50 protein-coding genes and 1 pseudogene (2 of these 51 only partly in view) are annotated in these 57,671 nt (G+C 44.4%); 22 read left to right on the top strand and 29 right to left on the bottom strand.

Annotation, left to right across the window (positions count from 1 at the left end):
• From secF to M0N77_RS04630, 4 genes are all read left to right on the top strand, one after another.
• A protein-coding gene (secF, locus tag M0N77_RS04645; protein ID WP_353103959.1) for a protein translocase subunit SecF crosses the window boundary here: on the top strand, positions 1 to 1,167 show its 3' portion. The gene continues 123 nt to the left of window position 1, outside the view; only the last 1,167 of its 1,290 coding nucleotides appear in the window; its start codon lies beyond the left edge, outside the window; the stop codon is at positions 1,165 to 1,167.
• 310 nt (positions 1,168 to 1,477) lie between these two features.
• The gene (locus M0N77_RS04640; RefSeq protein ID WP_353103957.1) at positions 1,478 to 2,896 is read left to right on the top strand and encodes an MATE family efflux transporter; all 1,419 of its coding nucleotides are present in this window, start codon (positions 1,478 to 1,480) and stop codon (positions 2,894 to 2,896) included.
• 70 nt (positions 2,897 to 2,966) lie between these two features.
• Positions 2,967 to 3,665 (top strand): AzlC family ABC transporter permease, encoded by a 699-nt coding sequence (locus M0N77_RS04635; protein WP_353105569.1) that lies wholly within the window; start codon positions 2,967 to 2,969, stop codon positions 3,663 to 3,665.
• A complete protein-coding gene (locus tag M0N77_RS04630; RefSeq protein ID WP_353103955.1) occupies positions 3,658 to 4,017 on the top strand; it encodes an AzlD domain-containing protein in 360 nt (119 codons plus the stop codon). The genes M0N77_RS04635 and M0N77_RS04630 overlap by 8 nt, the downstream gene beginning before the upstream one ends.
• 154 nt (positions 4,018 to 4,171) lie before the next feature.
• On the opposite strand, the gene purF is transcribed toward M0N77_RS04630, so the two are convergent.
• The 11 genes from purF to M0N77_RS04575 form a co-directional block, all read right to left on the bottom strand.
• Complete coding sequence (gene purF / locus M0N77_RS04625; RefSeq protein ID WP_353103953.1) at positions 4,172 to 5,707, bottom strand: amidophosphoribosyltransferase; 1,536 nt, start codon at positions 5,705 to 5,707, stop codon at positions 4,172 to 4,174.
• Positions 5,708 to 5,904: 197 nt separating this feature from the next.
• Entirely contained in the window at positions 5,905 to 6,402 is a 498-nt protein-coding gene (locus M0N77_RS04620) for a CvpA family protein (RefSeq protein ID WP_353103951.1), read from the bottom strand.
• A gap of 54 nt (positions 6,403 to 6,456) precedes the next feature.
• Positions 6,457 to 7,491, bottom strand: a complete 1,035-nt coding sequence (locus M0N77_RS04615) for a quinone-dependent dihydroorotate dehydrogenase (RefSeq protein WP_353103949.1) — start codon at positions 7,489 to 7,491, stop codon at positions 6,457 to 6,459.
• Between the two features lie 148 nt (positions 7,492 to 7,639).
• Positions 7,640 to 8,209 carry a hypothetical protein gene (locus M0N77_RS04610; RefSeq protein ID WP_353103948.1) on the bottom strand — a complete coding sequence of 190 codons (570 nt, stop codon included), beginning with the start codon at positions 8,207 to 8,209 and terminating at the stop codon, positions 7,640 to 7,642.
• Between the two features lie 78 nt (positions 8,210 to 8,287).
• Complete coding sequence (gene gspM, locus M0N77_RS04605) at positions 8,288 to 8,854, bottom strand: type II secretion system protein GspM (protein ID WP_353103946.1); 567 nt, start codon at positions 8,852 to 8,854, stop codon at positions 8,288 to 8,290.
• Positions 8,855 to 8,897: 43 nt separating this feature from the next.
• Positions 8,898 to 10,193, bottom strand: coding sequence for a type II secretion system protein GspL (gene gspL / locus M0N77_RS04600; RefSeq protein WP_353103944.1), 1,296 nt, complete (start codon positions 10,191 to 10,193; stop codon positions 8,898 to 8,900).
• A gap of 157 nt (positions 10,194 to 10,350) precedes the next feature.
• Positions 10,351 to 10,821, bottom strand: coding sequence for a phosphohistidine phosphatase SixA (sixA, locus tag M0N77_RS04595; RefSeq protein WP_353103942.1), 471 nt, complete (start codon positions 10,819 to 10,821; stop codon positions 10,351 to 10,353).
• Between the two features lie 46 nt (positions 10,822 to 10,867).
• On the bottom strand, positions 10,868 to 12,268 hold the full coding sequence (locus M0N77_RS04590) for an NAD(P)H-dependent glycerol-3-phosphate dehydrogenase (RefSeq protein WP_353103940.1): 1,401 nt from the start codon (positions 12,266 to 12,268) through the stop codon (positions 10,868 to 10,870).
• A gap of 57 nt (positions 12,269 to 12,325) precedes the next feature.
• Complete coding sequence (locus M0N77_RS04585) at positions 12,326 to 12,910, bottom strand: nitroreductase (RefSeq protein ID WP_353105568.1); 585 nt, start codon at positions 12,908 to 12,910, stop codon at positions 12,326 to 12,328.
• A 244-nt stretch (positions 12,911 to 13,154) separates the two neighbouring features.
• Entirely contained in the window at positions 13,155 to 14,255 is a 1,101-nt protein-coding gene (gene zapE / locus M0N77_RS04580; protein ID WP_353103938.1) for a cell division protein ZapE, read from the bottom strand.
• A gap of 354 nt (positions 14,256 to 14,609) precedes the next feature.
• A complete protein-coding gene (locus tag M0N77_RS04575; protein ID WP_353103936.1) occupies positions 14,610 to 15,263 on the bottom strand; it encodes an alpha/beta fold hydrolase in 654 nt (217 codons plus the stop codon).
• Between the two features lie 360 nt (positions 15,264 to 15,623).
• Between M0N77_RS04575 and M0N77_RS04570 the strand changes: the two genes are divergently transcribed.
• Genes M0N77_RS04570 through xseB form a run of 3 tightly spaced genes read left to right on the top strand, consistent with a single transcriptional unit; the run spans position 15,624 to position 17,793 of the window.
• A complete protein-coding gene (locus tag M0N77_RS04570; protein ID WP_371834217.1) occupies positions 15,624 to 15,953 on the top strand; it encodes a hypothetical protein in 330 nt (109 codons plus the stop codon).
• 42 nt (positions 15,954 to 15,995) lie between these two features.
• A complete protein-coding gene (gene xseA, locus M0N77_RS04565) occupies positions 15,996 to 17,525 on the top strand; it encodes an exodeoxyribonuclease VII large subunit (protein ID WP_353103932.1) in 1,530 nt (509 codons plus the stop codon).
• Positions 17,526 to 17,547: 22 nt separating this feature from the next.
• Positions 17,548 to 17,793, top strand: coding sequence for an exodeoxyribonuclease VII small subunit (xseB, locus tag M0N77_RS04560; protein ID WP_353103931.1), 246 nt, complete (start codon positions 17,548 to 17,550; stop codon positions 17,791 to 17,793).
• 93 nt (positions 17,794 to 17,886) lie between these two features.
• Here the strand turns inward: xseB and pncB are convergent, their stop codons facing one another.
• The 5 genes from pncB to M0N77_RS04535 all read right to left on the bottom strand — a co-directional run bounded on the left by pncB (position 17,887) and on the right by M0N77_RS04535 (position 25,982).
• Positions 17,887 to 19,113: a nicotinate phosphoribosyltransferase gene (gene pncB, locus M0N77_RS04555; RefSeq protein ID WP_353103929.1), complete on the bottom strand. Its 1,227-nt coding sequence runs from the start codon at positions 19,111 to 19,113 to the stop codon at positions 17,887 to 17,889.
• A 138-nt stretch (positions 19,114 to 19,251) separates the two neighbouring features.
• The gene (gene msrAB / locus M0N77_RS04550; RefSeq protein ID WP_353103927.1) at positions 19,252 to 21,033 is read right to left on the bottom strand and encodes a bifunctional peptide-methionine (S)-S-oxide reductase MsrA/peptide-methionine (R)-S-oxide reductase MsrB; all 1,782 of its coding nucleotides are present in this window, start codon (positions 21,031 to 21,033) and stop codon (positions 19,252 to 19,254) included.
• A gap of 315 nt (positions 21,034 to 21,348) precedes the next feature.
• Positions 21,349 to 22,245: an ATP-binding cassette domain-containing protein gene (locus M0N77_RS04545; RefSeq protein ID WP_353103925.1), complete on the bottom strand. Its 897-nt coding sequence runs from the start codon at positions 22,243 to 22,245 to the stop codon at positions 21,349 to 21,351.
• Between the two features lie 56 nt (positions 22,246 to 22,301).
• Positions 22,302 to 24,263, bottom strand: a complete 1,962-nt coding sequence (locus tag M0N77_RS04540) for a glycine betaine ABC transporter substrate-binding protein (RefSeq protein WP_353103923.1) — start codon at positions 24,261 to 24,263, stop codon at positions 22,302 to 22,304.
• Between the two features lie 222 nt (positions 24,264 to 24,485).
• Positions 24,486 to 25,982, bottom strand: coding sequence for a coniferyl aldehyde dehydrogenase (locus M0N77_RS04535; protein ID WP_371834188.1), 1,497 nt, complete (start codon positions 25,980 to 25,982; stop codon positions 24,486 to 24,488).
• A gap of 355 nt (positions 25,983 to 26,337) precedes the next feature.
• Between M0N77_RS04535 and lipB the strand changes: the two genes are divergently transcribed.
• The 9 genes and pseudogenes from lipB to M0N77_RS04490 all read left to right on the top strand — a co-directional run bounded on the left by lipB (position 26,338) and on the right by M0N77_RS04490 (position 33,817).
• Positions 26,338 to 27,111: a lipoyl(octanoyl) transferase LipB gene (lipB, locus tag M0N77_RS04530; RefSeq protein WP_353103921.1), complete on the top strand. Its 774-nt coding sequence runs from the start codon at positions 26,338 to 26,340 to the stop codon at positions 27,109 to 27,111.
• Positions 27,112 to 27,279: 168 nt separating this feature from the next.
• Positions 27,280 to 27,810 carry an inorganic diphosphatase gene (locus M0N77_RS04525; RefSeq protein ID WP_353103919.1) on the top strand — a complete coding sequence of 177 codons (531 nt, stop codon included), beginning with the start codon at positions 27,280 to 27,282 and terminating at the stop codon, positions 27,808 to 27,810.
• 152 nt (positions 27,811 to 27,962) lie between these two features.
• Positions 27,963 to 28,427 carry a hypothetical protein gene (locus M0N77_RS04520; protein ID WP_353103917.1) on the top strand — a complete coding sequence of 155 codons (465 nt, stop codon included), beginning with the start codon at positions 27,963 to 27,965 and terminating at the stop codon, positions 28,425 to 28,427.
• A 349-nt stretch (positions 28,428 to 28,776) separates the two neighbouring features.
• Positions 28,777 to 29,745, top strand: a complete 969-nt coding sequence (locus M0N77_RS04515; protein ID WP_353103915.1) for a VOC family protein — start codon at positions 28,777 to 28,779, stop codon at positions 29,743 to 29,745.
• On the top strand, positions 29,735 to 30,796 hold the full coding sequence (locus tag M0N77_RS04510; RefSeq protein WP_353103913.1) for an ArsO family NAD(P)H-dependent flavin-containing monooxygenase: 1,062 nt from the start codon (positions 29,735 to 29,737) through the stop codon (positions 30,794 to 30,796). The genes M0N77_RS04515 and M0N77_RS04510 overlap by 11 nt, the downstream gene beginning before the upstream one ends.
• A gap of 100 nt (positions 30,797 to 30,896) precedes the next feature.
• The gene (locus M0N77_RS04505) at positions 30,897 to 31,256 is read left to right on the top strand and encodes a helix-turn-helix transcriptional regulator (RefSeq protein WP_353103912.1); all 360 of its coding nucleotides are present in this window, start codon (positions 30,897 to 30,899) and stop codon (positions 31,254 to 31,256) included.
• A gap of 52 nt (positions 31,257 to 31,308) precedes the next feature.
• Positions 31,309 to 31,641 (top strand): annotated as a pseudogene (gene arsC, locus M0N77_RS04500) (arsenate reductase (glutaredoxin)); the annotation flags it as partial.
• 51 nt (positions 31,642 to 31,692) lie between these two features.
• Complete coding sequence (gene arsH, locus M0N77_RS04495) at positions 31,693 to 32,448, top strand: arsenical resistance protein ArsH (RefSeq protein ID WP_228707086.1); 756 nt, start codon at positions 31,693 to 31,695, stop codon at positions 32,446 to 32,448.
• A gap of 58 nt (positions 32,449 to 32,506) precedes the next feature.
• Positions 32,507 to 33,817: an arsenic transporter gene (locus tag M0N77_RS04490; RefSeq protein ID WP_353103910.1), complete on the top strand. Its 1,311-nt coding sequence runs from the start codon at positions 32,507 to 32,509 to the stop codon at positions 33,815 to 33,817.
• 229 nt (positions 33,818 to 34,046) lie between these two features.
• Here M0N77_RS04490 and M0N77_RS04485 read toward each other — a convergent pair whose 3' ends face one another.
• Positions 34,047 to 34,934, bottom strand: coding sequence for an SDR family NAD(P)-dependent oxidoreductase (locus tag M0N77_RS04485; protein WP_353103908.1), 888 nt, complete (start codon positions 34,932 to 34,934; stop codon positions 34,047 to 34,049).
• Between the two features lie 380 nt (positions 34,935 to 35,314).
• On the opposite strand from M0N77_RS04485, the gene M0N77_RS04480 reads away from it, so the two are divergent.
• On the top strand, positions 35,315 to 35,722 hold the full coding sequence (locus tag M0N77_RS04480; RefSeq protein ID WP_353103906.1) for a DUF1622 domain-containing protein: 408 nt from the start codon (positions 35,315 to 35,317) through the stop codon (positions 35,720 to 35,722).
• A 22-nt stretch (positions 35,723 to 35,744) separates the two neighbouring features.
• On the opposite strand, the gene dusB is transcribed toward M0N77_RS04480, so the two are convergent.
• The 3 genes from dusB to M0N77_RS04465 all read right to left on the bottom strand — a co-directional run bounded on the left by dusB (position 35,745) and on the right by M0N77_RS04465 (position 39,663).
• Entirely contained in the window at positions 35,745 to 36,752 is a 1,008-nt protein-coding gene (gene dusB, locus M0N77_RS04475) for a tRNA dihydrouridine synthase DusB (protein WP_353103904.1), read from the bottom strand.
• A 143-nt stretch (positions 36,753 to 36,895) separates the two neighbouring features.
• Positions 36,896 to 38,941, bottom strand: coding sequence for a BCCT family transporter (locus tag M0N77_RS04470; RefSeq protein WP_353103902.1), 2,046 nt, complete (start codon positions 38,939 to 38,941; stop codon positions 36,896 to 36,898).
• A 284-nt stretch (positions 38,942 to 39,225) separates the two neighbouring features.
• A complete protein-coding gene (locus tag M0N77_RS04465) occupies positions 39,226 to 39,663 on the bottom strand; it encodes an HIT family protein (protein WP_353103900.1) in 438 nt (145 codons plus the stop codon).
• A 281-nt stretch (positions 39,664 to 39,944) separates the two neighbouring features.
• Between M0N77_RS04465 and M0N77_RS04460 the strand changes: the two genes are divergently transcribed.
• The 3 genes from M0N77_RS04460 (at position 39,945) to M0N77_RS04450 (ending at position 44,278) form a co-directional block, all read left to right on the top strand.
• Entirely contained in the window at positions 39,945 to 40,712 is a 768-nt protein-coding gene (locus tag M0N77_RS04460; protein ID WP_353103899.1) for a hypothetical protein, read from the top strand.
• Positions 40,713 to 40,834: 122 nt separating this feature from the next.
• Complete coding sequence (gene ilvD, locus M0N77_RS04455) at positions 40,835 to 42,721, top strand: dihydroxy-acid dehydratase (protein ID WP_353103898.1); 1,887 nt, start codon at positions 40,835 to 40,837, stop codon at positions 42,719 to 42,721.
• Between the two features lie 306 nt (positions 42,722 to 43,027).
• Complete coding sequence (locus M0N77_RS04450; RefSeq protein WP_353103896.1) at positions 43,028 to 44,278, top strand: cation:proton antiporter; 1,251 nt, start codon at positions 43,028 to 43,030, stop codon at positions 44,276 to 44,278.
• A 12-nt stretch (positions 44,279 to 44,290) separates the two neighbouring features.
• Here the strand turns inward: M0N77_RS04450 and M0N77_RS04445 are convergent, their stop codons facing one another.
• From M0N77_RS04445 to M0N77_RS04430, 4 genes are all read right to left on the bottom strand, one after another.
• Positions 44,291 to 45,643, bottom strand: a complete 1,353-nt coding sequence (locus M0N77_RS04445; RefSeq protein ID WP_353105566.1) for a serine hydrolase domain-containing protein — start codon at positions 45,641 to 45,643, stop codon at positions 44,291 to 44,293.
• Positions 45,644 to 45,764: 121 nt separating this feature from the next.
• Positions 45,765 to 46,355 carry a beta-lactamase hydrolase domain-containing protein gene (locus M0N77_RS04440; protein ID WP_353103894.1) on the bottom strand — a complete coding sequence of 197 codons (591 nt, stop codon included), beginning with the start codon at positions 46,353 to 46,355 and terminating at the stop codon, positions 45,765 to 45,767.
• A 141-nt stretch (positions 46,356 to 46,496) separates the two neighbouring features.
• Positions 46,497 to 47,414 carry a MaoC/PaaZ C-terminal domain-containing protein gene (locus tag M0N77_RS04435; RefSeq protein ID WP_353103892.1) on the bottom strand — a complete coding sequence of 306 codons (918 nt, stop codon included), beginning with the start codon at positions 47,412 to 47,414 and terminating at the stop codon, positions 46,497 to 46,499.
• Between the two features lie 246 nt (positions 47,415 to 47,660).
• Complete coding sequence (locus M0N77_RS04430) at positions 47,661 to 49,061, bottom strand: 3-oxoacyl-ACP reductase (RefSeq protein ID WP_353103890.1); 1,401 nt, start codon at positions 49,059 to 49,061, stop codon at positions 47,661 to 47,663.
• 460 nt (positions 49,062 to 49,521) lie between these two features.
• Here M0N77_RS04430 and M0N77_RS04425 point away from each other — a divergent pair, with 460 nt between their 5' ends.
• Positions 49,522 to 51,354, top strand: a complete 1,833-nt coding sequence (locus tag M0N77_RS04425) for an acetyl-CoA C-acetyltransferase (protein ID WP_371834187.1) — start codon at positions 49,522 to 49,524, stop codon at positions 51,352 to 51,354.
• 189 nt (positions 51,355 to 51,543) lie between these two features.
• Positions 51,544 to 52,557 carry a polyphosphate kinase 2 gene (gene ppk2 / locus M0N77_RS04420; protein ID WP_353103889.1) on the top strand — a complete coding sequence of 338 codons (1,014 nt, stop codon included), beginning with the start codon at positions 51,544 to 51,546 and terminating at the stop codon, positions 52,555 to 52,557.
• 24 nt (positions 52,558 to 52,581) lie between these two features.
• Here the strand turns inward: ppk2 and M0N77_RS04415 are convergent, their stop codons facing one another.
• The 5 genes from M0N77_RS04415 to msbA all read right to left on the bottom strand — a co-directional run.
• Entirely contained in the window at positions 52,582 to 52,929 is a 348-nt protein-coding gene (locus tag M0N77_RS04415; protein WP_353103887.1) for a PilZ domain-containing protein, read from the bottom strand.
• Between the two features lie 56 nt (positions 52,930 to 52,985).
• Complete coding sequence (locus M0N77_RS04410; protein WP_353103885.1) at positions 52,986 to 54,110, bottom strand: DNA polymerase III subunit delta'; 1,125 nt, start codon at positions 54,108 to 54,110, stop codon at positions 52,986 to 52,988.
• 61 nt (positions 54,111 to 54,171) lie between these two features.
• Positions 54,172 to 55,032, bottom strand: a complete 861-nt coding sequence (gene kdsB, locus M0N77_RS04405) for a 3-deoxy-manno-octulosonate cytidylyltransferase (RefSeq protein WP_353103883.1) — start codon at positions 55,030 to 55,032, stop codon at positions 54,172 to 54,174.
• An 85-nt stretch (positions 55,033 to 55,117) separates the two neighbouring features.
• Entirely contained in the window at positions 55,118 to 56,296 is a 1,179-nt protein-coding gene (gene lpxK / locus M0N77_RS04400; protein ID WP_353103881.1) for a tetraacyldisaccharide 4'-kinase, read from the bottom strand.
• A gap of 23 nt (positions 56,297 to 56,319) precedes the next feature.
• Positions 56,320 to 57,671 carry the 3' portion of a lipid A export permease/ATP-binding protein MsbA gene (gene msbA, locus M0N77_RS04395; RefSeq protein ID WP_353103880.1) on the bottom strand. 433 nt of this gene lie beyond the right edge of the window, so 1,352 of the gene's 1,785 nt are visible here — the last part of the coding sequence; its start codon lies beyond the right edge, outside the window; the stop codon is at positions 56,320 to 56,322.

Raw genomic sequence — 57,671 nt, 5'->3', positions numbered from 1 at the left:
AATCGTCGTCGCCGTAATAAGCCGCGCCGCGATGGTAAAGGCAGTAACACCAAAACCAATAGCTTAACTAAAAACTCCAAAAACAGTAAGCGCGGCACTAGAGACACAAAAGCTCTAGCTACCCAAGGGTTAGAGCCGACTAATACCATTGACCCTAATCAGTTTGAGGGCGATGCGGCAGACGACGCAGCGGCAGCGGCTGAGGGCGGTATCAAAGCCATTGGCGATCAGCGCATTATCCCTTTTATGAAGATAGAAAAGCCGATGGCTATTTTATCGATTATTTTAGTGATAGGTAGTATTATTGCTATTGCGGTCAATGGTCTAAACTTCGGACTTGATTTCACTGGCGGGGTCTCAACTGATGTCAGCTATGAGCAATCGGTTGAGCAAGTTGCGGTAGTACAAGCTTTGGCTGATAATGGTTTTGATGATGCGGTGGTGCAGTACTTAGGCACCAATAAAGAATTATTAGTGCGTCTACCGCCGCAATCTGACAATATCGATGGCCTTAATACTAGTCTTAATGCAGCACTTGATCTTCCTAATAACCCTGCGACTATCAGCAACGTCAATATCATCGGTAGTCAGGTCGGTAACGAGGTTTATCTCAACTCAGTGATGGCTTTAGCTTTAGCACTGGTCAGCATGTTAGGCTATGTCGCGCTACGCTTCCAGTTCAAACTAGCCTTGGGCGCGGTATTATCACTATTTCATGATGCTATCGTTACGATCGGGGTCTTTGCGTTATTTGGCTTCCCCTTTGACTTGACGGTATTGGCAGCGGTGCTAGCGCTGATTGGTTACTCGCTCAATGATACTATCGTGGTCTATGACCGTATTCGTGAGAACTTCCGCCGTGTCCGCGGTATTACTCCGCGTCAGACTATTGATTTGTCATTAACTGAAACGCTACGCCGTACTATTATGACTATCTCAACAGTACTGTTAGTCGTGCTCGCTATGCTATTCTTGGGCGGTGACGGTCTATATTGGTTCTCAGTGGCGTTATTTATCGGTTTACTTGCCGGTACTTACTCTTCTACTTATATCGCCAGCTCCATTCCATTGGCAATGGGACTATCACGTGATGACTTCGTCGTAAAAGTGAAGCCTGAGTTTGAAGAAGAAATCGTTACTTTTAATGATCCGAAGATGTTTGAATAATTTATTGTAAATAATCGGTTTGACTAATAGTTAACTAGCTATTAATTAAATAGCTATTAGCTAAAGTACTTTATAAAAGCACCTGACTCATAATAGATGAGTGCTGGGTGCTTTTACTTTTATATAATCTATAAGGTGGTGTGTCAAAAAGTATGCTGATTAAAATTTGAACAATTTTTGAAGCCTTGAAAGCCCTATAGAATCAGAGAACTTAGCATAGATTTCTTATTGACTTTTATCGCCAGCATACTTTTTAAAACACCACCATCTATAAAAGTGTTCTATCCTTACTCAATAAATAGCGCCCCATATGACTACTAACTCGGCAGCACAGCACCCTATTGACACTCGCTATCAGCATATCGTCTCGATAGCGGTGCCGGTAATGCTGGCAAATTTAGCCATGCCGCTCCAAAGCGTCATTGATACCGCCGTTGTTGGCAATATGAATGAGGCGGCCAATCTTGCTGGTATGGGGTTGGCTATACAGCTGTTGTCATTACTATTAGTCAGTTTTAACTTTTTGCAATATGCCTCCTCTGGGCTCTCCGCTCAGGCTTTAGGGCAGCTTAGTGCTAGCCATACAGCTAATAGCTCTGCAGATAGTGGTGAAGGCGTAAAGCAAATGGCTTCTGCCCTATTATCTATTTTGCAGCGAGCTTTGGTTTTGGCGTTTATTATCGGCGGCGTATTATTAATAGCCAAGCCTTGGCTGATAAAATATGGGCTACAAGCGCTATCTGCCAATCCTGCCAGCGGCGCTGCGGCAAAAACTTACTTAGATGTGCGTTTTTGGGGCGTTATCGCGGAGCTGATGAATTTTGCTTTTATTGGCTGGTTCGCCGGACAAGGCAAGACTCGCTATATGCTTTATCAACAAGGCTTCATTGCGCTACTAAACATTGTTTTGACGCTGTTTTTTGTCTACGCTATGAAGCTTGGTTTAGTCGGTGTCGCTCTTGGCACAACTATTGCCTTTTGGTCGGGCGTAGTCCTCGCTCTTTGGCTTAGTCGTCAGCATTTGCAGTTGTCTTGGGCAGCACTGCTCACCACTGATGCTGAATACTTTACTAAATCCAAGATGCTTAGGCTATTTTCTCTTAATAAAGATATCTTTATTCGTACGCTTATCTTAACTTTGAGCTTTGCTTGGGTGACTAAGCTATCAGCGCAAAGCGGCGACTTAGTATTGGCGGCTAATGCTATTTTGTTACAAGTATTGAGTATCTCCGCCTTTGCATTGGACGGGGTAGCAGTTTCTGCTGAGACGCTAACCGGACAAGCAGCCGGACGGCGAGATTGGCGACGCTTTGCTATTATCGTCAAGCGCACTGGTATTGTCAGCTATGTTTTGGCACTCCTGTTGAGCTTGATTTGGTGGCTAGCCATGCCCACTTATTTGCAGATGATGACCAATATTGAACCGGTGCTCATGCTTACCCGTCAGTATCAAAACTATGCGATATTATTACCACTCATAGGCGTGGGTGCTTATTGGCTTGATGGTATATTTTTTGGCCTGACAGCCGGTAGTGTTATTCGGAATGCGGCGCTAATATGGGCAGCTATCTTCTTCCCAATCAGTTGGCTACTCTATCAGCAGTATGCTATGACTGGTATTTGGCTGAGTGTTTGGTGCATATTGATATTACGTATGCTGGTATTAGGCATTTATTTATATCGAGCGCGTCGCACTGGCAGTTATGAGATACTGCAGCCTAATTCGTAAATCGCTTATTAATGCTAAATAATTAAATAAAAAGTAGGTAGGAGCTTAAGTGGAGACTTATTCTCAAGCAATGTCGCAACCGACCCAGTGGGCACAAGGCTTTAAAAAAAGCATTCCTGTCGCTATGGGTTATCTGCCAGCGGGTATCGCCTTTGGAGTGCTAGCGCAAGTCGCTGGTATTCCCATTTGGGCGACCATTATGCTAAGTTTGGTTTTATACGCAGGAGCGGCGCAGTACGCTTGTTTGCCTATGCTAAGTGCTGGGCTACCTGTAGGCAGTATCGCTACTAATATCGCGGCGATTAACTTGCGTCATGTGTTTTATGCTATGCCGTTGTTGCAAACGATGCCTAAGCAAAAACTTGCGAAGACTTATTGTTTATTTGCGCTGACTGACGAGACTTTTTCGGTGATGACTAGCCTGCCCATGGAGGATAGACAAACTTTGATGCTACCTATTAGCTTATTTAATCAAAGCTGGTGGGTGTTAGCATCCATTATCGGAGTGATGATAGGTAGCGCCCTCAACGACTTAGTGCCGCATTTAGATTTTGCTTTGGTTTGCTTGTTTGCGATTTTGGCTTATGAGCAATTTCAAAACATCAAGCGCTACTTCCCTATCGCTATCGCCATTGTCGGCTTGATATTAGCGTCATTATTTACTAGTGAGTGGCTATTATTGGTAGCTATTAGCCTTTGTATGGTGCTTATTTTATTGCGTGGCTTTTGGCTGCAGCATTTAGAAAAAGGAGGCGCGCATTATGACTAGTAGCTATCTGATTATCGCTACTTTTGCCATGGCAGCAGTGACCTTTATCACTCGAGCTATTCCCGCTTTGATTCCGCGCAAACTGCTCGATAAGCCTTGGCTGCATCGGCTTAATGAGAGCCTACCTCTTTCGGTAATGGTATTACTTATTTTGAGCAGTCTGTCCTATCAAGGTTTGTCGTTTAGCGATAATTTGGCTAGTCCCCAAGTGCACTTATTACTAGCGCAGCTTGGCGCTCTAGCTATGGTTTTATTAATCTATCATTTTAGTAAGCAATTACTCGTTAGCATGGTTGTCGGTATCGCTACAATAAATGCGCTACTTTGGGTATTTAGTCAGTTGTTGATTTAAAACGTCCTTTTTAAAAGACATACTTTTTAAAACTTGGTATTGAAATCAACACTAAAATCATAGCTATAAAAAAAGCTAGCTTCGATTCTTTAATAGAATAAAAGCTAGCTTTTTTGTAGGTGCACAAATACTATAAATATAAGTTAAAACAAAATTACAGCTCTTCTACGCCCATCATATCAACTGGAGTATCAGCGACGATTTGCACGCCTTTTTTACCTGTTTTAGCAGTATCATTACGCTGTTCTTGCAAATGATCAAGGTACGCTTCGTTAATTTGGCCAGTGACATAGCAGCCGTTGAATACTGCGCAATCAAAGCCTTCAACTTTGCTGTGTTTAGTATCTTTTACCGCATCGATTAAGTCATCTAAATCCTGAAAAATCAGGCGATCAGCACCGATAATCTTACGTACTTCCTCAACGCTATGACCTGAGGCGATAAGCTCGCTACGCACTGGCATATCGATACCGTAGACGTTAGGATATTTCACCGGCGGCGCAGCACTAGCAAAGAAGACTTTGCGCGCGCCTGCATCACGGGCCATTTGTATAATCTCATGACAAGTGGTGCCGCGAACGATAGAGTCATCGACTAACAACACGTTTTTGCCTTTAAACTCTAAGGGGACGGCGCTCAGCTTTTGACGCACCGACTTCTTGCGTTGCTGCTGACCTGGCATAATAAAAGTGCGACCGATATAACGGTTTTTCATAAAGCCTTCGCGGTATTTGACGTTCATCTTTAGTGCCAGCTCCATCGCCGAGGTACGCGAAGTATCTGGAATTGGAATGACCACATCAATATCATGATCCTCGCCCCATTCAGCGAGAATTTTATCAGCAAGTTTCTCACCCATACGCAGACGCGACTTATAAACTGAGATATTATCCATAATCGAGTCAGGACGCGCAAAATAGACATACTCAAAAATACAAGGAGTATACTCTTTTGGCTCGACACACTGATAGGTATGCAGATTGTGATTTAGATCAATAAAAATAGCCTCACCTGGTTTGACATCACGAATAATGGTAAAACCTGAACCAGTCAGCGCTACGGATTCTGAGGCTACCATGTATTCAGTGCCGCCATTAGCAGCCAAGCGCTCGCCAAAAACTAGCGGACGAATACCATTAGGATCGCGAAAAGCTAGCAGACCATGCCCTGTTATCAGCGCCACCACCCCATAAGCCCCTTCACAGCGATGATAAACAGCTTTTACCGCATCAAAAATATCATCAGCATTGGGATGAGTTTTCCCCAAATTTTGCATCTCATGAGCCAGTACGTTTAACAGTACTTCAGAGTCTGAGTCAGTATTTAGATGGCGACGATCCTCAATATAGAGCTCTTTTGCTAAGCTCTCAGCATTGGTCAAGTTACCATTATGAGCCAAGGTAATACCATAAGGCGAGTTTACATAAAAAGGCTGCGCCTCAGCACTGCTAGAAGTACCAGCCGTTGGGTAACGAACATGACCGATGCCAAACTTACCAACTAGTTTGATCATATGACGGTTCATAAACACATCACGCACCATGCCATTCTCTTTGCGCAAATACAAACGTCCCTCTTGCAAAGTGACAATACCTGCTGCATCTTGGCCGCGATGCTGTAGCATAGTTAAGCCATCATAAAGAATTTGATTAACGGGTTCATGAGCTGCAACCCCAACGACTCCACACATAGTTATGTCCTGTTTTGCATCAAAAGTGAGTAAGAAAGTAATAAAATAATCGCCGGTATCGACGGTTTAGCTAGAGGTGATAAAAATCAAAGCTTAGGTTTTGTAATGACCATTCATTTTATAATAAACATGAATTTTGTAATAAACACAGATTTTTTAATAAAACAGTATCGCTGTATCAAACTATTCTATCGCTATTAAGACTGATTAATCTGCCCCCAGGCGATACCCAGCATATCTGTCGCCAGCTCTTTACCCATTGGCGCATAAGTCATCAGCTCAGGAGCCAAAACTGAAGTCTGCCACTGTGGCAGCTGTACTAATAAAGGCGCGCTGATACTAAGCACCACTAACACCATCAAGACGTTCTTGGCTGCCCCTAGTACGCCGCCTGCCATCTTATCGACTACGCCAAGATTGAGCGTTTTTAGAGCGCTTGCAAAGACAAAAGCTAATAAATGCATTACAGCCAAAATCACTATCACCACCGATAAAAACGCCAAGGCCATCTGTAACACTGGGTTTTCGACTATCGAGGATAGCTGCGGAGCGATCGAGCTTGCCAAACGAGTAGCGGCAATTAGTGCGATAAACCAGCCCACTAGCCCTACCGCGGTCTTTATCAGACCCACCTGAAACCCGCGCCATAAACCGATGAGTACAATAACGGCAATCATAATATCTAGACCACTCATAACTATTGCCTCATGAATTTAATTGACTTAGGATAATAATTAAACACTTAATAATCATTCTTCTATAGCATCATAGTAGCCACCAATGGCTTGTATACAAGACTGTACTAATCCTGGACCGCGATAAATAAGACCGGTATAAATCTGCACTAAGTCTGCCCCAGCTTTTATTTTTTTGACAGCTTTTTCGCCACTATCAATACCGCCTACTCCTATTAGCGCGACCTTGTCGCCTAATTGATCGGAGAATTGTTGTAAGATTTGCGTACTAATGTGGCTGACTGGTCGACCCGATAAACCTCCAGCTTGGTCGCCATCGCGTAAATCCTCTACTCCGACTCGGCTCAAAGTGGTATTAGTGGCAATTAAGCCATCAATCTCAAAATCTAGTAACTGCTGCGAGATATAATCGACTTGTAGCGGCTCTAAATCAGGAGCAACCTTTAGTACTAAAGGCACATAAAAACCATATTCAGTCGCCAGTTGACTGTGGCGGTTTTTGATAGTGTCTAATAACTGTGTCAAGGCCTCACCACTTTGTAAATCGCGCAAATTTGCGGTATTAGGCGAGGAGATGTTGACCGTAATATAAGAGGCATGAGGATAAACGCGCTCTAAGCAATACACATAATCATCAGCTGCTTGCTCAACCGGAGTACTGGCATTTTTGCCAATATTAATCCCGATATTACCTTTATATTTACAACGTTTGACATTATCGATTAAATAATCCACGCCCTGATTATTAAAGCCCATGCGATTGATAATAGCGTCAGCCTGTCTTAAGCGAAATAGCCGCGGTTTTTCATTACCTACTTGCGCTCTAGGTGTTACGGTTCCTATTTCAATAAAGCCAAAGCCCAATTCAGCTAAAGCGTCAATATAATCGCCGTTTTTATCAAGTCCTGCCGCTAGTCCGACAGGGTTTGCAAATTGTAAACCCATACAATCGGTGGGCTGCATAGGCTGACCATATACCAAGCCCAAAGTACGGGCTTTGTGTGCTTTGTCTAATAAAGACAGCGTCATATCATGAGCGCGCTCAGGATCCATCTTGAATAAAAAAGGACGAAGTAAGGCGTAAGACATAGTGACAACAAACCCTGATTAATTAGTGAGTGGAAAAAAGGCAACACTGGTAGAACGCTGCGATTATATCAGCTTAGCTAAAATAACACTAAAGTTTCATAGGTTGAAATAAGCTTATCTAGAGAAGTATTAGCACTACAGTGAATTATTAAGGTACAGGGCGATTGTCAGTGAGCGCAATCCAGCCGCGAACGATGCGATATATATGCCAAATTAGGGTAAATGCAATAATAAGCAGCCCAAGACCGGTTAATAAAACACTGCCTATAGCGATGTTATTACTGCTCGCCGTCAGCCCTACGGCAAAACCGCCCACCGCAAATACTATCAATACTGAGCCAATAACAAACCAGACGATACTGTACCAAAAGGTTTTGATTTGCCAGTCAAAGTGAGTAGCTAACCAAGTCCCGTCAGCATCATGACGCTTAGCGTAGTTCATGACGATAGGCACGATCCAAAGCAATCCAGCGGTAAAGTAACTAAGCACATAGAGCAGATAAGTAAGGTGATTATAAGTAATTAAAGAGCGGCTTTTTTCTTCAGTAAGCCGCTGATTTTGCGATTGCCGCGACATCCCATAGCTGCTCTGTGAGCCGATAATGGAATCGTTGATAGTCGGCTCATTGTAGCCGGTAACAGGCTCAGTAGTTGGCGCTTTAGGGTGTTTATTAAGCTTAGAGTCAGAATCAGAATCAAAGTCAGAAGAATTATTCATATCAAATACCTATAACCAGCCATAGCCTCTAAAACTGTAATTGTGGCAGCTCAGTCTATTTTCAAGATGCAAGCATAGCTAAGAAGTAACTGTCGCTTGCACTTCAATCTGCTTACTATTGATATCTTGCTGCATAGATAATTGCGTGAACTGCCAGCCTTGCTCACTGAGCCTATCAAGAGCGGCGCTAATTAAGGCTTGACTAGGATGGCTAAAGCTAAATTGCACCGTATCGCCAACCGCCGCGACTTGAGCATTGTCAATTCCAGCATTACTCAATAACGAGTTGATACTAGTAGCAGGAGTGACTACCGTACCATCCGTATTAGCACTGATGGCATTGATATCGATATTACCTGCCTGCGAGCGTAACCAAAAATAATCCGCTACTTGCTGTTGGTACTGCTCTTTACTGTCTTTGGCCGCTTGGTTAACGCTATAACCGCCATAGCCGCCTACCAATAATAATAAAAAAGCGGCTAAAATAGCTAACGCCAATTGATCACGAGAAGATAGCGCTTGCCAGCGTGCCGATAGCGTCGATTGATAACGACTCAAGGACTCTGCAAAAGCACTGTTACTGACAGAAGAGTTTAAGCTATTTGAGGGTTTTCGCTTATTACGGCGCTGTAGTATATTCATCATTTAGTCTCTGTATTTTCTCGCGCATCTCAGCTTTTTTAGATCATCAAACTGCTGGCGGCATGCTTTCACTAGCACCTTTGACTATATCTACCGTTATCTGTCCACTAAACTGCCCTTGCTCGTTGCCGCTCACTTGTTGCAAATTGGCCGCTATTCCTTGATTCGCAAGGGTATTGGCAAATTCATCAAGGCTTGTGCGATTGGGCGCTATTAGCGTAAAGCTAAGCATATTTGGCTGCATCATTAGTGCCTGTGCTTGTAAAGAAGACTGTTTAATCAAAGGTGAGATACGCGCCAATACTGCCAGGTGTGATGCTGGCGCTTGGCTGCTGCTACGTAGTTTCGCGCTCATCTGCGTCTGTAATTGAGTACGCGGATTGAGACGATCTTCTGGAAACCACGACTGAAACTGGCTAGCAATAGCGGTTTGAGTCGCTTCGCTTGCAGCATTATAGCGATAGACTTGTAAGCCATCAGCGGCTATTTGTAGCACTGACGCTGACATAGCGACCATCGCTGCAACAAGTAAGTAAGGAGAGAGTTTGCTATCTGAGCTTTTGACAAAAAAGTTCAGAGCATGACGCTCAGCCCCTTCAATGGGCATAGGCTGAGTACTAAGGTCAGTTAATAGTATTTGCTGCTCTGCTAATAAGGCGCGGGTTTGAGTAGTAAGGTTGTTATTCGGTGTATTTGGAGGGATATCGATATCTGCTGAATCTACCTTCGATAAATCAATAGTTCCTGTATTTATGGATAAAGGATCTATAGTATTAGGTAACTCATTATTAGATAAGTCGTTATTAGATAAGTCAGAGGCTGATTGCTCTAAAGGCGCTACTAAGCAGACCTCGCTTAAGTAAGGCAAGCGCTCAAATACTAAAGGCAAATAGCTCACCGCCATGCCATGCTGCGGCGATTGACGCAACAAAGTAGTTTGAGTATCTTGATACATGACCACTTGCTGTCCGGCACCTTCTTCTGGCACGGGCAATAATAAAAAATCAGGCAGCAGCGCACTAATACTAAACCCTACTAAAGTCGCGCTTTGTTGCCACGACTCAATATCATCCTTCGCTAGTGCATAAAGATGATGGCTACTGCCATAGCTCTGTTGGCGCACAGTCAATTGCTCAACCGGAGCGATTGAGCTCTCTTCAAATAAATACTGCTTGCCACTATCTCCTAATTGCTTTAATTGACTGGCATTTAGCGGCGTCTCTATTTGTAGCAGATGAGTTGAAGGAAAATACAGACATAACTTTTTATCGAGGCCAGACTTGCTAACGGACTTATAGCCATAATAGTCATTATAGCTATCTTGTAGTTGCTGCCAGCCCATAACTGGTTGCCACTGTTTATTGGCAGCGTGCCAAACAAATAGTGGGCTATGTTGAGCTCTCAACCAAACGTGTAACAATACAGAAGTCCTTATGTCATCAGCCTACTGAGGCTATTTATCAATCACAACCTGATTTGATTATATCGAGATTACTATATTAAGGCTGCTTGGGTACAAAGCGATCAATCTCTTTTGCCATACCGGACATAACAAATTCCATCTCAAACACTCGTGCCTCTGCGAGCGAAAACGCTTCAGGACTAGTGCCAGTGAGCAGGCTGGCAAGATTGGCAACAATAGACATATGACAGACTACCACTAAGCACTGCGCTTCGACATGTCCAAGCTCTATCAAGGCAGCATTAGCATCATCGGCTGGGGTGATATTATCTTGTACAGTAGCCGGAATCTTCTTTGCAAAAACCTCTGCTGCTCGCGCCTGCAACTCGCTTAGCGTCTGCTGCGCTCTATCATAGGGGCTAACGACAAAATGATCCAGGCAATAATGCTGCATAACATAATCAGCAGTTTGCGCAGCTTGGCTGTGACCAAACTCAGTTAATTGTCGAGCGCTATCGGGATGAGTGTAATCTTCTGCTTGTCCGTGGCGCATAAGTATAATTTTCATAATAATCCTTTAGCTGTCTCTTATCTGCTCTAAAACGGCTACAGCTTTATTTAGCGTTGCTGTTATCGTCATCCTCGTTGCCACCATCATCGTCACTATCATCATCGCTAGCGGCGTTCATCTGCGCGCTTAAGGAGGCATTGCTATGATCGTGCGGCATGACAAACTCGACATCGCTGCGAAAGCCAGCTTCCATCAAATGCAGCGCCACGCCTAACGCCGCTTTATCTTCATAGATGACGGCATAAAGCGCGTGCGTAATAGGCATATAGATACCCATTTTAGTCGCTTTTTCGTGCACTTGCTGAATGGTGTTGACGCCTTCTGCGGTCTGTCCTAGTTTTTTGACCGCCGCATCGATACTCATGCCGCGCCCGAGCATATTGCCGATACGAAAGTTTCGGCTCAGCTCTGAGCTACAAGTAGCGTACAGATCGCCGACACCTGATAGGCCCAAAAAGGTAAGCGGATTAGCGCCCTCCTCAAGTCCAAAACGGCTCATCTCAGCCAATGCACGCGTTAGCAGCATGGCCTTAGTATTTTCGCCGACATCATAAGCCGCCGCCATACCCATAGCGATAGCATAGATGTTTTTGAGTGCGCCGCCAAGCTCAACACCGCGGATATCATCACTGGCAAATACTCTAAAAAAAGCACTGTGTAGCGCCGCTTGTACCGCATGACGCAAAGGCTCCGACTCACTAGCGATAACCGTGGCTGATGGCATGTTTTTCATGATCTCAACGGCAAGATTAGGCCCTGATAGTACGCCAAAATTGACCTCTGGTAGCTCATCTTTGATGATGTCGCTCATCATGGCAAAAGTGTCTTTTTCCATGCCTTTGGTAAGCGAAACAATAGACTGACCGCTGATAAAGGGTTTGATATTTTTGAGGGTCTCGCGAAAGGCGGAGCTTGGCACTGCCAAAAAGATAATATCTTTATCTTTGACTGCCGCCTCTAGCTCATAGCTGTATTTGAGGCGATCATCGAGCTTATAACCTGGCAGATACTTCTTATTCATCTGCAGCTTGGCCATAGATTTAACAGTACGCTTATTACGTACCCAAAGCGTAGTATCACAGCCGTTACGCGCAGCAAGATTTGCCATTGCGGTACCAAAACTACCACCGCCTAAGACCGTTAGACGTATTTTTGTAGGGTTCTTATGTATTTGATCCATTTTTTTGGCTACTGCCGCCTCAACTTTACTGGGATTTAATTTTTTGCGACCAAAGCCTGACTTTGCGGCTCGATCAAGGATACTAGCTAATAGGCCACTTGGTTTTGCGTCAGAATCATTATTAGCATCCGCAAGAGCTAACTGATCCTTTATAGTCGCTGCAGCGTTATCTTTGGCACTCTTACTGGCAGCCTTACTATCACGCTTCGCTTTTTTATCAGACGCAAGCGGTTTGTTATTATCATTATTAGAAGAGCTGGTCATAGACTTATATCCGTATTAAAAACACTAAACCTATTAAGTGAGTCGCTAATAATGGCCTTAACGCTCAAAGCGCAGCAGCGGTTCAATATCCATAGGTTTACGACGTGGGTTGTTTTTTGGACTGGTGCCAGTATAAACAAAAGCGGTGACATAATCATCATCGCCAACATCAAAATAAGCCTTTACCGCAGGCTCATTACACAATAGACCGGTGCGCCATACTGTGCTAAATCCTTGCGCCATTAGCGCTAATAGCAGGTTTTGTACTGCCGCTCCAGCGCTTAGCATCTGCTCAAAGGGCGGTACTTTTTTGTGCTCTTGCATTTTTGTCACTACAGTAATAATAACGGGTGCACGCATCGGCAGATTAGCGGTCTTGTGCCGTGTTTTGTCAGAGAGCTTATCGCCTTCTCTAGCCGCTTGCGCTTCTGCCGCCTCAAGTAAGGCTTGACCAAGCTGCTGACGCGCTTCGCCTTCGGTTACAATAAAGCGCCAAGGACGCAGTTTTTTGTGATCGGGCGCTGTGGCTGCACATTCAATTGCCATTCTAATTTGTTCATGAGTAGGAGCCGGCAGTTGTAGATTACCGATAGTACGTCTGGACTTAATCCAGTCAATAAGCTGCTCAGGGCTTGCAGTCATGGCACCCTTAACCTCGGCCTCATCTAATAGCTCTTCATCTTCAATATCGCCCTCTGCCATCAATGGCATATCTTGCTCATCTTCTTCGGTAATTAATCGCTCTTTAGCAGTGCTCATCGGTCATCCTTTTTTATATATCCATTATTATACTTATTGTTATGGTATCGAATGGGTTTTACCCTTTTATAACGCTATGTTCTCTTGAGTGTTGACAGGTAGTGAATGAGTCAGCTGTTCTTATTTTTTAAGCCACCTCATCAAGACGATGTTTCAGCTTTAGATAGTCCTCTGATTGCATCTCAAGTAAGCGCGAACGCGTACGCTCAATCTCAAAAGCGAGTTTTTCGCCTTGATATAGCTCAAGAATAGACTGCTCAGCACGTACCAAAAGCTTGACGCGGCGATCATAAAACTCATCGATAAGGTAGATAAAGCGGCGCGTAGGATCACGCAGATCATCATTTAACGCTGGGACGGCGTTGATCAAAACCGTACTAAAGCGATTGGCAATCTCAATAAAGTCAGCGGCTGAGCGCGGCTGCATACATAAATGACGAAAATCGCAGAATAAAATATCTTCTGTGCGCGCATTTATCTTAATCTCGCGACCATTGATAATAATAGGCTCGCTACTAATCTTAAGATTGTTCGACAAGCTAGCAAAGCGGTTAGCCAGCCAGTTGTGATTCTCACGCGTCATAGGCGACTTATAAAGCTCTGCTTGTTGCAGTACTCGCAAGCGATAATCGATACCTGAGTCGATATTCATAACAGTGCAATGCGTCTCAACTTCCTTAATAGCGGGCAAAAAGCGATCACGATGCAGACCGTCTTTATATAGACCTGCCGGCTCAATGTTTGAGGTCGCCACCAAAGTCACACCGCGATTGAACAGCATAGTGAATAAGTCGCCAAGTATCATTGCATCAGAGACGTTAGAGACAAAAAACTCATCAAAGCAGATCACAACTGCTTCTTTATGAATAATATCAGCAACCTTTTCTAGTGGATCGCTTTGGCCTTGCAGCTGATTGAGCTCTTTGTGCACTCGCTGCATAAAATGATGAAAATGCTGACGTATCTTACGCTCGATAGTTAGCGAGTCATAAAACATATCCATCATCCAGGTCTTACCGCGGCCGACACCGCCCCACATGTAAAGGCCTTTAGGCGCAGTAGGCTTAGCTTTTAAAAAACCGAAAAAACCCTTTTTTTCTTCAACTGTATTATTAAGCTTATGATAAAGATCATCAAGATAGCTCATGGCTAGGTATTGCTGTTCATCTCGGGAAAAGTCATCTGAGGCGATGGCTTGCTCGTAGCGCTGCAATGGAGATAATCTCATAATACGACTCATCATTTAACAAAACAAAAACAGGTGTTGTAACCGTCTACCCTTATCAGCTTATGTCTTTTACACTGAGATAATAAGGCTAGAGGCGTCAGAATAAATGATGTTCTATTACTTATAACTAGCAACGTAAGCTTGCTAAACATCTTTTATTCTCTAGGCCAACACGGCTAAGATACTAACTTAATAATTAGGTTAATAGCGAGCTTACTATAGCTCTATCTACGACTATTATATAGTACATTGCTCGCTATTCTTTAGACTGGTACTGCCAGTCATAGTTATATCCAAATCAATTTAAATAGTTACATTGATAATGTTGATAGTCAATATTATCAGTAGCACATTTTAGTCTGTAGAGCTGTGCTGCTCTAATAGTTTTTTTAGTTCGCTCAAACGCCCATGAAAAAAATGTCCGGCTCCTTCTATAATGCTGACTTTGAGACCCAAACGCTGAGCGAAAGCCTGCATATTATCAGGAGAGATGACTTCATCAGCATCGCCATAAATCTCAAAAGTCTTATCAGTCGGCAAACTAATATGCTCGCTATCATTTTTTTCAATGGAAGGGGAGATAAGCGCCACATTAGCAATCTCAAAGTCGCTTAAACCCCAAACATGCGGTGAGACGAGCAGTTGCTCAGCCACGCGCGCGGTAATATAACCGCCAAAAGAGAAGCCGCCTAACCATAGCTTGCGCGCATTGGTTTGTCCTGCAATCCATTGTAGCACGGTCATAGCATCGACCACTTCACCCTCCGCATAATCATGCTCACCTGTCGATTGTCCCACGCCGCGAAAGTTAAAACGCACCACGTGCATACCACTATCGCGGGCGAAACGGTACATCGTGGTCACGACTTTATTATTCATCGTTCCCTCAAATAGGGGGTTGGGATGACACAATAAGGCCACAGTATCGGTGTTAGAATCACAAGGATTATCTTGCTGCCAAAGCGCATCGACTTCGAGTACACCAGCAGGAGCGGGAATTAAAGGCATAATAATAACTACTGGTTAAAAAGGTGAAGTCAATTATCCTAGAATTAACTTATATTTCAAGTGATTTGCTGTTTCAATATCATCAGCTTAAGTATAACGCCTCAACAATAAACTGTAGAAACTGTAGAAACTGTAGAAACTGTAGAAACTGTACATACATTAAGTCTCTAGACGTTAAGAGTGCAAATGGGTTAACTTTATAAGCTTTACTAAGTACACTATTACCTTTACTCTCACCCTATCCACTTTGACTCACTTATAGCAAAGGACTGTCCCATGACTAGCTTTAACACTCATTCTCAAAGCACTAAATCTAATAACACCGGCTCCATTAAAAAAACAGCTTTTATAGCGACAACCATGATCGCAGCACTAGCTTTGAGCGCTTGTCAAAGCACGCCTTCCTCTCCTGTCATTCAGCGTGCTGACTCCACTTTTGAGACCACAGGGCTTGGCGATACCAAAATAAAAGCTCAGCAAAACGCTATCGATAGCGCCAATAAAACTTGCCGTAGCAAACAAGTCATCGTGGTCAAAGATACAGTCAAGTATAATGGCGTATTAGATGAACGTATGGGCCGCATGGTCGGACAGGCAGGCGCGGTATTAGGCACTATACTAGGTACTGGCTCCCCTGAGTTGTCGCGTGATGACGATTATGAATATACCATTAACTTTCGCTGCCAGTAACTTGTAACTACTTTATTTATCTTCAATTCTTGGTCTGATTTTATGCGCAAACCTAATTTTGCTAATCTTAAACAAGCTGATAATAAGACAATAGTCCCGGCTAAGGACTTAGGCACTCTAGAAGCGGAGTTAGCTGAAATCGAAAGCAGCCTTGAAAATAACCTTGAAGATACGGTACTGCGTCTAAGCGATTACTTATCAGCGGTTGAGATGGTGGTCAAGCAGACCTTTGCGCACCGAGTATGGGTCAAAGCGGAGATTCGTAACCTATCGAGTAAAGGCGGACACTATTATTTTGAATTGGCCGAAAAAGATGATGCTGGTCAAGTAGTCGCTAGCTGCCGTGGTAACTTATGGCGTTTTAAAGCCTCAAGAGTACTGGCTAAGTTTGAGCGCGCCACCGGTATGGCGCTCAGCCGTGATTTGACGGTATTGCTTAAAGTATCAGCGAGCTTTCATGCCCAATATGGTTTTGCGCTAACGATTGAAGATATCGATCCAAGTTACACCTTAGGAGACTTGGCGCGGCAGTATGCGCAGATGGTGGATAAGTTGACAGGCGAGGGTTTGATACATCTCAATCAGCAGCTGCCCTCGCCTTTTGATATTGAGCATGTCATCGTCATTGCGCCCGAAAAAGCGGCCGGATTAGGCGACTTTCAAGCCGATGCTGATCGTTTGGCTGCTACTGGTGCCTGCCTGTTTCATTATCATCATGCGACCTTTCAGGGCAATCACGCGCCAAGTGAGATTCGCCAAGCTATTGTCACCTCGCAGCAGCAGTTCTATGACACTTATCAGCGCCTACCAGATCTGCTGGTGATTATTCGCGGCGGCGGTGCGGTAGGTGATTTGGCCTATCTTAACGATTATGAATTAGCGGCCTTAGTCGCTGAGCAGCCGGTGCCGGTCTGGGTCGGCATTGGTCATGAGCGCGATAAAGTCATCCTAGATGAAGTGGCGCATACTAGTTTTGATACCCCCTCAAAAGTGATAGCGGCGATTACTGTGCATCTAGCGAACTTAGTGACGCAAACTCTGAATTTTCAGGCGCAAATCAAGCAAGCGGCGCAGCGGCAACTCAAAGTCGTCGAGCAACAAACCGCACGGCAACTTAGCCAATTACAATCGCAGACGATTGGCCAGCTCACCGCGCTACAAAAAGATAGCGATTACGCTTGGCAAAGCATTCAGCAAAGTGCGAAGCGTCAAGTCAAACAGGCAGCAAGAATAACTAGCGATTGGCAAAGCCAAATCAAAGCCGCAGCGCAGCAGCAATTAGCGACGGCTAGTATAAAAGCTGAGAGCCAAAAGCAAGCCATTATGCACAGCGCCCAGCAGCAGCTGGTCCAAGCCCAGCGTGAAAGCGAACATCTACGCGATATCGTGCTACTACATCGACCGACGCGCGTGCTAAAGCAAGGCTATAGCATGCTAATGGATCATCAAGGCAAGCAGCTATTGACCAGTAGCGCGCAGCTCTATGCTGAACAAACGATCAAAATTATACTTAAAGATGGGCAAGCAACCGCGCAAATCTTACAAGTTAATAACGTAGAGATTGAAAGCTAATAATTTAATAGAAGGAAACCCTATGAGCACCCCAACTCGCAAACGCAAAAAAGCCGCCCCAAAGACCTTTAAGGCGGCCTATGATATTTTAAAGAGTAATGCCGCTGAATTGCAGCAGCAAGATGAGCCAGATATTGATAATTTGATGACGACGGTAGAAGAATCTATCGCCGCTTACCGCGTGTGTGAAACCCGTATCAATGCCGTGCAACAAGCTTTGGATGCCGCTTTTGCTGAAGAAGACGTTACACCCAAAACAGAAAGTTAGCCGAATAAATGGAGTTTTTTGTAGGGTACGTCATGCGCACCCAAAAGTTGAAACCACCTATAACGGCAATGTAAGTTAGACGAGCTTACAAAGCTATTCCGGCTCATCAACCTCAAACACTTGCCGCAAATAGGCCAAGTAAGTATCGTTATTGATCATGGTTTTGCCGGGGCTATCGGATATCTTCGCTACCGGCTGGCCATTACATTCAACCAATTTGAGGACGATATTTAATTGAGTTAGCCCCATATCATTGGTCAAATTAGTGCCAACGCCAAAGCTTGTCTTAATCCGATCCTTAAAATACTGATGCAGCTCCCACGCTTTTTCTAAATTTAAACCATCGCTAAAGGTCAGGATTTTGGTTTTTGGGTCAATCTTGAGCTTCTCATAATGAGCAATAGCTTTATCGCCCCAAGCATAAGGGTCGCCGCTATCGTGACGCAGACCATCAAATAGCTTGGCAAAGTACAAGTCAAAATCGCGTAAGAATGCATCCATCCCGACCACATCGGTCAAAGCAATACCTAAATCGCCGCGATATTCATGCACCCAGGCCTCAAGCGCCGCCTTTTGTGAATCACGCAGACGCACATCCAAGGCCTGAAAAGCTTGCATAAACTCATGTGCCATAGTGCCTATCGGCGTCATCTCCAAGGTTTTGGCCAGTAGTACGTTAGAGGTGCCGCTAACGATTTTAGGCTCAGCTTGATGCAATGTCTTGACCACATGTGCCTGCCAGCGCTTACTAAAGCGTCGACGCGTGCCAAAATCAGCGACTATAAACGGCGGCTTGCCACTATTGTTGTTATCTTGCTGCTCAGCATAATGATGCAACAAATCAACTTTGTCTTGTAGACGGCGCTCACCTTCTGCGATGACATCAGGGTTTGATAAAGCATTAAAATACAGCTCATTGACGATAGCTAAGACAAACACCTCAAAGAACATCGCTTGAATCATGGGCCCTTCGATATCGATAACTAAGCGCCCTTTACTATCGGCACTGACTTTGATAAAGCGGCGTTTGAGCTGAAATAGCTCTAGATAATCGACAAAGTCTGAGCGCATAAAACGCAAGGTCCGCAGATACTCAAGCTCATCAGGCAAAAACCGCAACTGACATAAGCTGTCTAATTGCTGCTCAAGCGAGTCTTTGATAGTCGCTAAAGGATAAGCGGTATCATTATTATTACGACAGCGAAAACGATAGACCCCATGAGTCTGCGGGAACTGATGCAGCATGGCTTGGAGCATGGTAAATTTGTACAAATCATTATCAAGCAAAGAGGTAATAATAGGCTGGTAAGTCACGGTCATGCTATAACCTTAAAGAGGAAAGTAGAATTATTTTAATACTATAAAATCTAGCAAAGTAAGCAAAGGTTTTAGTATAACGCTATTCACGCAGCTTTGCTGATCTGCTTACTTATATCGCTGATTATAGCCTTAAAACCTTTAGGACTTGATCAATTTTACCAGTGGCGCGTAGCCCGACTGCGGCATGACACTGACCGGAATGAACTGTAGCGCGCCGCCGTTGACACAGTAGCGTAAACCGCCGCGATCTTTGGGCCCATCAGGGAACACGTGCCCTAAATGCGAGTCAGCGACCCGCGAGCGCACCTCAGTACGCACCATGTTATAAGATAAATCATCACGCTCGGTGATCACTTGCTTATCGATAGGCTTAGTAAAGCTTGGCCAACCGCAGCCGGATTGGTATTTATCCGTCGATAAAAATAACGGCTCGCCGCTCACTACATCGACATAAATACCGGGGGCAAATAAGTTGTCATACTCGTGACTAAAGGCGCGTTCTGTGCCAGCATCTTGGGTAATATTATATTGCTCTTTAGTAAGAGTGCTTTTTAGGGCATTTTTATTAAAGCCGCTATAACGTTTTGGATCTAAAGTCTCAGCAATAGTGCTGACAGGAGCCAACCGCGTCGCTCTACTTTGCTTATTACCAGTGTCTTCAGGCTTATCATCGGCGAGGCTCAAATCCACATGACAGTAGCCATTAGGGTTTTTGGCTAGATAGTCTTGATGATACATCTCAGCTAGATAAAAGTTATCTAGCGGCGCGTTTTCAACCACTATCGGCTTGTTGTATTTACTTTGTACGCGTTTAAGCGCCGCATCGATAACCGCTTTATCTTCTTTATCAGTGTAGTAGACTCCTGAGCGATACTGTACGCCGCGATCATTGCCTTGCTTGTTGAGGCTCGTTGGATCTATCACTCGCAGGTAGTACTTTAAGATAGTATCCAAGTCTGTCTTGTCCGCATCATAAGTGACTTTTACCGTCTCGGCATGACCGGAGCCGCGAATGACGTCCTCATAGCTTGGCTTGGCAGTATCGCCATTGGCGTAACCAGATACCGCATCGACGACACCATTAACGCGCTCCATATATGCTTCTACGCCCCAAAAGCAGCCGCCTGCTAAGTAGATAGTGCGCGTATTGATCGGCATGCCTTTATCATTATAATAAACCCCATCTTTTTGTTTAATAGTCTCAATATTAGGGTTATTCTCTAGTGCTTGCGCTTGTGTAGGCTTGGCCTGACCACTCTTTAATTCAGCAAAGTCATTCTCTGCATTAGCGGCCAAAGCATAGGCTTGTTCGCTTGAGATATTGCCTTTGACCAGGTGCACCAGATTGCCTTGTTTATCAAGTATTGCCCAGCTCGGATAAACTTGTACGCCTAAGGTAGTGATCAGCGTACCCTCAGCATCAGCTAACACTGGCAGTTTGTGATAGTCCGCTTGAATACCGGCGTACCAACTGGCAAACTCGCCTTTTGCTTTTTCGTTCAGGTGTCCTGGACTAGCTACTGTTACTACGTTTAACCCAGCAAACTTAGGATCAGTGCGCCACTGTTCGGTCTCCTCTAACGTCCCTAAGCACAGCGGACACCAACTGGCCCAAAACTTAATCAAAGTCGGCTTATTAGGATCGATAACCGTAGCGCCATTATTACCCAGCCCTTTTGTGAGCTGCGGTAGCGCTTGCATTTGTCCTAACATATCAGAGGGCAGCATATCTCGTGAGCGAATGACACCGCTATTTTGACTGTTGCTGTTAGTCATACTGGCACTGTTTTTGACACTGTTATTAGCGCCGTTTTCAGCATTACTGACCTGACCGCAGGCTAATAATAGTCCGGCGCTTAAGACGGTGGTCATGGTAGCAGTACTGACGTTCTTGAGCCAGCGCGGGTTTTTATCGCTCATAATTAATCCTAATTATTGATATATTCGTTTGGATAGCTTGATATATACTTTAAGCAAAGCTTTGGACATGACTCTTTGATAATGCAAAGGCCATTAAAGCGTTGTAAGGATTTAGCTAAATAAAGATAAGTTATAAGAGTCTGAATGAAATTGGTAATTAATAAAATAAGAAAGGCTTCTGTCGTTGTTACTACCTAAGTTAGAGTAATGATACGAGGATTTTTTATTGAAAACAATTAGCTAATGTTAATAATACTATCTACATATTAAGACTATGTTAACTAGATAGGATTATTTAGCTTTTATAGCTTACTTTTATTGTTTAGCGCTCATAAACTGCGCCACATAGTCATCAGCAGGATGATCGCGCAGCTCCTTTGGGGTTCCCGTCTGCACTAAACGTCCACCGTTTAAGATACTAATGCGCTGACCGACTTTTACCGCCTCATCGATATCGTGAGTAATAAAAACGATAGTCTTATGCAGCCGCGCTTGTAGCTCTAACAGCTGATCTTGCAGTTGACCGCGAATCAGCGGATCGAGCGCAGAGAAGGCCTCGTCCATCAGCAGTATCGGATTATTGGTAGCCAAAGCGCGCGCCAGCCCGACACGCTGCTGCATACCGCCGGATAATTCATCAGGATAGCTTTGCTCCAGATTTGGCAAGCCAACTTCATTCAGCCAATGACGAGCAATGTCATGACGCTCGCTGACACTCATTTTGCGCACACGTAGGCCATAAGCGACGTTTTGTATCACGGTCAGATGCGGCATCAGACCAAAATGCTGAAACACCATGCTGACATGATTTTGCCGATACTGCTGTAGACCTTTGTCATCGAGCTCTAAGATATTAATAGCGGTATTAGCGCTTTTATTATCTAGTTTTGCGGAGTTGCGACTATTATTGAGATCTTGACTGCTATTTTTGTCAATCTGCGTATCCACCCAAATCTTACCTGTGGTGGGGTCAATTAGGCGATTCAAATGACGAATCAGAGTTGATTTCCCCGAGCCTGAGAGCCCCATAATACAGTGTAGCTCGCCCGCCTCTATCGCCAAATTGACATCGTATAAGCCCACAGAGTAGCCAGTCTGTGCCTTGACACTATTACTATCCATCCCTTCAGCTAGCAGCGCTAAAGCAGACTGCGCTTGTTTGGGACTGGCATTATAGATCTTACTGATGTTTTGTAATTTAATATGAGCCATTATTATTCTCAGTATCGGTTATTAGGGCCGTTTAACTTTTGAAAATTGCTATTTAGTTAACCAATGATGCGTCTATTCTCAGCAATGGTTTTTTGGCGTGCGCGGCGGCCTTGCCCGAAGGCTTGGCTAATACGGTCAATAATAATGGCAACAATGACGATAGCGGTGCCTGCTTGTAAGCCTTGTCCGATATTGAGCGTTTGAATCGATTGCAGCACGTCCTCTCCAAGTCCCGGCGCACCAATCATCGATGCTAGTACCACCATCGCAAGCGACATCATCACCGCCTGATTGATACCCGCCATGATGCTAGGCAGTGCTTGCGGCAGTTTGATCCAAATCAGTAGCTGCCAGTGCGTACTACCAAAGGAGCGACCCGCTTCAATCATCTCGTGATTGACCTGCCTGATGCCTAAAGTGGTGAGACGTATCAAAGGTGGCAGCGCGTAGATAATAGTGGCAAATAATGCCGGTACTTTACCAATACCGAACAGCATCAGCACCGGTATCAGATAGACAAAGCTTGGCATGGTTTGCATCACATCCAGTATGGGCGTGATGATTCTGCGTAATAGCTGACTGCTCGACATGGCAATCCCGATAGGAATACCGATGACCACCGTCACTAATACCGAGACGATGAGTAACGCTAAAGTATCAACTAGCGCGCCCCAAAGCCCAAACGCTCCAATCAAAAACAGCCCTACCCCGCAAGCGATAGCGAACCAGACTTTGCGTACGCCAAACCACGCTAATATGGTCACCAAAGCAATAATTAGCCAAGGCGGAATCACTGTTAATAGCCGCTCAATCGGCAGCAGTAAATAAGTCAAGGTTACGCTACTAATGCTACGAAACACCTCGCCATAGTCGCGAACTACGTTGGCTAAGGCTTTATTTAGCGGTGTCTCAAGCGACCACTCAGGAAAGCTTGAGGATAAACTTAATAGATTGCCGGACTCAGTGCTCTCATTGAGCGGCGAGTCTATGCTGGTATCGCCTGCTAAAGCTCCCGTTAAGCTAATACCTAAATCGCTTGCCAAAGCAGTAGCCGCCTCTGGAGACAGCCAATTTTGCCAAACGCTTGGGTTTTCGCGCAAAAAAATCAGTGCTTGCTCATCACCACTACGCTGGTTTTCACTCATTGAGAGAATCGCGCCATTGAGCTGACTGGGAGTAAATTGAACTTTTTTGAAAGCGGCTGCTACCTGAGGATTATTATTTAAAAAAGGCGTAGATACGGCAATGGCTAAGGGCGACACCGGAAAGCCAGTTACGCAGTCGGAGGTGCCGTCAGCCAGTAATAAATCATCCCAGCAGCTCTTATCATGTTTAGGAAACTCTAAGGGCGCAAAGTCGTACTTGGCCATGAGGCCCGTTGGCTGCCAATAGTAAAACAATAATGGCTTACGCTGCTCAAACGCTGAGGAGATCTCCGCATCAAGCGCCGCTCCCGTGCCGGGGCTAGTGATGTTAAAAATACGATCTAAGCCGGTATTTTTGAGCAAACGTACGTTAAATATCTCACAAGCCCAGCCCGCTGGACAGTTCATAAAACGGGCTTCACCGGGGTTTTCAGGGTCTTTGAACAGCTCAGCGTACTCAGGCAAATCTTGATAACGGCGCAGACCTGGATGATCATCCATCACGTACTGCGGCACGTACCAGCCTTGTGTCGCACCGCCCTCTAAAGTGTCGCCGATAATGGTCACCTTATTATCGCTGATCGCTTGCTCCAAGATCGGCGAGCGCCCTATCCACTGCTCCCCAATCACTTGGATATCATCTTGTAGTAGCGCGTTTTCAAGCGCCGGCCCCGCCCCTGGCACCTCCTCGACCATACAGCCATAGCCGCTCTTGGTGATGTACTTAAGAACCCCTGTAGTGAACTGTCCACTCTCCCAAGTCAGCGCGCCAAATTTGATAGGGCTTGCACACGCTGAGGAGTCGGCCGCAGAAGCGGACGTAGATAATAACAAGCTTAATAAGAGTAAGCTTAGAGCAGTCCATTGGCGCATAATACATCCTAGTTATTATCTGAGTATAAGCGATAAAGATAATTTGAAGACTAGTAAAAGTAAACTTTATAAAAGAGTATAGCTTACGTTAGTTGTTACTCAATTGTGAAAATTGTGTTTTTTATAGTATGGATAACCTTATTGAGTTTTGACAGTTTTTTTACAAAAAAAAGCGCTTATCGAAATAAGCGCTATTTATTATTAGAATATGACGATAAAAAATTACTTGAGCATGATAGCCATTGCTTTTTTGAACAGGCCGCCATAAGGTGGTAATAACAAGTTCAAACCATTGACTTTACTTTGAATAAATATAGGCTTCATATGGCTTAAACGCTCAAAACCAGCTTGGCCATGATAAGCGCCTGTACCTGAGTGCCCAACCCCGCCAAACGGCAAATCATGCTGTACTACATGTAGCACCACTTCATTGATACACATACCCCCAGAAACCGTATGCGAGCGCACCTGCTCTATCTCGTTTTGATTATCACCAAACACATATAAGGCTAGAGGACGTGGGCGCGCATTGACATAATCAATCGCATCGTCTAGCGTATCATAGTGCACCAGCGGCAAGAGCGGCGCAAAGATCTCGTTTTGCATCACTTCACTATCAGAGTCTGGTTCACTAATAATGATAGGAGGCATCAAACGGCTGTCGATATTAGGTTCAACATCGGTCAGTTGATGAACGCCCTCACCGCCTAACTGATCCAAATAGCCTTTGACACGCTTGAACTGCTGAGTATTAATAATACGCGAATAATCAGGATTATCACTGATATTAGGATAATGCTTATTCATCCAATCTTTGGCTAAACTAATAAACTGCTGATGATGCTTGCGCTGCACTAAAACATAATCTGGAGCGATACAAGTCTGACCGGCATTGAGGGTCTTACCCATCATCACCCGGTTCACTGCTGCTTCTAAGTTAGCGCCGTCCAAGATGATTACCGGCGATTTACCGCCCAGCTCCAAAGTCACTGGCGTTAAGTTTGGCGCGGCGGCCGCCATGACTTTTTTGCCGACAGCGGTTGAGCCAGTATAAAGCAGATGATCAAAAGGCAGCTTGCTGAACTCTTCGGCGATATCGACCTCGCCTAGTACCACACAGACCATATCAGGTGAGAAATAACGCGCGACCACCTCAGCAAAAGCTTGGGCGAATTTTGGCGCAGCTTCGCTCATTTTTACCATAATCCGGTTGCCTGCGGCAAGAGCGTCAATCATCGGCCCTACTGCCAAAAACAGCGGATAGTTCCAAGGCACCATGATACCGACCACGCCTAAAGGCTGCGGCTGAATCTCATTAGTCGCTGGCATGTATAAAGCTGAGATAGCAGCGCGGCGCGGTTTCATCCATTTTTTACCGTACTTTTTGGCGTGACTAATACCCGTAAAACTAGGAAATAACTCAGCAAACTGGGTCTCAGACTCGCTGCGATAGCCAAAGTCAGCACTGATAGCTTTTGTTAACAGCTCTTGATTATCGCTTAACAATAGCTCTAAATTATCTAATTGCTCAGAGCGAGTCATCCAATCATTGATAGGCTGATGGCGGCTAAGCTTATGCAGGCGTGAAAACTGTGTTTGCATCTCCTCAATCGTTCTAGAGATACTAAGTGGTTTTTTGGGTTTGTTTGCCATATGATCGCTAGTTTGTGCAATAATTTGATCATCGGCTTGATAGCTGGTCTGATTATTATCGGTCATTGGTCATCCTTGTCATAAGCGCTTAAGTCAATATGCTCAAGCAGGTTGCTATCTAATGTAGCGCATTGATTCACCAATGAAAAGCACCATTAACGGACTTATAGGTTCGCATATCGACCCTTGAAACACAGTTACAGGCCAACTAGAGCTATCTACTAAGCTTATAGCCAAACTCATTTTTGTAGCAATCAGCGCTTTGATAAATCAAATCATTAGCGCGACTTGGCAAAAAACTGCTACACTTATTCTATTCACCGGTTTTTATTACTGATTCTTGTTATTTATTCTTCTTGTTACTTTCACAAAATCAGCTAGCTATTGAGCTAAGCTGAAGTCAAATTATACGGTCAAATCAATGTCAAAAATTAATGATATGCTGGTAAGCAAAACCCTGCATGCTGCTGACTATAACCCTACTCATGAGGCTATGCGCGTGCGGATACTGGAACGTATAGCGCTAAAAAAAGAGCAAAATTTGCGCACGCCAGATGAGCTGTGGATCGTCGATCATAATGATGTCTATACCTTAGGACAGGCTAGCAAAAAAGAGCATATCTTGCAGCAGACAGATACCCCTATTATTCAGACTGACCGCGGTGGTCAAGTCACTTGGCATGGGCATGGCCAGTTAGTCATTTATTGGTTATTTGATTTAAATAGCTTAGATTGGAGTGTACGTCAGCTCGTCTCGCACGCTGAGCAGGCGCTCGAGGACGTAATCAATGAGCTATTTCTTAATCCTTGTAACAAAACTATGGACGCAAATTTTTATGCTAAAGCTCGCCGCGATGCGCCGGGCGTTTATATTTACGCGGATAGTCAAAGCGCTCAGCCCGACGAAGCTATTATGCTTGGCAAAATCGCCTCTTTAGGCTTTAAGATTAAGCATGGCTTTAGCTATCATGGCTTAGCGCTAAACATTAACTGCGACTTGGCCGCCTTTAATGCTATTAACCCGTGCGGTTATGCTGGTATGCAAATGCTCCGATTATCTGACTTTATTAATATGGATAAAGACCGTAATGAAAACGCTATTAGCTATACTCAAATCACACAAAAACTTATAGACAATATCGCCCGTCGTCATGCTGGCGATATAACTTTGCGTCCGGTACTGCCTAAGTCGTAGATTGCATAATATCAGGCCAGCATCGACTTAAGGCAAACAAGAAAAATAAATGCAAACTTGCTATACTCGCACACTGCAGCAATTAGGCATGGTGATAGTTACCGTTTGCCGAGCGCTCTAACTAATAATCGATATTTTTATCAACAATTTTTGTATTTGGAGACCCTTATGGCCGATTTTAATAAAATTCTAGATGCAGGCGACGTAGATGGCGGCGTTATCAATGTCGTCGTTGAGATTCCAACCGGTAGCAGCCACAAGATCGAGTGGAACCGTGAGCTGGCCGTCTTTGAGCTGGATCGTATCGATCCACAGATCTTTGCTAAGCCTTGCAACTATGGTTTTATTCCGCAAACTCTAGATGAAGATGGTGATGAGCTGGATGCTTTAATTATCACCGAGCAGCCGCTACCTACGGGTATCTTTTTAAAAGCGAAAGTCATCGGCGTGATGAAGTTCGTTGATGATGGCGAAGTCGATGACAAAATAGTCGTCGTTCCTGCTGATGATCGTGATACGGGCAACGCTTATAACAGTCTAGAGGACTTACCTAAGCAGCTCATTAACCAGTTGAACTTCCATTTTAGCCACTATAAAGACCTGAAAAAAGCGGGCACCACTGTAGTTGAATCATGGGGCGATGTGGCTGAGGCCAAAGAGGTCATCAAAGAGTCTATCCAGCGCTGGAAAGATCTATAATAGTTATAAAATAAGTATTTACTAAATAATATAAGCCGCAGTCGTTATCTCGATTGCGGTTTTTTAATCTCTCACTCCTCTGTTTATTTATATAGTTGCTATAATAGTGTCATTCTTCATCTGCTCTATCATAAAATCTAGCAAGGATAATCATGTTTAACCCTGACCCTACCTCAAAACCGACTAATGCTAAGCTACCAAAAGCAGTCATTATGATGATCGAAAAAAACAACTTAGTCATGGCTATTAAGACTTTAGCGGCCGATGAAAATATCAGTATGGATGTGGCCAAAGTACGAATCGATGCCTATGAGGCTGAGCTGAAGATGAAGCAGCAGCAAAAGCTAAATACAATAGCCAATAAACAAGGTATTCCAGCTAGCGCTATTAGTTCTGATAGAGAAATCGCTGACGAGGATTTCTCGGCATTACAAAAACAGCGAGTAAAAACTACGCCGACTGAGCAAAACTTTAAGGGTTTACAGCATGGGGTCGATAGTCGGCTCAATGATTTGGGCTATAAAAAACCACTCATTCCTTACTGGCTTAAGCGCTTATTGATTATCGCTGTGATTATGCTGGGCCTGTTTTGGGTATTGTGGCGTATTTTTGGTTAGATGACTGTTTTGTAAGTCTGTTATAAGTGGTTCTATTATAGAAGTCTATTTTAGGTGGTCTGTTTATGGTTTAAACGGTCTGTTTTGGTGGTTCCTTTGGGGTATACCCTAAAGTGCATCGTAAACAGTTATACATGAGCTAGCTATTTCAATTAAAAGCTTACAGGCTATATCATAGTAAATCCTAAATATATCGAGCTAGAATTGACGGACAACTTAAAGCTAATGTCAGGATAGTCTTGATTTATCTCATTATGTCTATATTATTGGACATATAGAAACAATTAATACTATACTTTTAAAAAATATTCGATGAAAGTGTTTATGTGATTTGTGCATTAGAATCCTGATGAACCATCTGATTGGTATAGATAATTTATATTATCAAGCATATGTCGCATTTTTATCAAAGCAAGCAAATCAATCGTGTGTATTTACAGGGCTTACTATGAAAAACATCCTATTTCTTTGTGTCGCTAATTCGGCCCGAAGCCAAATCGCTGAAGGATTGGCAAGATATTATCTGCCAGAAAGCATCCAGGTTACGAGCGCTGGATCTATACCATCTAACCTTAATCCTTATGCCATTAAGGTGATGGCAGAGTTAGGTATTGATATCAGTCAACAACATGCCAAAGCAGTTGAGGAGCTAGACACCCACCTTGTAGATGCTGTTATAACTCTGTGTGCTGAAGAGGTCTGTCCTATTTTTTCAAGAGATGTTCAACGGCTGCACTGGCCGCTAATTGATCCTGCAATTGGTTCAAGTTCGTCAGACGAAGCACTTGAGCGTTTTAGAATGGTGCGAGATCAATTGCGACAACGAATATTGATATTAGCAGAGCTAATAAAAATGCCAGTTGGTATCGACTCTATAGAGTTCCACGGTAGTATTCGGGTAAATGACTTAGCCAAGAGTACCGCGTTTTATAGTTGGTTGTTGAACACTTGGCCAAAAGAGTGGACACATCGTTATGCTACCTTTATCCGCCAAGACCTCAATTTAAATATGGTGTTAGTGGTATCTGACGGTAAGCAGCTTAATCATGACACTCTTTATCATTTAGGTATAAATGTTAATAACAGGCAAGAAGTCATTGATGCCTTTTTTAGCGCAAAAAATGCTGGCTTAACTATTTTTAAACCACCGAGAACCACTTGGAAAGGCACACCTTTACATGAGTTATGGCTAAAAGACCCTGATGGTAATTTAATCGAAATCTATGCACGTTTAACAGAGACAGAGTTTTTAACAAAACCCCAAAATGAGCAGCCAACTTTTTTAGTAGCAGGAACTGAGTGTAATTATGTCAACTAAGATATTCGATGCGGTCGTGATTGGCGGCGGTCAAGCAGGTTTAGCGGTAGGATATTATCTTAGACGCGCTAAGCTTGACTTTATTATCCTTGATAATCAAAGCCAAAGTGGTGGAGCGTGGCAACATACTTGGCCATCACTACGGTTATTTTCTCCGGCAATAATGAGTTCATTACCTGGTAGGCTCATGCCAAAGGCCAAAGATAATGAATACCCGCATCGAGATGAGGTGCTCAGTTATCTTGCTGATTATGAGCAACACTACCAACTGCCTGTGTATCGACCATATCAGGTGACCAATGTACAACGCGATAGTGAACACAACTTTTTGCGGGTGACGGATGGAAAATTTACTTGGTTGGCTAAAGCAGTGGTTAATACGACAGGTACATGGAGTCATAGCGTTATACCAACGCTTGTTGGCCAAGAAATGTACCGCGGTGAGCAGTGCCATTCTGCACACTATGCTGGTATTGAAGCGTATAAAGGCAAGCGGATACTAGTAGTCGGTGGTGGCAATTCTGGCGCGCAAATTTATGCTGAGCTAGCTGAGGTTGCTGATGTAAGCTGGGTCACGCGTGAGCCGCCATTATTTTTAGCAGATGATGTCGATGGTCGCGTATTATTTGAGAGAGCTACGGCTCGGATTACGGGTAATAATGGAGATGCACCTGTGGGCGGAATTGGTGACATTGTTATGGTGCCTCCAGTGAAAGCGGCTCGTGATAAAGGTATTTTAAAAGCGGTGTCTATGTTTAGCCGATTTACTGAGCAAGGTGTCGTGTGGAGCGATGGACGTGAGGAACAAATCGATGCGGTGATCTGGTGCACTGGGTTCAAACCAGAGCTTGACCATATAGCCAATTTGGGTGTGCTAGAGGATGACGGTAAGGTAGAAGTAAAACAAGGCCAATCTATAAAAGAGCCTCGTTTATGGCTATTTGGCTATGGTGATTGGGCAAGTCCAGGTTCAGCTACTTTAATTGGTGCTGGACGTAGTGCCAGAGAAAATACTCCCGCTTTGATTGATTTTGTGCAAGGGGTTTCTTAATACTCAACTCGATTTAGACAGTTATAGCTTGAGAAAGCCAGTTCATGAAGACCTCATAAAATATCTTGATTTATTCTTATATGTCTATATTATTGGACTTATGGAAATAATAAATGCTACTGCCAGCTTTGCTGCGCTCTCTCAAGACACTCGATTAAAAGCTTTTAGACTATTGGTTAGTCATGAGCCTGATGGTCTGCCTGCTGGTGAAATCGCTCGCAATCTTGGTGTGCCACATAATACGATGTCGGCTCATTTAGCCGTGCTTGCCCGGGCAGGATGGGTAAGGTCACAACGACAAAGCCGCCAGATTATTTATCGTGCGTCTCTTACGCATGTCGAAGATGTCATTCAATTCTTGTTAAAAGACTGCTGTGCAGGTCACCCAGAGTTATGTGGCTCTCTTTTGGACAGCTTGAGTGCCTGTAATATCAACCCATCCGACAAACCCAACAGCTAAGCTACTATTTTTTTAAGAATACAAACCCTTCTAACACTATAAAAAGGTCGTTATGACACCTATCATTTTTCACAACCCTAATTGTGGTACCTCTCGCAATACCTTGGCCATCATGAAGGCTTCAGGCGAGCAACCGAACGTCATTGAATACCTCAAAACACCGCCTACTCGTGAATATTTGATTGAGCTGTTAGGCTTGATGAAACTTTCACCGCGTGAGCTTCTACGTCAGAAAGGTACGCCTTATGATGAGCTTGGTTTGGATAATACTACGTTATCTGATGATGAACTGATTGATGCCATGATGACACATCCTATTTTGATGAATCGTCCTATTGTGGTGACCTCTAGCGGCGCAGCGCTGTGCCGACCTTCGGAGCGGGTATTTGAATTATTAGACAATCCAGTGAGTCGTTTTACCAAAGAAGATGGTGAAATAGTCCAATCTACTAAAGATAATAGTTTAGACGCCTCTGTCGATTTAACGGAGTTACCAAATATAGATGCAGTAGAGCTGCAACCGATTGATATTGAGGCTCTGATTGGTGCAAATGATCCCCGTCATCCACCAAGAATATTGGTGCTATACGGCTCTTTACGTGAACGCTCGTTCTCTAAATTAGCAAGTGAAGAGGCAAGTCGGGTATTGCGTTGGTATGGTTGCGAGGTGCGTACCTTTGATCCCACAGGTTTACCGTTACCTGATAGTACCGATGCTAATCATCCGAAAGTACGAGAGTTACGTGAGCTAGCAGCGTGGTCTGAGGGCATGCTATGGGTTAGCCCTGAGCGCCATGGCAGTATCACTAGCATCATGAAAGCGCAGATTGATTGGATTCCACTGTCATTAGGTGGCGTTCGACCGACTCAAGGCAAGACGCTGGCAGTAATGCAAGTCAGTGGCGGCAGTCAGAGCTTTAATACCGTCAATCAGCTGCGTATCTTGGGCCGCTGGATGCGTATGATTACCATACCCAATCAGTCGTCTGTTCCGAAAGCTTTTTTAGAGTTTGATGACAATAATCGTATGCTTAATTCGCCTTTATATCAGCGTATCGTTGATGTGTGTGAGGAATTAGTGAAGTTTACGTGGCTCACACGTGGTCGCTCCACTTATCTAACCGATCGTTATTCTGAGCGCGTAGAGAGTCGTGAGGAAGTATCACAGCGTGTAAATCAAAAATCACTCTAAACTCAAGCGTATCTAACGTTAACCTTCTCTAATACCATTGTTTTATTAAGGCACATTTATGCTCGCATTAGCGATTTTTATTGTCACCTTGACCTTAGTCATATGGCAGCCAAAAGGACTGGGTATCGGTTGGAGTGCAATGGGCGGCGCAGTAGTTGCCCTGCTTTTGGGGGTGGTGCAATTATCAGATGTGGCTATCGTCTGGAATATCGTCTGGGATGCCACCTTTACCTTTGTCGCGCTCATCATCATCTCATTGATATTAGATGAGGCTGGATTTTTTGGCTGGGCGGCATTGCATGTTGCAAGATTAGGTAATGGTCATGGTCGGCGACTGTTTCCCATGATTGTGATTCTAGGTGCGTTCATTGCCGCCTTTTTTGCTAATGATGGGGCGGCGTTATTGCTTACTCCTATTGTCATTGCCATTTTGCTGCGCCTTGATTTTGCACCCAAATCAGCTTTAGCCTTTATCATCGCTACTGGCTTTATTGCCGATACCGCAAGTCTGCCATTAGTAACGTCTAATCTAGTCAACATCGTTAGCGCTAATTATTTTGATATTGGTTTTGGTCGCTATGCGGCAGTCATGGTGCCAGTGAATATCGTATCTGTTATCGCAACGCTACTGGTATTATGGCTTGTCTATGCGCGACATATCCCGAAGCATTATTCAATGGATAGTCTAAGCTCACCGCAATCTGCTATCAAAGACCCTTTGGTTTTTCGAGCGGCCTTTCCATTATTGGCCTTACTACTTATCGCTTATTTTGCCACCGAGTCATTAGGTCTTGTGATTTCATTGGTGACTAGTATCGCGGCGCTAGTGCTTATGGCAATCGCAGGTCGCTGGTGGCAAGGCGGTCGTGATACCAAATTTTCTGTGACCCACGTTCTACGTAAAGCTCCTTGGCAAATTGTCTTGTTTTCCATCGGTATGTATTTAGTGGTTTATGGCTTAAGTAACGCAGGACTCACGGCATATGGCGCGCCAATACTAAACTGGTTAGGACAGCAAGGTAACGTCATTGCGACGGTCGGCACAGGCTTTCTATCAGCTATCGTAGCATCTGTAATGAATAATATGCCGTCAACCCTCATAGGAGCGCTGGCAATTGATAGCGCCCAAGTTCCCACTGCAACGCGTGAGTTGATGATTTATGCCAATGTTATTGGTAATGATTTAGGACCAAAATTCACCCCAATTGGTAGCTTAGCAACATTGTTATGGCTACATGTACTGGCGGAAAAGGATTATAAAATCAGCTGGGGTCAGTATATGAAGATTGGCTTATTAATCACGCCACCTGTACTACTCGTAACGCTTTTAGCCTTAGTGATTTGGTTACCTATGTTACCCAGCGTTTAAGCGGTGCCTGTATAGCGCACCGATCACGAACAGAATATACATGATAAGTACACCATGAAGTACACCGCGACTACCTAAATAACTCAATATACCGATATCACTTAGCTACAGCCTTATGTTCAAGTCCTCACTAGGGAACCATACCTATCGCAACAACAAAACTCATAATGACAAAAAAGGACACCGAAGTCTCCTTTTTTATCTCTATCAAATCCACTCAAACGCTACCTTAATGATACTCGCCCGGCAGAATTCTAGCAAAGGCGCGCTGAGCTAGAGTCGGCTTGGTATCGGTGGTTTGCGCCGCTGACGAGCTTGGGAAGATGCGATAACCGATAGACTGAATACCAACGTTAATCGCTGGTGCTAGCGAATAAGTCGCAGAAGCGAATTTACCCATACCGCTTGCGATACTATTTGGCTTTTGTACGATGGCTTTGGCAACCATCAAGGCGGCCTCGTTAGGCATCAGCGCCGGCATATAGCGATAAAGCTTCGTTGGCGCAATCATTGGCGTACGCACAAGTGGCATAAAAATATTGGTAATCGTAATATTATCGCCTTTGACCTCGGCGGCTAGACAACGGCTAAAGGCATCTAGAGCTGATTTTGAGGCGACATAAGCGCCGAAACGCGGACTATTCGCCAGTACGCCAATCGATGAGATATTGACGATTTGACCGGTTTTACGCTCTATCATACCTGGTAAGAAAGCTAAGATAATCTTCACCGCACCAAAGTAGTTGATATCCATGGTACGCTCAAAATCATGGAAGCGATTGACCGATTCATGCACGGAGCGGCGAATGGAGCGACCAGCGTTATTGACTAGCACATCGATACTATCAAAATCATTGCGAATGAGCTGGCTGGTCTTTTCGATATCCTCCATATCTGTTAGATCACAAGGGTAATAACTCGCCTTGCCGCCCAAAGCTTCAATATTTTCTTTGACCGCCTTGAGCTTATCTTCGGTACGCGCCAGCAAAATAACATGAGCGCCGCATTCGCTAAGCAAAAAAGCGGTGCGCTCACCAATGCCGCTTGAAGCACCCGTTATAATGATGTTTTTACCTTTTACGGTTTTCGCGATTGCTTTTTTTGAGGGATTAGCCATAAAACATCCTTGTTATCTAATTGATATATCCATTACTGTTCACTATCACACTAAGTCTCCAATATGCCACACTATCAAACCTTCTGCCAATAACCATACATAGCTCTAATAAAATATCACTACTAATAATTAGCAGTATAAAAATACTATAACGCTACTAATATTATATATTAGCAAAGCTTTCTAGCCACATAGTACTAATCATTAAGCCCTCTAGTCACAAAACAATGGTTTACTTCTTTATCATAACCCTGTATTAGCAATCAAAGGCTAATAAGTAATTCGCAGCACTGTTATTTATCAGGGCAGGCTTTGACTTTACTTGATTAGCTGAATATATACAATAGCCTTAGGATAAACCGGATATAAGGAGATATGGTTTGATAGATGTTTTAGCTCACTACATTGATATTATTGCTAAGATCGTTGAGGTTATCGGTGTGCTGATAATGCTCTTTGGCATTATTTATGCTTTTTATAGAGCTATAAAGATGGGGGCTGGATTTACTCATCAAGCTTATACTGAAATCAGACAAACCGTTGGTAAGTCCATTCTTCTAGGATTAGAGGTGCTTATCGCTGCTGATATTATGGCGACAGTAGTCACAGAACCGACTTTACGTAAGGTACTGGTGTTAGGCATCATCGTGCTAATCCGTACTTTTTTAAGCCTGTCTCTACAAGTAGAATTGAAGGGCCGCTTCCCTTGGCAAAATAAGCAAAATAAAAGGAGCGCTGCAAAACAAGGGCCAAACACTGCTAATAACGCTGCTAGTATAGATAAATAGTTGTTATAACCGCTAAAAAATACTACTCATGAGCCTGTAAGAAAGCTTCAACTACTTTAAACTGACCAGCAGTACTTTCCTCACCATACATGGCTTGACGAAAGGCGTTAGAATTTGGAATACCGGTGGTATACCAAGCGATATGTTTTCGCGCGATACGGCAGCCTGAATACTCACCATAAAACTCATATAATTCTTGCAAATGCGCTAATACTATCTCTTTAATCTCACTAACCGTAGGTGCCGCTAATATTTTGCCCGTACACAAATAGTGCTCAATGTCGCGAAATAGCCATGGCTGTCCTTGCGCCGCGCGGCCAATCATTACTGCATCACAGCCGGTCAGCTCATAGACTTGTTTGGCTTTTTGGGCACTATCGATATCGCCGTTAGCAATCACCGGAATACTTATACTGTCTTTGACCTCACGTATCAGCTCGTAGCGAGCGTTGCCGGTATACATATCCTCGCGGGTACGCCCATGAATAGCAATGGCAGCTATACCCGCTTGCTCTGCTCTTTTTGCCACGCGCAAAATGTTTTCGCGCCCGTTTTCAAAGCCTAAGCGCGTCTTCAAAGTCACCGGCGCATCGACCGCCTCTACCGCCGCATCAAGCAGCCGCGCGACCAAATCCTCATCTTGCAGTAGTGCGGAACCCGCCAGCTTACGGCAAACTTTTTTGGCCGGACAGCCCATATTGATATCGATAATCTGCGCGCCATTGTCGATCTGATAACGTGCGGCCTCTGCCAATTTATCAGGTTCAGCGCCCGCTATCTGCGCAGAGATCGGCGCAATCTCACCCTCAAAATTAGCCCGGTACAAGGATTTTTTACGCGCGTACAAGGCAGTATCTGCAATAATCATTTCACTGACGGCGTGCCCTGCCCCAAATGACTTGCATAATTTGCGAAAAGGGTTGTCCGTCACTCCTGCCATGGGTGCTACCATCAGCCGATTTTCGATAGTTAGACCGCCGATAGTTAATGGCTGTAATAGGGGATGGTCATGAGTGGCTGATAAAGACATAGTATAAAACTCTAAAGACATAAAAAACGGCTTGCTTCTTAATGAATATAATTCAATAAAAACAAGCCGTTATTCTAAGGGTTTATCGTTAGATTGCAAGGCATTAACTTTGTCGTTAATAGATAAGTTAAGGCGAGTTAAAGCTACTTATCAAACACACTACCCTGCTCCAAAGTGATATTGTCATCATGTTCCTGCATCCGCCATGGCAAAGAGTTTGGAGACTCATGTAAGAAGTGCAAATACTTCTCAAACTGATCAATGATATCGTTGATTACCGATTCTGATTGATAACCATATAAATCATACGTTTGTGCGCCGCGGCGCAGGTACACTTGCGCCCGATAAAAATGCTCTTGCGATAGATCTCTTTGACTATCTTCTGGATAATAATCAGGCATTTCGTGGTTAGATAAGCGAACTTCGTACCAAAACTCTACATCATCACCGCGCTGCAGCTCGAGCACCGCTCGATTATTATTGTCATCATAGTTGACCTCAGGCACCCAGCCGGTCTCAGCAAATTTCTCTGCCACCTCTGTCATTGAGGACATTACTGTACCTTTGATATAGCTCAGTACTTCCTCGCGGCTTGGCTGCTCGGTAATATAGTCAATCCGGTCGCGCCACGCTTCTAGTTTGAGCAGATGCGGCGGCAAGTGACTGTCATTAGCCAAGCTCTGATTACGATGGCCTTCAATACGAAGCGCCCGCCACATACCAAACATCGCTATCAAAATAATAATAGTAAAGGGTAACGCACTGACGATAGCCGCGGTTTGTAGTGCCTTAAGGCCCCCTGCTAGCAAGAGTACTGAGGCAACAACGCCTAATATCAGCACCCAAAAGGTACGCTGCCACGCAGGTGTATCACTGCGACCGCCTGCTGCTAATGAGTCAATAACCAAAGATCCTGAATCAGAGGAGGTGATAAAAAAGGTAATAATAAGCACCACTGCCAAAGCTGATACTACCTGGGTAAAAGGCAAGTTCTCAAGCAGCTTAAATAAAGCAATGGCTTGGTTATTTTGTACCTCAGTAATCAGTGATTCATAGCCTTGTACCATAATCATATTGAGAGCAGTATCGCCAAATACGGCAAACCAGAAAAAAGTAAAGATAGTAGGTACTAACATGACACCAGCGATAAACTCACGAATCGTGCGACCACGGCTAATCTTGGCGATAAATATGCCGACAAACGGCGACCAAGAAATCGTCCAAGCAAAGATAAACAGTGTCCAACTGGTGATCCAATCGCCTTGCTGATAGGCTTGCAGGCTAAAGGTACGCTCGACAATATTACCTAGATAGCTGCCGGTATTTTCCATAAAGGCATTAAGAATAAACACTGAAGGACCGACGATAAACACAAATAACATCAGCGCCGTGGCCAGTATCATATTTAAGATAGATAAGCGTTTTACCCCTTTATCCATCCCTGCCAGCACCGATATTAGCGCTAATCCGGTGATGATAGTAATAGCAATCACCTGTACGGTAGTATTAACAGGAATGCTCGGAACTAAATAATTCAAACCGGTATTAATCTGCGAGACAGAGATACCCAGACTCGTTGCCAAACCAAACAAAGTACCCAAAATAGCGAATACATCTACTGCATGACCGATAGGGCCATATATTTTTTCACCGATGATAGGATAAAGCGTCGAGCGCATTGACAAAGGCAATCCTTGACGAAAAGCAAAATAAGCTAGCGTTAAAGCTACCACGCCATTGATGGCCCATATATGAAAACCCCAATGAAAATAAGCAATCTGCATCGCCTCTTTGGCAGCAGCTATCGTCTCAGGCTCTGAAAGCGGCGGCATAGCAAAATGCGTAACCGGCTCAGCAACGCCATAAAATAATAAAGCAATGCCATACCCTGCCGAAAACAACATCGAAAACCATTCGATAAAGTTGTATTGTGGGACGCCATGATCCGGCCCAAGCTTGATAGTGCCATAAGGCGAGAAAGCCAAGATCACAATAAACATCAAAAACAGTGCGGTGGCTAGCATATAAAACCAGCCAAAATTGGAGGTGGTAAAGCTTAGCACTTCACTAAACAAGTTACTGGCTAATTCAGGACTAGTAGCGGTACCAATGACCAATAAAAACATCACCACCGCTGTCGGGATGAATACTGGCATCAAAATAGTAGAACGAAATTTCTTATTCTTCATAGTATAGGTCTCTAAAAGTAGACTTATCAAATTCGGCTTGTGCAGCAATTTTTAGTAAAATCTGGCCACCGAAAAACTTACAAAAACATCAAATATTACCAAGATTAAAAACTGTGGGTTCTTTTTATAACACAGTCGCTTGCTAAACTCCAAAATAACGCCAATGGTTAACATTTTATATCACCAGTTCTTGGACAACAAAATCGGAGAATAAAAAAGGCAACTATTAAGTTGCCCTATTTAATTTTGAGTTACTGTTATTTAATGGTTTATTCTCTATAGCATTAAGTAGCGATTGCCGCGGTCAACTGTTTAGCCATATTGGCAAGCTCTGTTTGGTCAGCTTGCGTGACTGCATGACGGCCCAATTCATGAATGCTGCTAGGAATCAGATGCAGATGATAATGAAAGACCGTCTGCCCGGCCTCACTACCATTAAGCTGCATCTGAATGATGCCTTCACGCTCGAATACCTGACGCTGAGCTGCCATGACTTTTTTGGCAGTCATCAATACCGCCGTAGCAAATTCTGGCTCAAGATCAGCAAGATCCACCGCTTGCTGTTTTGGAATGATTAGTACATGGCCTTTAGCTTGCGGCATGATATCCATAAAAGCTAAAGTCTTATCATCCTCATAAACCTTATGATAAGGAATCTCACCCTTTAGCATTTTGGCAAAAATATTATTATCGTCATAGTTAGCTTGCTTCTCTTGACTCATAGTTTCTCTCCTTTATATAAATGGTTTTTAATCTTCAAAATTAAAAGTTAAAAATGATAAGGGTATTGAAAGCTGAAAACTTTAATACCTTAATGGATTTAGCGACAGCAAAGATATCATTATTATAGTGGACGAAATAGGGCTTTAGCACAAGCTCTCAATACTCCAAACTAGGCTTTATTGATAGCTAGCATAAGTAACTAAGCCCGCGAATTTATTGGCGAGTTACGGCTCATAATGTTATATTAGCCCTCTACTCTACTGCTATTAGGTTTATTCATTTGACACTTTTGCCTACTCAATTAGCTAGTGATATCGACTCTAATGTCGAGCATACTAACGACTCTATAGCGACGCCATTATCAGCCGAAACGGTCTATGAAGATATTGCTAGCCTCACTGAGATAAAAAAAAGCATTGATCCAAACGCTATTATCCTAGCAGAAGCTTTGATAGATAAAGCTATTGGCTGGCGTATTCATAACTGTAAAGTCAATGAAAAAACCATCACTCAAGATCTGCCGCTGCCATTTTTATATCATTATGATAGTTTAGAGGACGTTATTAAGCAGGCGAATCCTTTGACTACCAAATTGCTCAGCCAATTTGATACTATGATGACGGCAAGTGAAGCGGCCAAGCTGATAGGTATAGATGCAGCACTAATAGCACAGCCGTGGCATGTCAAGGTAACAGGCTCGCTGGTGGTCTTTAGCGAGGCGCTGCAATTGGCAGTACGCTTGCATTGGAGTAATACCGGCAAAGCCACTCAGCAAATATATACTCAAAACCAAGCCGATGCGCTAGTGGCTGCTTTTAAGGATTGGCATTTTTTTGGCCGGGTTGATGTGCTGTACAAGAATGATAAGCAGACGCTAATCAGTATCGATGAAGAAAATGTCGATGACAATCCCTTTATCAGCTTTGCCGCTAGCAGCGATTATCAATATTTGCCAGCCACTCATGCGTTAACGGTTATGACCAAGCTTGAAGCCAATAAAGCAGAGTTGCCTTGGTTTGAGGCCGCTATTTTAGAGCGGGTTGAGTAGCCGTCTTTTTAGAAGGATGAGCACTATATTTTATTGAACTTTATTGGCGTAAATTTATAATCATTCAATTTGTCACACAATGTATCACCTAATGTATCACACCTATTTGTAAGGAATATCACATGGATTATCGCTCAAAAACCTCTACCGGTGGTCGTAATATGGCAGGCGCGCGAGCGTTATGGCGCGCAACGGGCATGACTGATGGCGATTTTGGTAAGCCTATCATCGCTATAGCCAACTCGTTTACTCAGTTTGTGCCCGGTCACGTCCATCTTAAAGACTTAGGTCAGATGGTAGCGCGCGAGATCGAAAGCGCTGGCGGCGTCGCTAAAGAGTTCAATACTATCGCGGTCGATGACGGTATTGCCATGGGCCATAGCGGTATGCTTTACTCCTTGCCTAGCCGCGACTTAATCGCTGACTCGGTAGAATATATGGTTAATGCGCACTGCGCCGACGCCTTAGTCTGTATCTCTAACTGTGATAAAATCACTCCGGGGATGCTAATGGCGGCCATGCGCCTGAATATACCAGTGGTGTTTATCTCCGGTGGCCCAATGGAAGCGGGTAAGATTCTTGCCAGCACAGTGGGAAAAAGCCACAATACCGATGGTGATGACAGTAGCGCGATTCGTAAGCTTGACCTTGTCGATGCGATGATGGACGCCGCTGATGATAATATCAGTGATGAAGATGTATTGGCTATTGAATCATCCGCTTGTCCGACTTGTGGGTCATGCTCTGGTATGTTCACCGCCAACTCGATGAACTGCTTGACCGAAGCTTTAGGCTTAGCATTACCGGGTAATGGCTCACTTCTTGCGACGCACTCTTTACGCCGCGAGTTATTTTTAGAAGCCGGTCGTACTATTGTCGACTTGGCCAAGCGTCGTTATGAGCAAGACGATGATTCAGTACTACCGCGCTCTATTGCAACCAAAGCTGCCTTTGAGAACGCGATGACCTTAGATATCGCTATGGGCGGCTCGACCAATACTATTTTGCATCTGTTAGCGGCGGCCAATGAAGCAGAAGTTGATTTTAAAATGCATGATATTGACCGTTTAAGCCGCGGTGTGCCTTGTCTAGCTAAAGTCGCTCCCGCCTCACAAAAATACCATATGGAAGATGTGCATCGTGCCGGCGGGGTCTTTGCCTTATTAGCCGAGCTTGATCGCGCCGGATTATTAAATACTGATATCCCAACCATCCACAGCGCGACGATGAAAGAAGCGATTGATAAATGGGATATCATGAATCCTAACAATCTTGAGGCGCGCGCACGCTATATCGCGGCTCCTGGCGGTGTACGTACTACTCAAGCTTTTTCACAGTCTCAAGAGTGGTCAAACCTTGATGTCAACCGCGAGTCAGGCTGTATTCGTAGTACCCAGCACGCTTATTCAGAAGATGGTGGCCTTGCTGTACTGTACGGTAATATCGCCGAGCGTGGCTGTGTGGTCAAGACCGCTGGTGTTGATGAGAGCATTCTAGTATTCACCGGTCGCGCGCGTATCTTTGAGTCGCAAGACGATGCCGTCACTGCGGTACTTGATGACCAAATAGTCGCCGGTGATGTCGTCATTATCCGCTACGAAGGCCCTAAAGGGGGCCCTGGTATGCAAGAGATGCTCTATCCAACGACTTATTTGAAGTCCAAAGGCTTAGGTAAAGAGTGTGCACTACTCACCGATGGCCGCTTCTCTGGCGGTACTTCAGGGTTATCAATCGGTCATGCAAGCCCAGAGGCAGCTGAAGGCGGCGCTATTGGTTTAGTGGTCGAGGGCGATACTATCCATATTGATATCCCTAATCGTACTATCAATGTGCAAGTGAGCGATGCCGATCTAGCCGCTCGCCGCGAAGAGATGGAGAGTCGCGGTAGTAATGCGTGGAAGCCAGTCAACCGTGAGCGTCATGTCTCGCCTGCTCTGCGCGCTTATGCTGCAATGACTACGAGCGCTGATACTGGCGCGGTACGTGACGTCAGCCAAGTCGAGCGTTAAGAGTCATTAAATAAAAATATTTTATTTTTTCAAACAAGTCAGCCTAGCGCTGGCTTTTTTGTTTGAAGATAGAGTTTATATTTTATCTTTAAAAACTCTCAATCAAATTCTCAATCCTAGCTGTAAGCAATTATTAGCCAGTACCAAAAACCAACGTATTATTTAAAGTGATAACGTTTTTTTGCGGAAAAATTTGTTTTTTCCTGTCATTATAAGTAGCGATTTAGCTTACTTATCTAGATAAAGATAAGCTTGTTATTAACGATATTTCTTATTAACGTTATCTTATTGGCGCATGCAGACCTTATGATCGAGAACTATAACTTTGTATTATTAATAGGCGGTGTGGCGTTCTTGTTAGGCGCACTGTTCCCTATTATCTCCAAACGCTTGCCTATCTCTTTGCCTATGCTGCAAGTAAGCTTCGGTATGATAGTGGGTTATTTTTGGCTAACTTTGTCGTTCTTAAATCCACTTGAGAATAGTATCGTCATTGAAAAAGTGACGGAGATTGTGGTATTAGTATCTTTGGTAGGCGCTGGCATCAAGATAGATACTGAGCTGGCTTGGCATTTATGGCGTCCTACTGTGCGCTTGCTATTGATTACTATGCCTATCTGTATCTTCGCTATGGCAGTATTAGGCTACTACACCTTTGGCCTCACTTTAGGCGCGGCTGTATTGTTAGGAGCAGTATTAGCGCCAACCGATCCGGTGCTAGCTGCTAGCATTCAAGTAGGCCCGCCTAATACTGGCGGTGAGGATACTCCGCGCTTTACCTTAACCTCAGAGGCTGGCCTTAATGATGGTCTAGCTTTTCCGTTTGTTTATCTGGCTATCAACATCGCTGAGGCTTACAACGACGGTCAGCGCTTTAGCGCAGAGATGCTATGGTCGTGGTTCACGTATGAGGTATTGTGGAAAATACTAGCAGGCGTAGCAGTTGGTATCGTAGTGGGTAAAGTGTTAGCTAAAGTAGTTTTTTCAAAGAAATCTAACGAGACCAGCATGTCACAAGGCTACGTAGTCATTGCCTTGACTTTGCTCGCTTACGGACTGGCTGAATACGTACATAGCTATGGTTTTATCGCCGTATTTGTCGCCGCTTTTGCTTTTCGGCGCTCAGAGCATAAGCACTCTTACCACCAAAAACTACACGATTTTGCTGAGCAGTCTGAAGGTTTATTGATGTCAGTAGTCTTGGTTGCTTTTGGCATGCTCATCGGTCAAGGGCTACAATCTGGCATTGAGCTGACTTGGCCGGTCTATATCGTCAGCTTCGTATTTTTATTTTTGATACGCCCCATTGGCGGAGTGATAGCACTTACTGGCCTAAATATGCATCATACTGAAAAATATGCCATCTCCGCCTTGGGTATTCGCGGTATTGGTACTTTATATTATTTATCCTATGCGCTCAATAAAGACTTATTTAGCGAAGCTGATGCTACTAAACTATGGGTTGTTTGTTCGATAGTGATTTTGACCTCCATCTTTATCCATGGCTTGAGCGCGCCCTCTTTATTAAAAATGACACCTAACAAACCATACAACTGATTTTTCTCAAACTTAGCTTTGAGCTTTAATAAGATCTAGTACTGCCTCACTTAGAGCAAACTGGCGAATATCATTGAGCATGGTTATATCAAAGTTATGAATAAAGGCAAAAGAGAGCTTACGAGTAGGGTCACACCAAGCGACTGAGCCGTTATAACCCATGTGACCAAACCCCTGCTGGACGCTATGATTAGCGGCGTTATCATCATGCTGACAGACGCTAAATAATCTATGATAACCCAAACGCCATTGCATCTTTGCTGGCATAACCGCGTCATCACCATCAGCTTGCACCGCAGATAACTGTGCAAAAGTTGCTTTATCAATCAGCGTTTGACCTTGCCAGACTCCGCCACTTGCCAGCATGGTATAAATGGTCGCTAGTGCTTTTGCTGACGCTACACCATTAGCAGCTGGAATTATCGCTTGGAGTGTTTGTTCATTATAATAATCAATAGGCTGTTTATTAGCGGGCACTAATGCCGCTCGGTAGTTGCTAGCATGGATAGCACTATGGTTAAAATACAAGCGATTGATTTGGGTAGCGGTCAGACTAGCCTCAGCTGAGACTTGCTGATTAGTGATAGCTAAGCGCTGCCAACACTTATAGCTAGGTAGCTGCTCGTAAACCGCTAGCGTCTGTTTTGACTCAGCTCTTAACACTGGTTTATGACGTTTGTGACGTAAAGGCGAATCATCTTGGGCCATGGGCTCAAAGTCTTTGGCTAGTTTTGCGACTTGCCCCACTTTATCCGCTGGCACGCCAAAATAGCAACTATCACTAATACCCAAAGGCTCAGTTAAGTAAAATCGCAGCGCCTCAGCCAGTGACATCTGCGTCACCCCCTCAACCAAACCGCCCAATATCCAACCATAAACTAACGCACTATAAGCGCTGTCATAGCGCTCATTATCATCAGGTTTAGTAACAGCCATGGCGGCGACTTTGACTAACATCTCAGGCCAATTGAGTAAAGTCTCACTATCGGCATCAATACTGCTAATAGCAAATAAGCTTGCTTGGTGTGACATAACCTGCCGCAGGGTAATCGCACTCTTATTATTAGCCGCAAACTTAGGCCAATAATGAGCTATAGGCGTGTCGTAAGCTAATAGCTGCTTTGAGACAAGCACATGCACTAGGGTTGCCAGCACGCCTTTACCAGTAGAGAAATTAAGCGCCAAGGTATCGGGCTGCCAGGGTGAGTTTAGCTGCGCCATTCCAACATTAGCTTGCGCGATACATTTGCCAGACTGATAAACGACTACTGAGCCTCCTGCGGGCGCGTCATCTAATTGCAATCTAGTCAATAGCTGCTGCAACTGCTGCTCAAGCTCATTATTAATATTATTATTGTCTATCATCGCTATTCCTGCTGGCTGACGGATGGTCGGTTTTAAAACTAAAGAGTATTGGTAAGTGATGAGCTTTGATAGCAAAACAGGCCACCTATGGGTCGCCTGCTGCTGTAAAATATGTTTGTAATTAACGCGGCACTAAGAGCCGATTATGTACCTCTTCTTCAAGCTTGGTCATGCCATGGCTACGGCCACTTTGCATAGCGGTATCCATTTTGCGTCCTCGTAGCCAGCCTGCTCGCAGTGCCATTGCCGCGCCTGCTCTATTACCTGAGCCGCAGTGCATAGCCATTTTTTTGCCGTGATGTTGGCGTAATATCTTATCAAACTCCAAGATATTCAGCTGCTTTAAATCGGCAGCACCATTAATAGGCAGATGCTCATAAGCCATGCCTGCTTGCTTGACCGCGGCCGCTTCATCAAATTCAAGCTCCTCATCGGTCTGCAAATTGATAACTAGCTCGACCCCAGCTTTTGCTAGAGCCGCTACTTTTTCGCTATCAAGCGCTCCGCAAACGATGGTTTGCTCATCAGGGCGAAAGTAAGGATTGAGTGCATCCGCCAGATTAACGTCGTGATCGAGCTTGCTGTTTTGATCGGCTACGTTGCTATCAGTTGGCGCTGCTGCGGCAGGTGGCAAGGTTTGGTTATTTTCAGTCATAGTCGTAAATTGAATGGATAATAGCGGTTTGTGGATAAATGCAATAAGGACAGCCATTAGTTTTATCTTAACAAAAATGATGACTGCCGTCTTAAAGCATGACTTTATTGATAAACAAACAGACAAAACTTAGATTATTAGCCTGTTTATAAAGTATAAATACTAGAGCGCCTTGACGTTCAACACGCCCGGATTTGCTTAGTTAGCTTCTTTTAAAAGTTTGACGACGCCTGCTAAATGCGGCTTGTCATTTTTGGCACTATATAAGCCAAAGTTGCAATGATCGTCGCTACTTTCAAGCTTAGCTACTGGCTCAGCGATTAGCTCAACCTCTGATGGCAAAAAGATAGGTAATTTAAAAGCAACCTCAGCACTAAAAGCGTCTGGCAAATCATTCATCATCGCTAAGCACTTAGCTTTTGACCACATACCATGTGCGATAGCTTTTGGGAAACCAAAGGCTTTTGCCGATAAAGGATGTAGATGGATTAAGTTAAAGTCGCCTGAGATAAAAGCATAACGGCGGCCGATATCCTCTGGCACCTCAAACACTTTATGCGTGCCTGCCTCATCAACCATAGGCTTGATCGTTACTGGACGCGGCGCACTTTTTTTGATGCCACTAGTCTTAGGCTTTTTACCGCGAGCCAAATAAGTAGAAGTGCCTTCCCAAATGATATCGTCTTGTGATTTAACCGTAGTGACAAAGTCAAATTGCTGACCTTGCGCATGATCGCGCAGATTGGCAAAAGTAACTGACATAGTGACCGTCTCGCGCTCACCAATAGGTCGATGCTGAATGACTAAATTGTCAATGTGCACTAGACCCAACATCGGAAACGGGAACGGCTCCTTGACCATCATATTCATCTGCAAGGTTTGCGACAATACCGCAAAGTAAGTAATAGGCACTTTACCATTATCGGCAAAACCGCAAATCTTACGATAATCATTCAAATTGCTTTGATCAATATGTAAGTCATCTACAGAATAAGTCGCTGATGGCAGCGCGTCTTTACTGACTTTAGAATGATCGCCAATGGGCAACAAGCTCTTGATAATATTGGCATAAGTGGTATGCGCCTTAGGCAACGCATCATAACGAGTATCTGACATAAATCAATCCTAGATAGGGCTTAACAAACTTAACTATGGGGTAAATAGCTTTTATTGCTGTGTTTTTATCATAAAAAAGCCACCCTCGGGCAGCTTTCTTAACATTTATTGACCATTTTTTCGTAAGCATATGTGAATTTTTATAAAAATTTATAATAAAATCAAATACTTATATTATTATAAATCAGTGTCACTAGCTAAGCGAAAATTAGCTGGTAATTTTTATCCCAGCACAGGATTAACGCTTTATGCGCCCAGTAAGCTTTGACCACAAACCCGTACGGTGTTGCCGTTTAAGCCGCCGGATGCAGGAGAGGCCAACCAAGCGATAGTTTCAGCGACATCGACAGGTAGACCGCCTTGGCTCATAGAGTTCATACGGCGACCCGCTTCACGAATAGCAAAAGGAATAGCCTCGGTCATTTGCGTTTCGATAAAGCCTGGTGCCACCGCATTGATAGTCATGCCTTTACCCTCAGTCGCTAACTGCTTAGCAGTAGCATCGACTAAGCCGATAACGCCAGCTTTGGAAGTAGCATAGTTAGTCTGGCCCAAGTTACCAGCGATACCTGAGATTGAAGAGACGCAGACAATACGAGCATCGTCTTTTAATACGTTTTTCTCAAGCAAGTATTTATTAAGCTCAGCGACACTATTTAGGTTAATGTCGATGACCATATCCCACTTTTGCTCATCCATATTCGCTAGCGTCTTATCACGCGTCACCCCAGCATTATGGATAATGGCGTCAAGCCCGCCACGCTTTTGCGCCGCCTCAGCGATTTGCTCGCCAGCATCGTCACTAGTGATATCTACTGTCAAGGTTGAGCCACTGATTTCGCTTGCAACTTTCTGTAAGTCAGCTTGTTGCTGCGGCACATCAAGGCACATAACATGAGCGCCTTCGCGTGCCAATACTCGTGCAATAGCTTCACCGATACCGCGGCTAGCTCCAGTAACTAGCATAGTTTTACCCGCTAGCGGCTGTGACCAATCGATATCGATAGTATGACCCTTACCAACACGGATCACTTGTCCTGAGACATAAGCGGAGCGCGCAGAGGTAAAAAAGCGCAGTGAGGAATCTAGGTTTTCCTCAGACCCTTCAGTCACATAAATCAGCTGAGCGGTGATACCACGTTTGAACTCTTTGCCTACTGACTTCACAAAACCTTCTAGCGCGCGCTGAGCCAGCGCTTTTTGTACATCGTCAATGGCTTCAGGCGGGCGACCGATAATGACCACGCGGCCTGATTTCTCAACGCTGCGAGCGACTTGATGAAAAAAGTCATAGAGTTGTTTGAGCTCACTGGCATTACTGATATTACTGGCGTCAAATAATAATACTTTAAATTTGTCTTTACTGCCGGTATTGGCTTTTGCTTCGATACCCGCTTCGGCTAGGGCGTCTTTGGCATCATCACGGCTATTAACAAAAACCTCAGCATGCAATTTAGATAAAATGCGCGCCACCGAGTGACTAACGCTCATATCATCACCATTTGCGCGGCCTACTAACACGCTGCCACGTACCAAACGCTGACCGGCCTCAAAGCGATCCAAACTCACAGGCTGCGGCAAACCTAAATTCTTTGCTACTTTTTTACCAATTGAAGATTGTACAAAATCACCATAACGATCTGACATAAAATACTCCTGTATTTATAAATAATGAAAAGCTAAGTTAAATAGATTCAATCACAACCTTTGCAAAGTTAACAAAAAGTCAAGGGCTTAGATAGACAACAAACGTAGACAGCACAGTTACTCTATAATGATTTAAAAACCTTTGGCCTATGTTAAAATATTTTTACTATAAGTTATGTCTTTGAGCATCAATGATAACAATATATTATTAAATGAGCTAGTAAGTAATATCTCTTATCACTACTGCTGAGTCTACCATTATATCTTGTTACCTAATATCGGCTCTTAGAGTAGTAAAGATTTGCTAAAGCACTACAAGAAGGCCATGAAAATTATTATGATAACCTACTATTATCCTATATATTGACTAACTATCTTACTTTCTTTGTTTATAACTTTTTATTTATCACTTAACTTTTACTTTATTTTCTTTCACCACTATTTTAAGGATACCTTTATTATGAGTAATAAAAAAGACAGCCCTATTGTTGGAACCACAGTCGTTAAAGGCAATGATAGCACGACTACTGACACTCAAGCAGCAGCATCTCAAACTAGCGATAAAGACCATACTGCAAACTATGAGTCAATCGCCGATCTAAAGCAGCATACTGAAATAGTAGATGCTGATGGCCAACCAGTCACTAAATCCTCGACTAATGAGCAAGCAGATAAAAAAGCCAAAATAAAACAAGACATGGCAAATGAAGCTGAAGCGGCTAAACAAGAAGAGCTTGAAGCTACTACTCAATCAAAATCAGTAGAGCCAGAAGCTAGCAAAGAAGCTGACGCTGATAAAGCTAAAGCAGATAACGCTGATAAAAAAGCCTCTGAAAAACCGGCAGATGAAAAAAAACCAGCCAGCTCTAGTAGAACCGCTACCACCAAAAACACTAATGAGAAAAAAGCTATGACTGAGCAAAAAACTGAACAAAAAGAGGCACCAAAAGCAGCCGCTAAAAAAGCGACGACAGCGGCTAGTAAAAAAAGTGCGACTAGCAGCAACAGCTCAGGCTTACAGCGCGTAGCTATCTTAGGCGGCAACCGTATTCCTTTTGCACGCTCAAATGGTGCTTATGCTGATGCTAGCAATATCGATATGTTAACCGCCGCGCTAAACGGACTAGTTGAGCGCTATGACTTACAAGGCGAGCTTATCGGCGAAGTAGTCGCTGGCGCTGTTCTTAAGCTAAGCCGCGACTTAAACTTAACTCGCGAAGCCGCTTTGAATACCGCGCTGAATCCGCATACGCCCACTTATGATATAGCCCAAGCTTGTGGTACGGGCCTGCAAGCGACTTTTGCGTCCGCTAATAAAATCGCGCTAGGTCTTATCGATTCTGCTATTACTGGCGGTGTTGATACTACCTCAGATGCCCCTATCGCCATTGGGGACGGCCTACGTAAAGCGATGATTAAATTAGGCGCAGCCAAAGATAACAAGCAGCGCCTAAAGGCACTAATGAGCATCAATCCAAAGGATCTTATTGACTCGCCACAAAACGGTGAGCCGCGTACAGGGCTATCGATGGGCGATCATCAAGCGATTACTGCTCTTGAGTGGAACATCAGCCGTGAAGATCAAGACCAGCTAGCGTTTAATAGCCATCAAAACTTGGCGCGTGCTTATGACGAAGGTTTCTTTGACGATTTGATCACTCCTTATAAGGGTTTGACTCGCGACAATAACTTACGCCCGGACACCACTTTAGAGAAGCTTGCAAAGCTCAAGCCCGTCTTTGGTAAGAAAAACGCCAATCCTACTATGACAGCCGCCAACTCTACGCCGCTAACCGATGGCGCTTCTTGTGTGCTATTGGCTAACGATGAATGGGCAAAAGAGCATGGCCTTAAGCCTTTGGCTTATATCGTCCATCAAGAAACAGCAGCGGTCGATTTCATCGGTAAATCAGGTGATAAAGAAGGCCTGCTTATGGCTCCCGCTTATGCCGTACCGCGTATGCTTGAGCGCGCAGGTTTGACTTTGCAAGATTTTGACTTTTATGAGATACATGAAGCTTTTGCCTCACAAGTACTATCCACGCTTGCAGCATGGGAAGATGAGACTTTCTGCCAAGAGCGTCTAGGTCTTGATGCACCATTAGGCTCAATCGATCGTAGTAAGCTAAACGTCAATGGCTCATCACTAGCCGCGGGGCATCCTTTCGCTGCTACCGGCGGCCGTATCTTAGCAACGGCTGCTAAATTACTTGATCAAAAAGGCTCAGGCCGCGCGCTTATCTCTATCTGCGCCGCTGGTGGTCAAGGAGTCACTTGTATTTTAGAGAAATAAGAAACGCTACAAACCTACTAGCTACACTAAAATGCTCTCTAATGATTAATTAGGGAGCATTTTTTTGACTTTTATTTTATTGTTTTGAGTTTTTTTATTGACAAAGCGTAGTCTGTCTCTAGCTTATAGCAAAGCTGTGATAGAGTATTAGCAACTATAATAAAATCTATCCCTATCAGCGAGTACAATATGGCAAGCATACCCTCAACCATAGATCCTAAGTCCTTAAGCCGACAAGAGCATAGCGAGATGAGCGCGGCGGAGCGTGATAATTTTATTGGTCGTATGGATAAGGAGGTGTTCAACGATGAGCTTCGGCGCAAAATGCATCAAGATCTAATTGATAGTTATGATGAGGAGCTTGAGAACGAAATAGACGACTATGTGCGTGACTTTCGTTTTGATGGGCGGCAGATGAGCGAACAAGAGCGCTTAGATCGTCGTACTTATTTTCAAGAATTGGTACGTTTGCAGCGCGAGCTAATTAAACTACAAGACTGGGTAGTCGATCGCGGTGAGCGTATCGTGGTGGTGTTTGAGGGACGGGATTCTGCGGGCAAAGGCGGCGCGATCAAGCGTATCACTCAGCGCCTCAACCCAAGGGTTTGCCGAGTGGCGGCGCTGCCTGCACCTACTGAGCGTGAGCAATCGCAGTGGTACTTTCAGCGCTATGTTGCCCATCTGCCCGCGGCTGGCGAGATTGTATTATTCGATCGCAGCTGGTACAACCGTGTGGGCGTGGAGCGGGTAATGGGATTTTGTACCGATGCGCAGTACGAAGAGTTTTTTCAATCGGTACCTGAGTTTGAGCGCATGCTGGTACGCTCCGGTATTAGGCTAGTAAAGTACTGGTTTTCTATCACCGATGACGAGCAGCACTCGCGTTTTATGAGCCGTATTCACGATCCGTTAAAACAGTGGAAGCTCTCCCCTATGGATTTAGAGTCGAGACGACGCTGGGAGGATTATACGAAGGCTAAGGAGACGATGTTTGAGCGTACTCATATACCAGAAGCGCCGTGGTGGGTCGTGGAAGGCAATAATAAAAAACGCGCTCGGCTTAATTGTATCGCTCATCTATTAGAACAAATCCCTTATAAAGAAGTGCCTCGTGATGAGGTCGATCTGCCTGAGCGTAAGCGCGATGATGAGTATTATCGCGAGCCTATTCCTGATGATATGTATGTACCGTCGCGCTATTAAGGTGTTTTATAAACAGCTATTAGCCTACATAGTATATGTGTTTTGTTGACTGTCAATCTTGCCGGCAAGCAAGCGCTCTACTTCATTCTTAATTCTTTGGCCGGTGACATCTTTGCCTATCTGTACTGCAAACCCTGCTGGACGATGGGCATTGGCTTTATGATTGAGCCAAACTACTTTACCACTCATCGGCAAACGCTCGCTGGAGTTTGGCAGAGTAAATGCTACAAAAACCTCGTCACCTAACTGCTGCTCAAGGCTGCTTGGGACAAATAATGCACCGTTTTCTACAAAAGATAAATAGCTAGCATATAGCGTTGCTACATCCTCAATATGACAAGTAAGAATTCCACCACGTCCTGGCATGGCCATAGTCCGCTCCTTAAAAGATAGTTTATGAAATAGCAATTAGAGTAAATAGTCAGCCATTATAAATAAGCTAATTGTTGCATCAGCTTATCATAAGCGAATTTTTCTTGAACATTTTGTTGTAGCGAGACTTTGATTTGTTGCAAGCTATCGCTAAGCTTTTGTAGCCCCGTATCTGTAGGCTGATACTGCGCTAAAGCTTGCGAGAGCTCAATGTCTACTTGATTACTCGCTAACCCCATAGCTATACGGCGAATATCAAGCAGCATAAGCTCCGTCAACTTGATAAAATCAGTCAATGGTAGCTGCTGTTGCCAATAGTCACTGGCCGCTAAGCTACTGCGTTTGCCGCTGCGTAAGGCCTGCCACGTCGTTAGCCACAACGCGCGCTTAGCGTACCAACTAGCCTGCGCTAAATCTATTGCAGCAAGCGGCGCGCCATTAGCCAGTTGCAGTAGCTGCCGGATCTGCTCAGGGCTGACTGCTTGACGATTAATAGTACTACCAAGCGCTTGTTGCACATAATCAATAGCAATAGAGCTCTCAATATGTTGCAAAGGTAATTGTTGCACGCGGCTTTTGATAGTAGGTAGTAGTTTGGCGGGCGTATCACTAAGCAAAAACAGATGCACTTGCGCTTGTGGTTCTTCTAAAGTTTTAAGTAGCGCATTAGCAGCGGCAATAGTCATCTGTTCAGCGTAGTCCAGTACACAAATACGCATGCCCTGCCCGCCTTGATAAATAAAAGGCTGGAGCGCGCGAATATCATCGACCTTGATGGTGACTAAAGCGTTACTGACCGACTTAGCAGACTTGTTGGCTAAGCTTTGCTTTTTGGACTTAGCGCTGCTATTAGAGTGAGACGGCTCTTGCTGATTTTCAGGCTCAGCCTCTAGCGGCATACTGGTCAGTGGCAGTACTTGCAAGCTAGGATGGGTGCCTGATTTTAGCCACTGACAACTCTCACAGTCGCCGCAAGCCCCTAGCGGATGACTACCTCGTCTTTGGCATAATAACCAAGCCACAAAACGCCAAACGAATGCGCGTTTACCCATACCTGCCATACCGGCAGCTAATAGCGCATGCGGCAAATGATGCGGCGGTGTCAACACGCGATCGGTCAGCTGTGTCCATAATGTCTGCTGCCAAGGTAGCAAAGGCGCAAAATAAATACTCTGTGTCATGTGCTTTGCCATCCTATCTTTGCTAACTTATATTTGCCATCTTATCATCGCCACTAGCTCGTTAACCATGACCACGTTGAAAGTCAGCTAAGCTCATCGCGTTTAGACGATCCAAATCCTCTTGTGTATCAACCCCGGCTGGCAATTGCAGCTCAGCTGCTGCGATGGCTATCTGTCCACCGTTTTCCAAAATACGTAGCTGCTCTAGGCTCTCAAGGAGCTCAAGCGGCGACTGTGGCCATTGCACAAACTGCTGCAATAAACGGACACGGTAAGCATATAAGCCCAGATGCCGATAAGCGTTTTTTGGAGCTATGGCTGCCGGTGGCTTGTCCATAGCCAATGCTAAGTCACGGTCATGCGGGATAGGCGCCCGGCTAAAATAGAGCGCACGCTGTAGATTATCACTATGAGCGCTAGTGCTAACTACTTTGACGACTGAGGAACGCATAAAACTAGCACAATCCCCAATCGGCTCATATAACGTTGCCATTACGCTAGCACTATCCTTAACCAATAAAGTTTTGACTTGCTCTAATAATAACGGCGGCACTAATGGCTCATCGCCTTGCATATTGACGACGATGTCTTGTTCAGGCCAACCTTTAATAGCGGCGACCTCTGCCAAACGATCGGTTCCTGAGACATGATCAGAACGCGTCATTACTACCTCAAAACCCGCCTCAGTACAGACCCTAGCTATAGCTTCATCATCAGTCGCTATGCACATATCATCCGCAAAATGCGCCGCTTGTGCTTTTTCAGCGACCCAAAGAATCATCGGCTTACCATGGATCAGTAATAGCGGTTTACCCGGCAAACGCGTACTGCTAAAACGAGCCGGAATGACAATGTGAGTTTTGGCAGCTGTAGAGATAGATAAAGGAGTACTTGAAGCGTTATCGGATAAGTTATTTGCCATAGCTAGCTTCTCTAACAAGGTTAAAATTAATAATATCAGCTAATGATGGTAGGGTGAAAGGTTAGTATCTTGACATAAGCGTATCTTAAGTTGAGGGACTAATATCATTATTTAGACTACTAACAATACCTAGGTTTTTTAGTTGCTGCTCTAGTCTTTGGTAACAAGCAGCAGATAGCTCAGCGCTCACCGGTAATACCCAAAGCCTAGCAGCTAATTCATCCCAGTCGGGATTAGATGTCAACTCACTACCACTTGCTGATTTGTCTAATAAGTTTTGTTGCCGCCACAGCGCTTTTATTTTTACCGCATCTTTACTAGTGACTATAATAGGATGCTTAGTATATTGTAATAATTCAGCCAAACTAAAATCATAATGATCAGGGTAAGGGTGCTCAATAACCTCAAAGCCAAGGGTGCTTAGGGTGTCAAAAAAGCGCTGCGGATAGCCGATCCCACTGACACCGTGTACTATGCTGCCAACTTTAGGTAAGGCTAAATTAGTGTGCGGCGTAGCTCTATGTCCACTTTTATCTACTTCCTCATCTATAATAAGTAGCTGTAATGGATCCGGTAGCAGCTGCATAGTCAAAGCACTATCGTTGACCTGCGCGCCTTTGCTTAACTCACCTTTAGTTAACTTTAAATTATCCAGCTTTTTGTGGTAAATAACGGTGCTGTTTTCGAGGCGAGATAAAGGCTCTCGCAAAAACCCTGTCGGCAATAGCTGAGCATTACCAAAGCCGCGCTCTGCATCCACTACTATCCATTCAATATCTCGCTGCATAGCATAATGCTGCAGACCATCATCCGCGATAATCAATTGAATATCATCATGAGCGGCTAGTAAAGTGGTAATAGCTTGCTCACGGTTTGGACAAACCGCCATAGCCACGCCCGTCATATTGACGATCAAACACGGCTCATCACCCACTATATTCGGTGCGCTATCTTTAGTGACTAACGCTGGCATTTGCGATGTCTCACCGCCATAGCCCCGACTAATGACCCCTACCTTGATGCCGCGCTGCTGCAAATATTTAACTAAGCTGATAATTAGCGGCGTTTTACCACTACCGCCCACACTGATATTACCGATTACCATGACCGTAGCGGGCGCGCGATAACTGGCAAGCAGACCTAATTGATAAGCTTTTCGGCGTAAAAAAATTATCAGGCCATACAATGCACTAAAGGGCAGTAATAGCCATAGCCAAGCGGCTTTGCGCTGCCACGCTTTAGTTACTAGGGTTTCCAATGTCATAACGAAGCTTAGGTTATAATAAGTTATTCAAAATCACGCTCATACATTTGCGCGTAATGCCCTTGCTTTTGGAGCAAGTCTTCGTGTGTGCCAATCTCCACAATACGCCCGCTATCCATCACCGCGATACGATCTGCCGACTCAATAGTCGTCAAACGGTGAGCGATAACTAAGGTAGTCCGATCTTTCATGACATTATCTAGCGCTTGTTGGATATAGTATTCTGACTCATTGTCAAGCGCGCTTGTGGCCTCATCTAAGATCAAAATAGGCGCATCTTTTAGTAGCGCTCTAGCAATAGATAAGCGCTGACGTTGACCACCAGAGAGCTGCAAACCCTCAGCGCCTATTTGACTTTGATAACCTTGCGGCATTTTCATAATGAAGTCATGGGCAAAAGCATCTCTTGCCGCACGCTCAACCTCAGCTTGGCTCTTAGTAGCCAAGCTACCATAGGCGATATTTTCAAAAACACTAGTATTAAATAGCACCACTTGCTGATTGACCATCGCAATCTGCTCGCGCAGACTCTCTAAAGTAATATCCTCAATAGGTATATTATCCATAGTAATCTGGCCTGAGCTGGTCGATAACGTGCGTGTCAACAAATTCACTAGCGACGACTTACCCGCGCCGCTACGCCCTACTAAAGCGACAGTCTCGCCTGCTTTTACCTCCAAGCTAAAGTCTTGTAAGGCAACGGTTGAATCAGGATAAATCAAGCTGACCTTATCTAATTTAAGCTCCCCTGACAGCGTTGGATTTAGCGTGCCAGTATCCTGCTCTTCTGTCTCATCAATCAAGGCAAATATAGACTCGCCAGCCGCAATCCCTCTTTGTAGCTTTTGATTGACATCAGTCAAAGAGCGTACTGGCTTACTAAGCAGTCCTGCTGCTGCAATGTAGGAGATAAACTCCCCTGCTGAGAAGTCACTGATAACCTGAGGACGCAGCGCTAGCCAAACCACCACAGACATCGCTACTGCCATCAATAGCTGTACCGCTGGCGTGTTGATGCTGTTAGTCACTACAACTTTCATCCCTTGGCGTAAGTTCTCAAGCGAAGTCTTATCAAAGCGCTTGGCTTCATAGGCCTGTCCGCCATAGTTTTTGACTACTTGATAACCGCCAATGACCTCATTAGTAATATGACTGACATCGCCCATTGTTTTTTGAATGCCTTTTGACAACTTAAGGTAACGCCTAGAAGCTATACGAATTAGCAATAATATAGGTGGTAAAACCAAAAACAAAATCAGCGTCAAACGCCAGTTGGTATATAACAAAAAGCCAAGTAAAGCGATCACTGTTAAGCCATCACGCAACAAAGTCTTCATTGAGTCAGTACTAGCAGCAGTGACTTGCTCGACATCGA

It is taken from the genome of Psychrobacter sp. AH5 (assembly GCF_040371085.1).
GTDB lineage: Bacteria > Pseudomonadota > Gammaproteobacteria > Pseudomonadales > Moraxellaceae > Psychrobacter.
This window is presented reverse-complemented; position numbering and strand designations above follow the sequence as displayed.

What these genes read in the sequence shown, in the direction of transcription:
- M0N77_RS04610 (WP_353103948.1), bottom strand. Translation starts at nt 8,209, where the DNA reads ATGAATAATTCTTCTGACTTTGATTCTGATTCTGACTCTAAGCTTAAT.
- lpxK (WP_353103881.1), bottom strand. Translation starts at nt 56,296, where the DNA reads ATGACATTGGAAACCCTAGTAACTAAAGCGTGGCAGCGCAAAGCCGCT.
- M0N77_RS04630 (WP_353103955.1), top strand. Translation starts at nt 3,658, where the DNA reads ATGACTAGTAGCTATCTGATTATCGCTACTTTTGCCATGGCAGCAGTG.
- M0N77_RS04410 (WP_353103885.1), bottom strand. Translation starts at nt 54,110, where the DNA reads ATGACACAGAGTATTTATTTTGCGCCTTTGCTACCTTGGCAGCAGACA.
- msrAB (WP_353103927.1), bottom strand. Translation starts at nt 21,033, where the DNA reads ATGAGCGATAAAAACCCGCGCTGGCTCAAGAACGTCAGTACTGCTACC.
- M0N77_RS04485 (WP_353103908.1), bottom strand. Translation starts at nt 34,934, where the DNA reads ATGGCTAATCCCTCAAAAAAAGCAATCGCGAAAACCGTAAAAGGTAAA.
- M0N77_RS04510 (WP_353103913.1), top strand. Translation starts at nt 29,735, where the DNA reads ATGTCAACTAAGATATTCGATGCGGTCGTGATTGGCGGCGGTCAAGCA.
- M0N77_RS04570 (WP_371834217.1), top strand. Translation starts at nt 15,624, where the DNA reads ATGATCGCAGCACTAGCTTTGAGCGCTTGTCAAAGCACGCCTTCCTCT.
- pncB (WP_353103929.1), bottom strand. Translation starts at nt 19,113, where the DNA reads ATGACCGTGACTTACCAGCCTATTATTACCTCTTTGCTTGATAATGAT.
- M0N77_RS04470 (WP_353103902.1), bottom strand. Translation starts at nt 38,941, where the DNA reads ATGAAGAATAAGAAATTTCGTTCTACTATTTTGATGCCAGTATTCATC.
- zapE (WP_353103938.1), bottom strand. Translation starts at nt 14,255, where the DNA reads ATGAGATTATCTCCATTGCAGCGCTACGAGCAAGCCATCGCCTCAGAT.
- ilvD (WP_353103898.1), top strand. Translation starts at nt 40,835, where the DNA reads ATGGATTATCGCTCAAAAACCTCTACCGGTGGTCGTAATATGGCAGGC.
- xseA (WP_353103932.1), top strand. Translation starts at nt 15,996, where the DNA reads ATGCGCAAACCTAATTTTGCTAATCTTAAACAAGCTGATAATAAGACA.
- M0N77_RS04635 (WP_353105569.1), top strand. Translation starts at nt 2,967, where the DNA reads ATGTCGCAACCGACCCAGTGGGCACAAGGCTTTAAAAAAAGCATTCCT.
- M0N77_RS04435 (WP_353103892.1), bottom strand. Translation starts at nt 47,414, where the DNA reads ATGTCAGATACTCGTTATGATGCGTTGCCTAAGGCGCATACCACTTAT.
- M0N77_RS04640 (WP_353103957.1), top strand. Translation starts at nt 1,478, where the DNA reads ATGACTACTAACTCGGCAGCACAGCACCCTATTGACACTCGCTATCAG.
- gspL (WP_353103944.1), bottom strand. Translation starts at nt 10,193, where the DNA reads ATGGGCTGGCAGCAACTACAAGATAGCTATAATGACTATTATGGCTAT.
- ppk2 (WP_353103889.1), top strand. Translation starts at nt 51,544, where the DNA reads ATGGCAAGCATACCCTCAACCATAGATCCTAAGTCCTTAAGCCGACAA.
- M0N77_RS04465 (WP_353103900.1), bottom strand. Translation starts at nt 39,663, where the DNA reads ATGAGTCAAGAGAAGCAAGCTAACTATGACGATAATAATATTTTTGCC.
- M0N77_RS04545 (WP_353103925.1), bottom strand. Translation starts at nt 22,245, where the DNA reads ATGGCTCATATTAAATTACAAAACATCAGTAAGATCTATAATGCCAGT.
- M0N77_RS04505 (WP_353103912.1), top strand. Translation starts at nt 30,897, where the DNA reads ATGGAAATAATAAATGCTACTGCCAGCTTTGCTGCGCTCTCTCAAGAC.
- M0N77_RS04415 (WP_353103887.1), bottom strand. Translation starts at nt 52,929, where the DNA reads ATGGCCATGCCAGGACGTGGTGGAATTCTTACTTGTCATATTGAGGAT.
- M0N77_RS04535 (WP_371834188.1), bottom strand. Translation starts at nt 25,982, where the DNA reads ATGACCGATAATAATCAGACCAGCTATCAAGCCGATGATCAAATTATT.
- lipB (WP_353103921.1), top strand. Translation starts at nt 26,338, where the DNA reads ATGTCAAAAATTAATGATATGCTGGTAAGCAAAACCCTGCATGCTGCT.
- gspM (WP_353103946.1), bottom strand. Translation starts at nt 8,854, where the DNA reads ATGATGAATATACTACAGCGCCGTAATAAGCGAAAACCCTCAAATAGC.
- M0N77_RS04425 (WP_371834187.1), top strand. Translation starts at nt 49,522, where the DNA reads ATGAGTAATAAAAAAGACAGCCCTATTGTTGGAACCACAGTCGTTAAA.
- M0N77_RS04615 (WP_353103949.1), bottom strand. Translation starts at nt 7,491, where the DNA reads ATGTCTTACGCCTTACTTCGTCCTTTTTTATTCAAGATGGATCCTGAG.
- kdsB (WP_353103883.1), bottom strand. Translation starts at nt 55,032, where the DNA reads ATGGCAAATAACTTATCCGATAACGCTTCAAGTACTCCTTTATCTATC.
- M0N77_RS04620 (WP_353103951.1), bottom strand. Translation starts at nt 6,402, where the DNA reads ATGAGTGGTCTAGATATTATGATTGCCGTTATTGTACTCATCGGTTTA.
- M0N77_RS04520 (WP_353103917.1), top strand. Translation starts at nt 27,963, where the DNA reads ATGTTTAACCCTGACCCTACCTCAAAACCGACTAATGCTAAGCTACCA.
- M0N77_RS04515 (WP_353103915.1), top strand. Translation starts at nt 28,777, where the DNA reads ATGAACCATCTGATTGGTATAGATAATTTATATTATCAAGCATATGTC.
- dusB (WP_353103904.1), bottom strand. Translation starts at nt 36,752, where the DNA reads ATGTCTTTATCAGCCACTCATGACCATCCCCTATTACAGCCATTAACT.
- M0N77_RS04590 (WP_353103940.1), bottom strand. Translation starts at nt 12,268, where the DNA reads ATGACCAGCTCTTCTAATAATGATAATAACAAACCGCTTGCGTCTGAT.
- M0N77_RS04575 (WP_353103936.1), bottom strand. Translation starts at nt 15,263, where the DNA reads ATGCCTTTAATTCCCGCTCCTGCTGGTGTACTCGAAGTCGATGCGCTT.
- M0N77_RS04585 (WP_353105568.1), bottom strand. Translation starts at nt 12,910, where the DNA reads ATGACTGCAAGCCCTGAGCAGCTTATTGACTGGATTAAGTCCAGACGT.
- M0N77_RS04490 (WP_353103910.1), top strand. Translation starts at nt 32,507, where the DNA reads ATGCTCGCATTAGCGATTTTTATTGTCACCTTGACCTTAGTCATATGG.
- M0N77_RS04445 (WP_353105566.1), bottom strand. Translation starts at nt 45,643, where the DNA reads ATGATAGACAATAATAATATTAATAATGAGCTTGAGCAGCAGTTGCAG.
- M0N77_RS04430 (WP_353103890.1), bottom strand. Translation starts at nt 49,061, where the DNA reads ATGTCAGATCGTTATGGTGATTTTGTACAATCTTCAATTGGTAAAAAA.
- purF (WP_353103953.1), bottom strand. Translation starts at nt 5,707, where the DNA reads ATGTGTGGAGTCGTTGGGGTTGCAGCTCATGAACCCGTTAATCAAATT.
- M0N77_RS04440 (WP_353103894.1), bottom strand. Translation starts at nt 46,355, where the DNA reads ATGGCTGTCCTTATTGCATTTATCCACAAACCGCTATTATCCATTCAA.
- M0N77_RS04450 (WP_353103896.1), top strand. Translation starts at nt 43,028, where the DNA reads ATGATCGAGAACTATAACTTTGTATTATTAATAGGCGGTGTGGCGTTC.
- xseB (WP_353103931.1), top strand. Translation starts at nt 17,548, where the DNA reads ATGAGCACCCCAACTCGCAAACGCAAAAAAGCCGCCCCAAAGACCTTT.
- M0N77_RS04525 (WP_353103919.1), top strand. Translation starts at nt 27,280, where the DNA reads ATGGCCGATTTTAATAAAATTCTAGATGCAGGCGACGTAGATGGCGGC.
- sixA (WP_353103942.1), bottom strand. Translation starts at nt 10,821, where the DNA reads ATGAAAATTATACTTATGCGCCACGGACAAGCAGAAGATTACACTCAT.
- M0N77_RS04540 (WP_353103923.1), bottom strand. Translation starts at nt 24,263, where the DNA reads ATGCGCCAATGGACTGCTCTAAGCTTACTCTTATTAAGCTTGTTATTA.